The 56,566-nt window shown below is 69.8% G+C and carries 54 protein-coding genes (2 of these 54 only partly in view); 24 read left to right on the forward strand and 30 right to left on the reverse strand.

What is annotated here, in order from left to right:
• Positions 1–493: the 5' portion of an SOS response-associated peptidase gene (locus ACWPOB_RS12925; protein ID WP_455401046.1), read on the reverse strand. Its footprint begins 215 nt before the window's first position; 493 of the gene's 708 nt are visible here — the first part of the coding sequence; its start codon is at positions 491–493; its stop codon lies beyond the left edge, outside the window.
• A 259-nt stretch (positions 494–752) separates the two neighbouring features.
• On the opposite strand from ACWPOB_RS12925, the gene thiD reads away from it, so the two are divergent.
• Together thiD and ACWPOB_RS12935 are read left to right on the forward strand one after the other, a co-directional pair.
• Complete coding sequence (gene thiD, locus ACWPOB_RS12930) at positions 753–1,565, forward strand: bifunctional hydroxymethylpyrimidine kinase/phosphomethylpyrimidine kinase (protein WP_455401110.1); 813 nt, start codon at positions 753–755, stop codon at positions 1,563–1,565.
• A gap of 181 nt (positions 1,566–1,746) precedes the next feature.
• Complete coding sequence (locus ACWPOB_RS12935; RefSeq protein WP_100056012.1) at positions 1,747–2,445, forward strand: SDR family NAD(P)-dependent oxidoreductase; 699 nt, start codon at positions 1,747–1,749, stop codon at positions 2,443–2,445.
• A 139-nt stretch (positions 2,446–2,584) separates the two neighbouring features.
• Here ACWPOB_RS12935 and ACWPOB_RS12940 read toward each other — a convergent pair whose 3' ends face one another.
• Positions 2,585–3,985: an ABC1 kinase family protein gene (locus ACWPOB_RS12940; protein ID WP_455401047.1), complete on the reverse strand. Its 1,401-nt coding sequence runs from the start codon at positions 3,983–3,985 to the stop codon at positions 2,585–2,587.
• 168 nt (positions 3,986–4,153) lie between these two features.
• Between ACWPOB_RS12940 and ACWPOB_RS12945 the strand changes: the two genes are divergently transcribed.
• Complete coding sequence (locus ACWPOB_RS12945; RefSeq protein WP_006947344.1) at positions 4,154–5,149, forward strand: sigma-70 family RNA polymerase sigma factor; 996 nt, start codon at positions 4,154–4,156, stop codon at positions 5,147–5,149.
• Positions 5,150–5,158: 9 nt separating this feature from the next.
• On the opposite strand, the gene ACWPOB_RS12950 is transcribed toward ACWPOB_RS12945, so the two are convergent.
• The gene (locus ACWPOB_RS12950) at positions 5,159–5,611 is read right to left on the reverse strand and encodes a VOC family protein (protein ID WP_455401048.1); all 453 of its coding nucleotides are present in this window, start codon (positions 5,609–5,611) and stop codon (positions 5,159–5,161) included.
• Positions 5,612–6,058: 447 nt separating this feature from the next.
• On the opposite strand from ACWPOB_RS12950, the gene ACWPOB_RS12955 reads away from it, so the two are divergent.
• From ACWPOB_RS12955 to ACWPOB_RS12965, 3 genes are all read left to right on the forward strand, one after another.
• On the forward strand, positions 6,059–7,027 hold the full coding sequence (locus ACWPOB_RS12955) for a pirin family protein (RefSeq protein WP_455401049.1): 969 nt from the start codon (positions 6,059–6,061) through the stop codon (positions 7,025–7,027).
• 113 nt (positions 7,028–7,140) lie between these two features.
• Positions 7,141–7,914 carry a pirin family protein gene (locus tag ACWPOB_RS12960; RefSeq protein WP_455401050.1) on the forward strand — a complete coding sequence of 258 codons (774 nt, stop codon included), beginning with the start codon at positions 7,141–7,143 and terminating at the stop codon, positions 7,912–7,914.
• A gap of 80 nt (positions 7,915–7,994) precedes the next feature.
• Complete coding sequence (locus ACWPOB_RS12965; protein WP_455401051.1) at positions 7,995–8,918, forward strand: PaaI family thioesterase; 924 nt, start codon at positions 7,995–7,997, stop codon at positions 8,916–8,918.
• A gap of 114 nt (positions 8,919–9,032) precedes the next feature.
• Here ACWPOB_RS12965 and ACWPOB_RS12970 read toward each other — a convergent pair whose 3' ends face one another.
• The 3 genes from ACWPOB_RS12970 to ACWPOB_RS12980 form a co-directional block, all read right to left on the reverse strand.
• Positions 9,033–9,326, reverse strand: a complete 294-nt coding sequence (locus ACWPOB_RS12970) for a hypothetical protein (RefSeq protein ID WP_455401052.1) — start codon at positions 9,324–9,326, stop codon at positions 9,033–9,035.
• Between the two features lie 194 nt (positions 9,327–9,520).
• Positions 9,521–10,729: a serine hydrolase domain-containing protein gene (locus ACWPOB_RS12975; RefSeq protein WP_455401053.1), complete on the reverse strand. Its 1,209-nt coding sequence runs from the start codon at positions 10,727–10,729 to the stop codon at positions 9,521–9,523.
• A complete protein-coding gene (locus tag ACWPOB_RS12980; RefSeq protein ID WP_455401054.1) occupies positions 10,726–12,123 on the reverse strand; it encodes a WS/DGAT/MGAT family O-acyltransferase in 1,398 nt (465 codons plus the stop codon). Before ACWPOB_RS12980 ends, ACWPOB_RS12975 begins: the two co-directional genes overlap by 4 nt.
• 136 nt (positions 12,124–12,259) lie before the next feature.
• Here ACWPOB_RS12980 and ACWPOB_RS12985 point away from each other — a divergent pair, with 136 nt between their 5' ends.
• Complete coding sequence (locus tag ACWPOB_RS12985; RefSeq protein ID WP_455401055.1) at positions 12,260–14,233, forward strand: M13 family metallopeptidase; 1,974 nt, start codon at positions 12,260–12,262, stop codon at positions 14,231–14,233.
• A 52-nt stretch (positions 14,234–14,285) separates the two neighbouring features.
• Here the strand turns inward: ACWPOB_RS12985 and ACWPOB_RS12990 are convergent, their stop codons facing one another.
• The 4 genes from ACWPOB_RS12990 to ACWPOB_RS13005 form a co-directional block, all read right to left on the reverse strand.
• Positions 14,286–14,996, reverse strand: a complete 711-nt coding sequence (locus tag ACWPOB_RS12990) for a M23 family metallopeptidase (RefSeq protein WP_455401111.1) — start codon at positions 14,994–14,996, stop codon at positions 14,286–14,288.
• 267 nt (positions 14,997–15,263) lie between these two features.
• On the reverse strand, positions 15,264–16,430 hold the full coding sequence (locus ACWPOB_RS12995; RefSeq protein ID WP_455401056.1) for a DUF418 domain-containing protein: 1,167 nt from the start codon (positions 16,428–16,430) through the stop codon (positions 15,264–15,266).
• 80 nt (positions 16,431–16,510) lie between these two features.
• The gene (locus tag ACWPOB_RS13000; protein ID WP_455401057.1) at positions 16,511–17,152 is read right to left on the reverse strand and encodes a response regulator; all 642 of its coding nucleotides are present in this window, start codon (positions 17,150–17,152) and stop codon (positions 16,511–16,513) included.
• Positions 17,149–18,357, reverse strand: a complete 1,209-nt coding sequence (locus ACWPOB_RS13005) for a sensor histidine kinase (protein ID WP_455401058.1) — start codon at positions 18,355–18,357, stop codon at positions 17,149–17,151. The genes ACWPOB_RS13000 and ACWPOB_RS13005 overlap by 4 nt, the downstream gene beginning before the upstream one ends.
• A 107-nt stretch (positions 18,358–18,464) precedes the next feature.
• Between ACWPOB_RS13005 and ACWPOB_RS13010 the strand changes: the two genes are divergently transcribed.
• Positions 18,465–19,169 carry a GAP family protein gene (locus ACWPOB_RS13010; protein WP_455401059.1) on the forward strand — a complete coding sequence of 235 codons (705 nt, stop codon included), beginning with the start codon at positions 18,465–18,467 and terminating at the stop codon, positions 19,167–19,169.
• A 42-nt stretch (positions 19,170–19,211) separates the two neighbouring features.
• On the opposite strand, the gene ACWPOB_RS13015 is transcribed toward ACWPOB_RS13010, so the two are convergent.
• On the reverse strand, positions 19,212–20,510 hold the full coding sequence (locus ACWPOB_RS13015; protein WP_455401060.1) for an alpha/beta hydrolase family protein: 1,299 nt from the start codon (positions 20,508–20,510) through the stop codon (positions 19,212–19,214).
• An 81-nt stretch (positions 20,511–20,591) separates the two neighbouring features.
• Complete coding sequence (locus ACWPOB_RS13020) at positions 20,592–21,083, reverse strand: metallophosphoesterase family protein (protein WP_455401061.1); 492 nt, start codon at positions 21,081–21,083, stop codon at positions 20,592–20,594.
• Positions 21,084–21,241: 158 nt separating this feature from the next.
• On the opposite strand from ACWPOB_RS13020, the gene ACWPOB_RS13025 reads away from it, so the two are divergent.
• Complete coding sequence (locus tag ACWPOB_RS13025) at positions 21,242–23,029, forward strand: thiamine pyrophosphate-requiring protein (protein WP_455401062.1); 1,788 nt, start codon at positions 21,242–21,244, stop codon at positions 23,027–23,029.
• Positions 23,030–23,136: 107 nt separating this feature from the next.
• The gene (gene phoU / locus ACWPOB_RS13030; RefSeq protein WP_100055505.1) at positions 23,137–23,808 is read left to right on the forward strand and encodes a phosphate signaling complex protein PhoU; all 672 of its coding nucleotides are present in this window, start codon (positions 23,137–23,139) and stop codon (positions 23,806–23,808) included.
• On the opposite strand, the gene ACWPOB_RS13035 is transcribed toward phoU, so the two are convergent.
• Both ACWPOB_RS13035 and ACWPOB_RS13040 read right to left on the reverse strand, forming a co-directional pair.
• On the reverse strand, positions 23,759–24,046 hold the full coding sequence (locus tag ACWPOB_RS13035) for a hypothetical protein (protein WP_455401063.1): 288 nt from the start codon (positions 24,044–24,046) through the stop codon (positions 23,759–23,761). The two genes, phoU and ACWPOB_RS13035, sit on opposite strands and share 50 nt — an antisense overlap.
• A 59-nt stretch (positions 24,047–24,105) precedes the next feature.
• The gene (locus ACWPOB_RS13040) at positions 24,106–25,536 is read right to left on the reverse strand and encodes a DUF1254 domain-containing protein (protein ID WP_455401064.1); all 1,431 of its coding nucleotides are present in this window, start codon (positions 25,534–25,536) and stop codon (positions 24,106–24,108) included.
• Positions 25,537–25,799: 263 nt separating this feature from the next.
• Here ACWPOB_RS13040 and ACWPOB_RS13045 point away from each other — a divergent pair, with 263 nt between their 5' ends.
• Positions 25,800–26,414, forward strand: a complete 615-nt coding sequence (locus ACWPOB_RS13045) for a DUF2202 domain-containing protein (RefSeq protein ID WP_455401065.1) — start codon at positions 25,800–25,802, stop codon at positions 26,412–26,414.
• A gap of 27 nt (positions 26,415–26,441) precedes the next feature.
• On the opposite strand, the gene ACWPOB_RS13050 is transcribed toward ACWPOB_RS13045, so the two are convergent.
• The 3 genes from ACWPOB_RS13050 to ACWPOB_RS13060 form a co-directional block, all read right to left on the reverse strand.
• A complete protein-coding gene (locus ACWPOB_RS13050; RefSeq protein ID WP_455401066.1) occupies positions 26,442–27,545 on the reverse strand; it encodes a sensor histidine kinase in 1,104 nt (367 codons plus the stop codon).
• Between the two features lie 23 nt (positions 27,546–27,568).
• Positions 27,569–28,267: a response regulator transcription factor gene (locus tag ACWPOB_RS13055; RefSeq protein ID WP_100055509.1), complete on the reverse strand. Its 699-nt coding sequence runs from the start codon at positions 28,265–28,267 to the stop codon at positions 27,569–27,571.
• 219 nt (positions 28,268–28,486) lie between these two features.
• On the reverse strand, positions 28,487–29,956 hold the full coding sequence (locus ACWPOB_RS13060) for a PAS domain S-box protein (RefSeq protein WP_455401067.1): 1,470 nt from the start codon (positions 29,954–29,956) through the stop codon (positions 28,487–28,489).
• A gap of 154 nt (positions 29,957–30,110) precedes the next feature.
• Between ACWPOB_RS13060 and ACWPOB_RS13065 the strand changes: the two genes are divergently transcribed.
• The 7 genes from ACWPOB_RS13065 (at position 30,111) to ACWPOB_RS13095 (ending at position 35,841) form a co-directional block, all read left to right on the forward strand.
• On the forward strand, positions 30,111–31,295 hold the full coding sequence (locus tag ACWPOB_RS13065) for an acyl-CoA dehydrogenase family protein (protein ID WP_455401068.1): 1,185 nt from the start codon (positions 30,111–30,113) through the stop codon (positions 31,293–31,295).
• Positions 31,296–31,348: 53 nt separating this feature from the next.
• Positions 31,349–31,711 carry a hypothetical protein gene (locus ACWPOB_RS13070; RefSeq protein WP_006931798.1) on the forward strand — a complete coding sequence of 121 codons (363 nt, stop codon included), beginning with the start codon at positions 31,349–31,351 and terminating at the stop codon, positions 31,709–31,711.
• Positions 31,712–31,714: 3 nt separating this feature from the next.
• Entirely contained in the window at positions 31,715–32,215 is a 501-nt protein-coding gene (locus ACWPOB_RS13075) for a nuclear transport factor 2 family protein (protein ID WP_455401069.1), read from the forward strand.
• A 53-nt stretch (positions 32,216–32,268) separates the two neighbouring features.
• Positions 32,269–33,549 (forward strand): aromatic ring-hydroxylating oxygenase subunit alpha, encoded by a 1,281-nt coding sequence (locus ACWPOB_RS13080; RefSeq protein ID WP_455401070.1) that lies wholly within the window; start codon positions 32,269–32,271, stop codon positions 33,547–33,549.
• On the forward strand, positions 33,542–34,045 hold the full coding sequence (locus ACWPOB_RS13085) for an aromatic-ring-hydroxylating dioxygenase subunit beta (protein ID WP_029546282.1): 504 nt from the start codon (positions 33,542–33,544) through the stop codon (positions 34,043–34,045). Before ACWPOB_RS13080 ends, ACWPOB_RS13085 begins: the two co-directional genes overlap by 8 nt.
• Positions 34,046–34,054: 9 nt before the next feature.
• Positions 34,055–34,819 (forward strand): SDR family NAD(P)-dependent oxidoreductase, encoded by a 765-nt coding sequence (locus ACWPOB_RS13090; RefSeq protein WP_455401071.1) that lies wholly within the window; start codon positions 34,055–34,057, stop codon positions 34,817–34,819.
• A gap of 71 nt (positions 34,820–34,890) precedes the next feature.
• Complete coding sequence (locus ACWPOB_RS13095; RefSeq protein ID WP_455401072.1) at positions 34,891–35,841, forward strand: PDR/VanB family oxidoreductase; 951 nt, start codon at positions 34,891–34,893, stop codon at positions 35,839–35,841.
• 7 nt (positions 35,842–35,848) lie between these two features.
• On the opposite strand, the gene ACWPOB_RS13100 is transcribed toward ACWPOB_RS13095, so the two are convergent.
• The 3 genes from ACWPOB_RS13100 to ACWPOB_RS13110 form a co-directional block, all read right to left on the reverse strand.
• Entirely contained in the window at positions 35,849–36,499 is a 651-nt protein-coding gene (locus tag ACWPOB_RS13100) for a response regulator transcription factor (protein ID WP_100055515.1), read from the reverse strand.
• A gap of 86 nt (positions 36,500–36,585) precedes the next feature.
• On the reverse strand, positions 36,586–36,882 hold the full coding sequence (locus tag ACWPOB_RS13105; RefSeq protein ID WP_100055516.1) for a hypothetical protein: 297 nt from the start codon (positions 36,880–36,882) through the stop codon (positions 36,586–36,588).
• 58 nt (positions 36,883–36,940) lie between these two features.
• Positions 36,941–38,239, reverse strand: coding sequence for an amidase (locus ACWPOB_RS13110; RefSeq protein ID WP_455401073.1), 1,299 nt, complete (start codon positions 38,237–38,239; stop codon positions 36,941–36,943).
• Between the two features lie 165 nt (positions 38,240–38,404).
• On the opposite strand from ACWPOB_RS13110, the gene ACWPOB_RS13115 reads away from it, so the two are divergent.
• From ACWPOB_RS13115 to ACWPOB_RS13140, 6 genes are all read left to right on the forward strand, one after another.
• Positions 38,405–39,835 (forward strand): MFS transporter, encoded by a 1,431-nt coding sequence (locus tag ACWPOB_RS13115; RefSeq protein ID WP_455401074.1) that lies wholly within the window; start codon positions 38,405–38,407, stop codon positions 39,833–39,835.
• A gap of 61 nt (positions 39,836–39,896) precedes the next feature.
• A complete protein-coding gene (locus ACWPOB_RS13120) occupies positions 39,897–41,084 on the forward strand; it encodes a flavin reductase family protein (protein WP_455401075.1) in 1,188 nt (395 codons plus the stop codon).
• A gap of 522 nt (positions 41,085–41,606) precedes the next feature.
• Entirely contained in the window at positions 41,607–42,833 is a 1,227-nt protein-coding gene (locus tag ACWPOB_RS13125) for a glycosyltransferase (RefSeq protein ID WP_455401076.1), read from the forward strand.
• A gap of 185 nt (positions 42,834–43,018) precedes the next feature.
• Entirely contained in the window at positions 43,019–43,492 is a 474-nt protein-coding gene (locus tag ACWPOB_RS13130) for an STAS domain-containing protein (RefSeq protein WP_455401077.1), read from the forward strand.
• 249 nt (positions 43,493–43,741) lie between these two features.
• The gene (locus ACWPOB_RS13135) at positions 43,742–45,229 is read left to right on the forward strand and encodes a flavin-containing monooxygenase (protein WP_100055522.1); all 1,488 of its coding nucleotides are present in this window, start codon (positions 43,742–43,744) and stop codon (positions 45,227–45,229) included.
• 269 nt (positions 45,230–45,498) lie between these two features.
• Positions 45,499–46,947 (forward strand): serine/threonine-protein kinase, encoded by a 1,449-nt coding sequence (locus tag ACWPOB_RS13140; RefSeq protein WP_455401078.1) that lies wholly within the window; start codon positions 45,499–45,501, stop codon positions 46,945–46,947.
• Between the two features lie 64 nt (positions 46,948–47,011).
• Here the strand turns inward: ACWPOB_RS13140 and ACWPOB_RS13145 are convergent, their stop codons facing one another.
• The 10 genes from ACWPOB_RS13145 to ACWPOB_RS13190 all read right to left on the reverse strand — a co-directional run.
• On the reverse strand, positions 47,012–47,419 hold the full coding sequence (locus ACWPOB_RS13145) for an OsmC family protein (protein WP_455401079.1): 408 nt from the start codon (positions 47,417–47,419) through the stop codon (positions 47,012–47,014).
• A gap of 216 nt (positions 47,420–47,635) precedes the next feature.
• Positions 47,636–48,718, reverse strand: coding sequence for an ABC transporter ATP-binding protein (locus tag ACWPOB_RS13150; protein WP_100058440.1), 1,083 nt, complete (start codon positions 48,716–48,718; stop codon positions 47,636–47,638).
• Between the two features lie 8 nt (positions 48,719–48,726).
• Positions 48,727–50,043 carry an ABC transporter substrate-binding protein gene (locus ACWPOB_RS13155; RefSeq protein ID WP_455401080.1) on the reverse strand — a complete coding sequence of 439 codons (1,317 nt, stop codon included), beginning with the start codon at positions 50,041–50,043 and terminating at the stop codon, positions 48,727–48,729.
• Between the two features lie 20 nt (positions 50,044–50,063).
• Entirely contained in the window at positions 50,064–50,951 is an 888-nt protein-coding gene (locus tag ACWPOB_RS13160) for a carbohydrate ABC transporter permease (RefSeq protein WP_455401081.1), read from the reverse strand.
• Positions 50,948–52,003 (reverse strand): carbohydrate ABC transporter permease, encoded by a 1,056-nt coding sequence (locus ACWPOB_RS13165; RefSeq protein ID WP_455401082.1) that lies wholly within the window; start codon positions 52,001–52,003, stop codon positions 50,948–50,950. The genes ACWPOB_RS13160 and ACWPOB_RS13165 overlap by 4 nt, the downstream gene beginning before the upstream one ends.
• 113 nt (positions 52,004–52,116) lie before the next feature.
• A complete protein-coding gene (locus ACWPOB_RS13170) occupies positions 52,117–53,037 on the reverse strand; it encodes a L,D-transpeptidase (RefSeq protein WP_100058048.1) in 921 nt (306 codons plus the stop codon).
• Positions 53,038–53,181: 144 nt separating this feature from the next.
• Positions 53,182–54,861 (reverse strand): FAD-dependent oxidoreductase, encoded by a 1,680-nt coding sequence (locus ACWPOB_RS13175; protein WP_455401083.1) that lies wholly within the window; start codon positions 54,859–54,861, stop codon positions 53,182–53,184.
• 129 nt (positions 54,862–54,990) lie between these two features.
• A complete protein-coding gene (locus ACWPOB_RS13180) occupies positions 54,991–55,206 on the reverse strand; it encodes a dodecin (protein ID WP_006931721.1) in 216 nt (71 codons plus the stop codon).
• 65 nt (positions 55,207–55,271) lie between these two features.
• Positions 55,272–56,480 carry a serine hydrolase domain-containing protein gene (locus tag ACWPOB_RS13185; RefSeq protein WP_455401084.1) on the reverse strand — a complete coding sequence of 403 codons (1,209 nt, stop codon included), beginning with the start codon at positions 56,478–56,480 and terminating at the stop codon, positions 55,272–55,274.
• Positions 56,481–56,562: 82 nt separating this feature from the next.
• Positions 56,563–56,566, reverse strand: the end of a protein-coding gene (locus ACWPOB_RS13190; RefSeq protein WP_455401085.1) for a DUF6764 family protein. 524 nt of this gene lie beyond the right edge of the window; only the last 4 of its 528 coding nucleotides appear in the window; its start codon lies off the right edge, out of view; it ends in the stop codon at positions 56,563–56,565.

Raw genomic sequence — 56,566 nt, forward strand, 5'->3', positions numbered from 1 at the left:
CCGTCGTCAGCACCGTGACGGTCCACAGCCACTTGTCGGGATGGTCGTCCGGCAGGTTCGGATCCGGCCACAGCTCGTACAGGCCGGCCATTCCGAGCACGCCGTCGCCGTGCAGGAAGTACGGCACCTTGGTGCCGTCCTCGCGCTTCTGCCACTCGAAGTACCCGTCGGCCGGCAGGATGCACCGTCGCCGCGCGGCCGCGGCCTTGAACGACGGTTTCTCGGTGATCGTCTCGCAGCGGGCATTGATCAGCCGGTTGCCGATCTTCGGGTCCTTGGCCCACGACGGCACCAGCCCCCACCGGGCGGAGCGGAGCTGACGCACCGCCTCCGCGCCCGGATCGTCCTTCGGGGCGCGCTCGAGCACCACCCGCACCGTCTGCGTCGGCGCGACGTTGTACGACGGGGGCAGCGGCTCGCCTACCGTCTCCACCACGTCGAACAGGGAGCGCAGTTCCTGATCGGTGACCGTGCTCGCATACCGACCGCACATGCCGCCCACCTTCTGTCGTCGTGCCTCGACCGGTCGATTCCCATGGTGCCGCACCGCACCGACATGCGCCGGGCCGCATGTGACGCCGGTCATCGGCACGGGTCGTCCGGCAGGGACGCACGGCCGGGCGCGCTAGCCTGGTGCCGGGACCGATCGTGCGAACCCGGTGACGACGTCGCGGGCAGCCGTGGTCTCCCCCGACGTACCGGCACCTTCCGGGCCGGCACGCAGTCTGTCCCCCATCGGATTGGAGTACATCGTGGTCGACCTCGCCTATGTCATCGCCGGGTCCGAAGCCACCGGCGGCGCAGGGTTGCAGGTGGATCTGAAGACATTCCAGGAGCTGGGCGTCTACGGCGTCGGCACCACCACCTGCATCGTCTCGTTCGACCCGCGGAACGACTGGTCGCACCGCTTCGTCCCGATCGCGCCCGAGGTCATCGCGGACCAGATCGAGGCCGCCACCGCGGCCCACGACCTCGACGTCGTCAAGATCGGCATGCTCGGCACCCCCGCGACCATCGAGGTGGTCGCCGAGGGCCTGCGTCGCCGGTCGTGGCGGCACGTCGTCCTGGACCCGGTGCTGATCTGCAAGGGTCAGGAGCCCGGCGCCGCGCTCGACACCGACAACGCGCTGCGCGAGGCCGTGCTGCCCCTGGCCACGGTGGTCACCCCCAACCTGTTCGAGGCCCGCACCCTGGCGGGGATGGACCGCATCGACACCGTCGACGACCTCGTCGAGGCCGCCCGCCGCATCCACGCCCTCGGCCCGCGGTACGTCCTGGCCAAGGGCGGCGTGGAGCTCGCCGGCGACGACGCCGTCGACGTGCTCTTCGACGGTGCGGAGGTCACCGTGTTCTCCGCGCCGAAGGTCGGCCGCGAGCGGGTGTCCGGCGCCGGCTGCACGCTCGCCGCGGCCGTGACCGCCGAACTCGCCAAGGGCGCCGACGTGCCCGCCGCCGTCGCGCTGGCGAAGGACTTCGTCACCGCCGGCATCGAGGGCCGGGTCGGGGCGCACACGCCGTTCGACACGGTGTGGCAGGGCGCGTACGCGGCGTCGCGCACGGCATAGGACCACCCCTGTTCGTCGGCGAGCCGGATTCGCCTATCGGAGTGCAGGTTTCGGACGTCGACAACCGCCGGGACGGTTGCCGATGTCCGGAACCGGCACGTGTGGCTCGGTATCGCGATACGCGGGTACGTCCGACGCCTATCGTGGACGGGCATCCGTCCGCTCGGCCGAGAGGATTCCCATGACCGCGATCCGGACTGCGCTCGTCACCGGCGGCACCGGCGGGCTCGGTGCCGCCGTCACGACGCATCTGCTCGAGACCGGCTGGCGGGTCGTGGTCCCCTGGGTGGCTCGTACCGAACTCGGCCGGCTCGCGGACCATCCGGGTCTGCATCTCGTGGAGGCGGACCTGTCCGACGAGGCGCAGCTGCGGCAGGCCGTCTCGCTCGCGGCGGCCGAGGAATCCGCGCCCCTGTTCGGTGTGGTGAATCTGGTGGGCGGGTTCACCTCGGGGCCGCGGGTGCACGAGACTCCGATCGAGGTCCTCGATGCCCAGCTGGATCTGAACGTGCGCACCGCCTACGCCGTGACCCGCGCGGCGCTGCCGCACCTGCTCGCGGGCGGCGGTGGGTCGGTGGTCTGCATGTCGACCGCGGCGACGAAGCGGCCGTTCGCCGGGGGCGCCGCCTACGTCGCGTCGAAGGCCGCCGTGACCGCACTGGTCGAGACCCTGGCCGTCGAGTACGCCGCCGACGGCGTCCGGGTCAACGCGCTGCTGCCCGTCGTCATCGACACTCCCGCGAACCGGGCGGCGATGCCCGACGCGAACCGGCGCTCGTGGTCGCAGCCCGCCGAGATCGCGCGCGTGATCCGGTTCCTGCTCTCCGACGACGGCGCCGCCGTGACCGGGGCTTCGATACCCGTCACGCATGTGGGCTGACGCGCCCGGCGCACTCCGCACCCGCCGGGCCGCCCCGGCTCGAACCGAGCGAATGGACCATGCTGTCGACGTGAGGAGCTGAACGATACATTCGCTCGCCCCGCGCACCCGCGCACCCGCGCGCCCGCGCACCCGCGCGCTACGCGGGTAGCTCGAGCCCCTGCTCGGCGGCGCGGCGCGCCACCTCCTCAGGGAAGACATTGCGCAGCAGGTACAGGTCCTGGCCGATGACCCAGCCGGGGGCGAGGGCGGTGGCGTAGCGCTCGAAGTAGCCGAGCTGCTTGCCGAACAGCACCAGTTCCTCCGGGCTGGCGATCCCCCATTGCTTGCCGAGCCGGATCAGCGCGACGATGAGTTCGCTGAGCCGCAGCTGTCCGAGGTCGCGGCCGAGGATCGGAGCAAGGGCCTGCGCCACCTGCCGGCCGATCTCGGCGTCGTCGGCATCGAGTCCGCTGGTGTAGCCGAGTGCGCGGATGCCTTGCGCCACGCGGGCGAAGTCCCCGTCGATGGCGGTCGCGCGGAACAGGTCGCGCAGGATGGCGCGCCAGTGCTCGGGCAGCTCGCCGACGATGCCGAAGTCCAGGAAGGCGAGGCGGCCGTCGTCGAGCAGCCACAGGTTCCCGGCGTGCACGTCGCCGTGGAACGGCCCGTGCAGGACGACCGATTCGATCCATACCTTCACCCCGCGGCGGATGAGCAGGCGGGTGTCGATGCCGGCGTCGGCGGGCACGCGGTCCATGGGCACACCGCGAAGGCGTTCCATGCAGATCACGCGCGGTCCGCAGTAGTCCCAGTACACCTGCGGCGTGGTGACGGCCGTGTTGTCCCCGAACGCGCCGATGCACTCCCGGAACCGGCTCTGCCGGTCCGCCTCGACCGCACTGTTGAGTTCGGTCATCGTGGACGAGTGCAGGTCGCGGATGATGGCGGTGGCGTTCGCGATGCGGAAGAACTCGAAGGCCTGCAGCAGGCGCGCGCCGAGGTAGGCCGCACGCAGGTCGATGAGCATGCGGTGGGCGATGCCGGGCCGCTGCACCTTCACGACCGCCTGCCGCCCGTCGTGCAGCACACACGCGTGCACCTGGCCGACGGACGCGGCGGCCAGCGGGAGGTCGTCGAACCGGGCGAACAGTTCGCCGACGGGATGCCCGAGGTCTTCCTCGATCACGGCGCGGGCCTGGTCCGCGGAGACGGGCGCGACGTCGTCCAGGCAGCGCAGGCACGCGTCGGCCAGCGGCTTGGGGAACACACCGGACGACGACGCCATGAGCTGGCCGAGCTTGACGAACGTGGGGCCGAGGATCTCGAATGCGTCGACGGTGCCCTCGGCGGCGGCGTCGGCCGGGCCGCGCCCGTCGGGCCGCAGCGGCCAGGCCAGCAGTTTCAGCAGCACGCTGACGACGAGCACCACGGCGACGACGACCGTGCGACCGGCTTCGCGCAGACCGAAACGCTCGAGCGGGGGCATGTCGACGTGCAGGGCCGACACGGGCGGTCCCCCGGCGTACGGGCCTGTCGGTCGTGGCGCGATGTCGGGCACGCGTCCCCCTCGTCCTTGCTGCCTGCCGGCGGGGCTGTCGGCCGGGGGCAGTTACTGGACGGTACCCGGAGTGCACAGATAGTTCGAGACCCTGTTTCCTGTCGGCCCCCGGGGCTACGCTCACGCTCGTAACTGCACTTCGGACCGACGGGCAGGCGGGGGCACACCATGACGGAGCAGGTTCTCGATTCGCAGGACGACTTTCTGACGCTCGCCGGTCCGTACCGGCGTGAGCTGCTGGCGCACTGTTACCGGATGAGTGGCTCGATCCACGACGCGGAAGACCTCGTGCAGGAGACGTACCTGCGCGCCTGGCGCGGCTACGCCAACTTCGGCGGCCGCTCGTCGCTGCGGACGTGGCTGCACCGCATCGCGACCAACGTGTGCCTGACCGCGCTGGAGGGCCGGTCGCGCCGGCCGCTGCCGACGGGGCTGGGGGCGCCGAGTTCGGATCCGGTCGACGACCTCGTCGAGCGCGGGGAAGTGCCGTGGCTCGAGCCGATTCCCGGCGGATCCCTCGGCGACGACGGTCGGCCGGACGACCCGACGGACCCGGCGGCGATCGTGACCTCGCGCGAGTCCATCCGTCTGGCGTTCGTGGCGGCGCTGCAGCATCTGTCGGCGCGGCAGCGGGCAGTGCTGCTGCTGAGGGACGTGCTGCAATGGCGGGCGACGGAGGTGGCCACCGCGCTGGACACCTCGACGGCCGCGGTGAACAGCCTGCTCCAGCGGGCCCGCGCGCAGCTGCAGCAGGCGCAGGTGACGAAGGAGAATCTGGTCGAGCCGGAGAGCCCGGAGGCGCAGGCGCTGGTGCGGCGCTGGGTCGAAGGGTTCGAGAAGTACGACATCGATTCGATCGTCGAGATGCTCACCCAGGAGGCGGTCTGGGAGATGCCGCCGTTCGAGGGCTGGTACCGCGGCGCCGAGGCGATCGGGACCCTCATCCGGACGCATTGCCCGGCGAGCGGGCCGGGAGACCAGGTTCTGCTGCCGACGGTGGCGAACGGGCAGCCCGCCCTCGGCCTCTACATGAGAGGCGAGGACGGGCAGCACCATCCGTTTCAGCTGCAGGTGCTCGATGTCGTGGGCGACCGGGTGGTGCATGTGACGGTGTTCTTCGACACCGAGCTGTTCGCCCTGTTCGGGCTGCCCGAGCACCCCTGAGGCCGGCCGCTACGTCTGCACGGACGTCTCGGCCTGGGATCCCATCGCGGCGGCCGCGGCCTCGACGTCCATCCACATGACCTCCCAGACGTGCCCGTCGAGGTCGCGGAAGGCCCGGCCGTACATGAAGTCGGTCTTCATCTCCTCCGACCCGGCGGTGATCCAGTCGCTGCCACCGGCGGCGAGCGCGGCGTCGACGAGCCGGTCGACCTCGTCGCGGCTGTCGGCGGACACGCTCATGAGCACCTCACGGGCCGTGGCGGTGTCGCAGATGTCGCCGGTGATGAAGTCGCGGAAGCGCGGCTCCTCGAGGAGCATCACGTAGGTCTGTTCGTTGATCTCGAGGCAGGCGGTGTTGGCGTCGCAGAACATCTCGTTGAAGGTGAAGCCGAGAGCGTCGAAGAACGTGCGGGTGGCGGCGACATCCTTGACGGCCAGGTTGGCGAAGAGCATGCGGGACATCTTCAACTCCTTGCGTGTGAGCGGGCGGACGGTACCTCGTGTGAGGGTGTCGAGCAGGTAGACCACCCGGCAGCGGGAAACTCATCGCGCCGCCCGGGATCGCCGAAATCCCGGCGCGCAGCGGAGCGAGGAACTATGCCCTGCGGCCGGTGCTTAGGGCACCGAAGCGATGGACCATACCCCAGCGGGTATGTATCCTGGCTTCATCCGGCCAACGGAGACGATCGGCCGTCACAGACACCGCGTCCCACCTCCCTCCCCCCGTAGGCGGGACGTGGCACCGGGCGTCATGCGCCCGGCGCGGACCCCCTGCCCTCCCCTCCCCTCGGGCAGGGGGTTTGTCGTTTTCGGACCGGCCGGCTCGCGCCCGTCGCACGGCAGGAACAAATCCCCCGGCCGGTCGGTTAGAGTAGTTGAACAGTCAACTACATGCCGAAGGAGCCCGCCATGCCCGCGGTGACCGTAGACAACATCCTCACGCTGCCCCGCATCCCGTCCCCCGCGCCGGACGCCCCCGCCCGTCCCGTCCTCGGCGTCCGCACCGCCCCCGTCGGATACGAGGGTGAGGGTTTCCCCGTGCGCCGGGCATTCGCAGGCATCGACCAGCGCTTCCTCGATCCGTTCATCCACATGGACCAGATGGGCGAGGTGCAGTACGCACCCGGTGAACCCAAGGGCACCCCGTGGCACCCGCACCGCGGCTTCGAGACCGTCACCTACATGATCGACGGGATCCTGGAGCACAAGGACTCCAACGGCGGCGGCGGCACCATCGGCGGCGGCGACACCCAGTGGATGACGGCGGGGTCGGGCATCCTGCACATCGAGGCCCCGCCGGAACATGTCGTTGCCAGCGGCGGCCTGTTCCACGGCGTGCAGTTGTGGGTGAACCTGCCCCGGGACAACAAGATGGCGCAGCCCCGATACCAGGACATCTCCGGCAGCCAGGTGGCCCTGGCCTCCTCCCCCGACGGCGGCGCCCTCGTCCGCGTCGTCGCCGGCGAGATCGGCGGTGTGCGCGGCCCCGGCGTCACCCACACCCCGATCGCCCTCGCCCACCTGACCGTCGCGCCCGGCGCCTCGGTGACCCTGCCGTGGCGCCGGGAGTACAACGCGCTCGGTTACGTGCTCGCCGGGGACGGCACCGTCGGCGCGGAGCGCGCACCGATCCGGGCCGGACAGACCGCCGTGTTCGGACCGAATGGCGACAGCGTCACGTTCACCGCCGCCACCACCCAGGACTCGCGCACCGCGTCGCTCGAGGTGTTCCTGCTCGGCGGGCGGCCGATCCGCGAGCCCGTGGCGATGTACGGGCCGTTCGTGATGAACACCAAGGCCGAGATCATCCAGGCGTTCGAGGACTTCCAGGCCGGCCGGCTCGGGACCGTCCCGGCCGAACACGAGCAGTTGCCGTAAGGCGCGCCGGGACCGAAGGGCTCCTCCGGGAGATGCGCGCCTCGGCACGCCGGCCCGCCGCCCGCCCCGTTCCGCTCCGTACCCTGACCCGCGATACCTTTCGAGGAGACACCATGACCGACGCCCCGACCATCGACATCCGGCGCGCCGAAGAGCGGCTGACGACGAAGATCTCCTGGCTCGATTCGAAGCACTCGTTCTCCTTCGGGCACCACTACGACCCGGACAACACCCACCACGGGCTGCTGCTGGTCAGCAACGACGACACCGTCCTGCCGGGCCAGGGCTTCGACACGCATCCGCACCGCGACATGGAGATCGTGACCTGGGTGCTGCGCGGCAGCCTCGTGCACCAGGACTCGATCGGGCACTCCGGCGTCATCTACCCCGGCCTGGCGCAGCGGATGAGCGCCGGGACGGGCATCCTGCACTCGGAGAAGAACGACTCCTGGCGACTGCCCGGCGTCACGGGGCTGCACGCCGAGGAGCACGCCGAACCGGTGCGCTTCATCCAGATGTGGGTGGTCCCGGACGAGTCGGGCATCACCCCCGGCTACGAACAGCTCGAGATCGACGACGAACTGATGCGCGGCGGACTGGTGCCCGTCGCGACCGGGATCCCCGAGCACCGCGACCACGCCGCCATCCGTATCCACAACAAGTACGCCGGGCTGTCGGTCGCCCGGCTGCAGCCGGGCCGGCCGGTCGTCCTACCCGATGCGCCGTACCTGCACGTGTTCGTCGCCCAGGGCACGGCCGAGCTCGAGGGCGCCGGCACCCTGCGGGAGGGTGACGCCGTGCGACTGACCGGTTCCGGCGGGCAGCGGATCCACACCGACACGGCCGCGGAGATCCTCGTGTGGGAGATGCACGCGCATCTCGGCTGACCGGGGTGGGCGGGACGCCCCGGTCCCGGCCTCGGTACGGTGACCGAGCGAACCCTCGCTCCGTCCCTCCCGATCCCAGGATGCCTCCCGTGACCGTCACCGCCCCCGAAACCGATCGCCTCAACGCCTTCATGGGCATCGACACCGTGGCCGGGGAGCCCCGAACGGTGGCGTTCCGCCAACCGCTCGGCGACCGATTTCTCGACCACCGCGGCCGCACCACCGTCGGGTCCGTCGGTGTGCTCACCGACGTCGTGCTCGGCGCCGCCCCGCACCTCGTGTGGCGGGGCCAGGGCCGCGACACCCGGTCCGTACTCACCCAACTCAGCGCGTCGACCGCGAATCCGATTTCCGCCCAGGGGAATCTGCACGGTACCGGCCGCGCGGTCCACGTGGACGAGGACACGGCGCTGAGCACCGCGCAGATCCGCGACGACGCAGGCGATCTGGTGATCCAGCTGACGGGACGGTCCATGGTCGTGAATCGTCCCGCCGTGTTCGACGCAGACTCGTTCGCGGACGCGTCCGGTCTGTCCCGGCCCACCCCCGAACCCTGGACGGATCCGGCGGAACTCACCGACCGCCCCGGGCTCGACGTAGTCTCCGGCATCGCCGCCGGCACGGTGGCCCGCGGACCGCTCGCGGGACTACTCGACCTGCGCCTGCAGACCGTCGAGAAGGGCCACGTCACCGCGGTGGTGCCGCCGGTGGAGTGGATGGCCAATCCCATGGGGGCGGTGCAGGGCGGGGTGCTGGTCTCCGTCGCCGACGCCGTCGCCGAACTGGCGGCCCAGACCCTCACCGCCGCCGGCCGGCAGTACCGGCTGCTGAACCTGACCCTCGACTACCTGCGCTCACCCGAGGCGCCGGGTCCCGACCTGCTCGTCGAGGCGAAGGTCACCCGCGCGGGCCGGCGACTCGCCTCGATCGACACGCACCTCACCGCACCGGACGGCGCGGTCCTGGTGCGGGCACACGCGAGCGTGCATATGGGTTCGCTCTGAAGGTGTCGGCTTCCGACCGCGCTCGATCAACTCGCCGAGGGGTGGGCGGAGACGACCCTCATCCGGCCCCCGGGCTCCGACCGTCGCATCAGAGGGGGGCGCAGGTCGTACCGGTCAGTGGTCGTCGTAGTGCCCGTCGTGCGCGGCGTGCCGGTGCCCGTCGTGGATGTAGTCCAGGTGATCCCCGTGCGGGACGGCCACGTGTCCGCAGCCTTCACCGTGGATGTGGTCGTGTCCTTCGTGGGCCACATGCTCGGCGGGTTCACACTCGTCGACGTGTCCGTCGTGGACTCGGTGCAGATGCCCGTCGTGCACATAGTCGACGTGGTCGCCGTGTGGCACGGCCACGTGCCCGCAGCCCTCGCCGTGGGCATGTTCATGGCCTGCATGTTCTCGGTGGGTGGTCATCGCCGCGCTCCTCGGACAGACGAAACCGTTTCGCGCTTCCCAGTCTCCCACCGTCATCCGTGGTTCGGAACAGAGCCGCCGGTGATCCTGCTGTTCGTGGTCAAGGCGGTCACCGGGCGCCGCGTGCACCACTGACAGGTCCCGGGTCGGCGCGGGGTGCGGCACCTCGGCACCGGCCGTCAGGTAGCCCGCCGTCAGGCCGCCTGCCGGGCGACGACGACACCCGCGGCGCCAAGGCGCGGGAACCGCATGTCCGAGATGGGGGTGACGCTACCGAGGCGGTTGGTGACGAAGGCGATCGACAGGCCGGTTTCCGGATCGGCGAACGCGCCGGAGCCGCCGAAGCCGAAGTGGCCGATCGACTGCAGCGGCTGCTCGCGCAGGGCGACCCAGCCCGGGTGGTAGCCCAGCCGCCAGTTCGGGCGGATACCGAGCACGTAGTCGCGGCGACGGGTCTGCACCTCCAGGACCTGCTCGAGGGTCTCCTCCTTCAGCAGCCGCGCCCCGCCGAGTTCGCCGGCGTTCGCGAGGGCCCCGTACATCCGGGCCAGCGCGCGAGCGGTGAACACCCCGTTCCACCCCGGCATCACCGCGTCGTGCGCCGCGGGGCTGCGGGCCAGCTCGTCGAAGCCTTCGGCCATGCCCGCTTCGGCGACGCCACGCAACCCGGGCAGCCGCGACAGCACGGTGCCGGTGACCGCCCACGGGGCGGGGGTCGGATTCAGCCGGGGGAACACCCGGGCGATGCGGTGCCGCTCTTCCTGCGGCACGTGGAACCAGAACTCGCGCAGACCGAGCGGGCCGGCGATCTCCTGCTCGATCAGCTCGGTGAAGGACAGGCCGGTCACCCGGATGGCGATCTCGGCGACGAGGTTGCCGTAGGTGACGGCGTGATAGCCGGGGCCGGCGAGCCGGCGCGGGTCCGGAGCGGCTGCCGCGAGTGCGGCCGCCACCGCGTCGGAGTCGAGCAGCCCGAAGCGTCCCGGCACGAGGCCGCGCGCGCGGTGCAGACCGGCGCGGTGCGACATCAGTTCCCGGACGGTGATGGATTCCTTCCCGGCGGCCCCGAATTCGGGCCAGTACGTCGCGACCGGTTCGTCGTAGTCGACGAGCCCGCGCTCGGCGAGCCGGTGCAGCACGGTGCTCGCGACGCCCTTGCCGGTGGAGAACGACAGCGCCACCGTGTCGTGGGTCCAGCGCTTGTCCCGGGACGCCCAGCCCGCCCAGATGTCGAGCACCGGTTCGCCGTGCAGGTACGCGGCCAGCGCCCCGCCGCCCTGCCGGGTGTCGCGGAACATCTTGAAGAACCGGTCGGCTACCGGCAGGAAGCGAGGGTCGACGATCATCTCGGTCCGGGGGTGCTCGCCGTCCACCCGCCTGGTCGCTCCGGTGTCGGAACTCATGGCGCCACTCCTACCGCGGCCTCCAGCTCTGACAGAGACCGCTCTGTCAGAGGTATCAACGTTTCGATGTCCGGTATTACTTCCCCACCGGCCACATATCCGAACCCGACACGGTCGGCATACGAGCACACCGTGACGTTGAGAGCCATCCCGTCGTACACGATCGACACGGGGTAGATCTCCTCGAGGTGGGCGCCGTTCCAGTACAGCTCGGTGCGCGGGCCGGGCACGTTGGAGATCGGCAGGTTGTAGCCGGGCCGCACCCTCGGGTCGAACGGGAGCATCGGGACCAGAATGGTGGGCAGGATGCTCGGAGCTGCCACCAGCAGCGACGGCACCGGCCCCAGCGACGCGACGCGCTCCTTGGCCACCTGCATCGACCGGTGGATCAGGCCCAGCCGGTCGGCCGGGTCGGCGAGGTCGGTGCCCAGGGTGCACACCGCGGTTCCGAACGCATTGCCCGCCGTCCCGCCGTCCTGCCGCCCGCGTACCGAAACCGGGCAGATCGCCACCAGGGAGTCACCGGGCAGTTCGTCGTGCTCGGCGAACCACGAGCGCAACGCCCCGGCCACAACGGCCGTGACGACGTCGTTGCCGGTCACCCCCGACGCGTGCTGGATCGCGCGCAGCCGCGCCTTCGGCCAGCCGGCGGCCGCGAAGCTGCGGCCGGCTCCGAGAGGGCCGTTGAGCCGGGTGCGCGGCGCCGCGAACGGCAGCACGGTGGTGTCGGTGGTCAGGCCCTGCACCGTGGAGCGGACCTGCCCTTCGACGGTCCGACGGACCAGACCCATCCCGGAGGCGACCGTCCCGACGGCCGAGCGGGCCAGGGCGAGCGGGGTGGGAAGCCCGCCGTGCGCGGACCCGGGCCGGTCGCGCCTGCCGGTGGCGAAGAACGGGGACATCGACCGACGATCGGGGTCGGGCGACATCGACTCCTCGATCATCCGCAGGCCCGCGATCCCGTCGAGGACCGCATGGTGGACCTTGATGTAGAGCGCGTACCGGCCGTCGGGAAGGCCGTCGACGAGGTGTGCCTCCCACATCGGGCGGGAGTGGTCGAGGGGTTCGGCATGCAACGCGCCCACCAGCTTCCACAACTCGTCCCGTCCGGCGCCCGGCGGCAGCGACGCCCGCCGCACGTGGTAGCTCAGGTCGATGTCGTCCACGTCGCGCCAGGCCCACCACCCGCCGGTGTCCACTCCCCGGTACGCCCGGCGCCGCAACACCGGATCCACCTCGCCGCCCCGGTCGAGGGCGTCCCGGTACGCGTCGTCGACGAACCGCGGGCCGGCGTCCTCGGGCGGGGCGAGGATCAGCACCACCGCGACGTGCATGGGATTGGCCAGCAGCTCCGCCGTCATGAGAACGGCATCGATCGGGTCCATCAGACCCACATGCTCACCCCGCTTCCACGTGTCTGTGAGGCTTCGGTCACGGTAACTCGAGCGGGACGCGTCGCGGGCCGGGACGGCCGGTCGTGCACACGCAGGCCCGTGCCGGGTGCGGAGAATGGGTGTAAGGATGGACGACATGACCATCGTGGAGCATTCCCGGGCTCGGCACTCGGGCATCGACCTGACCCACCTCGACGAGAGCACCCGAGCGCAGGACGACCTGTTCGAGCACGTCAACGGGCGCTGGCTCGCCGAACACGAGATCCCCGCCGACCGGGCCCTCGACGGCGCGTTCCGCACGCTGTTCGACAAGGCCGAGGTCGACGTCCGCACCCTCATCGAGGAGGCGGCCGCGTCCTCGGCCGAGCGGGGCACCGACGCCCAGCGCATCGGCGACCTGTACGCGAGCTTCCTGAACACCGAGGCCGTGGAGGCGGCGGGGCTGAGCCCGATCGCCGGCGAGCTGGCCGCCGTGGCGGACGCCGCGGACCGGGCCGAGCTCGCGGCCGTGCTCGGGCGGCTGCAACGCGTCGGGGTCGGCGGCGCCGTCGGGCACTACGTGGACACCGACGCGAAGAAATCGTCGCGCTATCTGATGCACACGACGCAGTCCGGCCTCGGCCTGCCCGACGAGTCGTACTACCGCGAGGACAGCCACGCCGAGATCCGGGCGCAGTACGTCGCGCACATCGGGCGCATGTTCGAGCTGGCGGGCATCGGGCACGACCCGCAGCGGGTACTCGACCTCGAGACCCGGCTGGCCGCCGGGCACTGGGACGTGGTCAAGCGGCGCGACGCCGACCTGTCCTACAACCTCGTGACGTTCGAGGCCCTGACCTCCGATCGGCCCGGCTTCGACTGGCGCGGCTGGATCGACGCGCTCGGGGCCACCGAGGAGCAGTGGGCCGAGATCGTGGTCCGCCAGCCGGACTTCCTCGACACGTTTGCGCGGCTGTGGGCCGACGCGTCCCTCGAGGACTGGAAGGCTTGGGCCACCTGGCGGGTCCTGCACGCCCGCGCGCCGTACCTCACCGAGGCGCTCGTCGCCGAGAACTTCGCGTTCTACGGCCGCACCCTGACCGGCGCGCAGGAGATCCGCGACCGGTGGAAGCGCGGTGTGGCGCTCGTACAGGACCTGCTCGGCGAGGCCGTCGGCAAGCTGTATGTGGAACGGCACTTCCCGGCCGAGGCCAAGGCCCACATGCAGCACCTCGTCGCCAACCTGCAGGAGGCGTACCGGCGCAGCATCGCCGACCTCGAGTGGATGAGCCCGCAGACCCGCGAGGCGGCGCTGCGCAAGCTGGAGAAGTTCACACCCAAGATCGGCTACCCGGACAAGTGGCGGGACTACTCGGCCGTGACGATCGACGCGGACGATCTGGTCGGCAACTACCGCAGCGGCTACGCCGCCGAGTACGACCGCGACCTGGCCAAGCTCGGTGGGCCGGTGGACCGCGACGAGTGGTTCATGACGCCGCAGACCGTCAACGCCTACTACAACCCGGGCATGAACGAGATCGTGTTCCCCGCCGCGATCCTGCAACCGCCGTTCTTCGACCTGCACGCCGACGACGCCGCCAACTACGGCGGGATCGGCGCCGTCATCGGCCACGAGATCGGGCACGGCTTCGACGATCAGGGCGCCAAGTACGACGGCGACGGCAATCTCGAGAACTGGTGGACCGATGACGATCGCACCGAGTTCGGCAAGCGCACCGCGGCGCTGATCGCGCAGTACGACGAGTTCGAGCCGAAGGCGCTCGCCGGCCATCGGGTGAACGGCAGCTTCACCATCGGCGAGAACATCGGCGACCTCGGCGGGCTGTCCATCGCGCTGAAGGCGTACGAGATCGCACTCGACGGTGCCGAGGCGCCCGTGATCGACGGCCTCACGGGCCTGCAGCGGGTGTTCTTCGGCTGGGCGCAGGTGTGGCGGACCAAGGTCCGCGACGAGGAGGCGCTGCGCCGGCTCGCCGTGGACCCGCACTCGCCGCCGGAGTTCCGCTGCAACGGGGTGGTGCGCAACATCGACGCCTTCTACGAGGCGTTCGACGTGCGTCCCGGCGATGTGCTGTATCTCGCACAGCAGGAGCGCGTGCGGATCTGGTGAGCCGGACGCCGGTGCGCCGCGCCCCCCGACGGGGCGGCGTACCGGCGCCCGACTAGGAGCGCGAGGTCTGAGGCACCGAGATCCCGCGCGAGCCGAACCACGCCATCGGGTCCATCTTGGCGCCGCCCGGCTGCCACACCTCGAAGTGCAGGTGCGGCCCGGTGGACTGGCCTCGGTTGCCCATCGTGGCGATCACGTCGCCCGCCCGCACCTGCTGGCCGACGGACACGAGCGACTCGTTGATGTGCCCGTAGACGCCGATGGTGCCGTCGTCCTGTTGGATGCGAACCCACAGCCCGAAGCCGGAGGCGGGACCGGATTCGATCACGGTGCCGTCGGTGACCGACTTGATCGGCGTGCCGATGGCGTTGGCGATGTCGATGCCGTTGTGCGCCGTTCCCCAGCGGGGACCGAAGCCGGAGGTCAGCGCCCCGACGGTCGGGAAGACGGCGCTCGGGCGGCTCGCGAGTTCCCGCGCGATCCGCTCGGCCTCCTCCCGGGCGACGCGCTCGGCCTCGCGCTGGCGCTCCGCGGCCTCCGCGGCGAGGCGCGCGGCCTCCCGCTCGGCGGCGCGCTGCAGCTGGTCGACGTACCGGTCGGTGCCTGCGTCCGGAAGCTGCAGCACCTGCGGCGCCGTCGAGAGCCCGACCGTCGGCTGCTGCCGCTCGGGGGCGGCCTCGGCCCGGGGTTGCCCGGGCGCCGCCTGGGCCGCGGCGCTGCCGGCCGCGAGCACGGCGCCGACCGCCAGGGGGATGGTCAGCAACCGGCGCGCGGGCCCGGTCCGGGTCGAGCGCCGGTGTGCCCCACGCCGGGGCGCCACGGGTTCGGAAGCTTCGCTGGAGTTGTCACCATCGTGGCGGGCGTACGGGGCCAATCTGCTGTCCTCGACGTTCGAGCGGTCCGTTTAATAACGGATTGATCACGGTCGAGTCACAGATTAGCGCATAGCCCCGCCGGTGGGTAGCCGCTCCCAGCGGACCGAATGTCACAGGCGTTCCGCTCCGCGATACAAATGTGACATTCGCCGCCCCTAGGAAGGGGACGCCGGCTCGCGCACCAGCCGCTGGTACGAGACCCGCCACAACCACTCGACCGGCCCCTGCCGGTACCGCCGCAGCCACCAGCCCGCCGTGACGAACAGCACCGCACACACCAGCAGGTACACCGCGACGGTGAACGGCACCCGCAGCGACGGATCAACTCTCGCCGCCAGCCCGAACCCCCAGCCGTAGCACAGCGCCGAGGCGAGAACGTTCTGCGCGACGTAGCAGCTCAACGCCGTCCGGCCGACGCGTTCCAGCCCGGCCCCGACCACCCCCGCACGCCGCCGCGTCGCGTGGAACTGCGCGATCCAGGCGAGCAGGCCGACCGCGACGAACGGGGCCACGCCGTAGCGGGCGACCAGCACACCGGCCTGACCGCCGCACAACCCCACGACCGCATCGACCGGGGCGGCGACCGCCCCGAGCAGCATCAGCTTCCGCCGCAGCACCCGGCTGCCCGGATCGAAGATCCCCGCCTCGTACAGCGCGGCACCGGCGAGGAACATCGAGATCGTCATCGGGATCACGAAGATCACCTCGGCCCGGAACGCGCCGACGTTCTCGGCCCGGAACACCACCAGATCCCACCAGCTGCCGGTGGCGAACACGTCGGTGGCCGGGGCGGTGGGCGCCCCGGAATCCGGCTCGGCCGCGATCGCGGTCACCAGCGCGGTCACCAGCGCGGTGAGCAGCAGCACGTGCACAGCGGACGCGGCGACGGCCACCCACAGCCGCGCCCGTGCCGACGCGACGACGAGACCGCACACGAGCATCGACACCAGTGCGTAACCCATGAGGATGTCGAATTCGGCGACGAGCAGGTAGTGCAGCGCGCCGTCGAGCAACAGCAGCGCGGCACGCACCCGGTACCCGCCGGGCCACGGCCGTCCCGTCCGTCGCGCCGACGCCGCCTGGATCGCCAGACCGATCCCGAACATCAAGGTCAGCAACCCCAGGAACTTGCCCTGGGCGAGTTGCATGAGGATCCGCTGGGGCCACGGCTCGGAACCGAGCGTGTTCAGGTAGCCGACGATGCCGGCCGGGTCGGTGAAGATCCAGATGTTCGTGCCGAGCGTGCCCAGGATGGCGATGCCGCGCGCGACGTCGAGCGCAACGATGCGCCCGGGCCGGGTCGTCGTCTCGGTTGCAGTCATGACTTCGACCCTGACGCGAGGCGCTCGCCGGCGCGTCGGCCACCCGACGGACCGGGTGTCCTCCTTCCGGAGGAGACGACCTACCTGCCCGCGATCTGCCGGGCGACGAACGCGGCGTGCAACCGCGAATCCACCCCCAGCTTCGCCAGGACCCGGGAGACGTGGGTCTTGACGGTGGTGGCGCCGATGTTCAGGCGCTCGGCGATCTGCTGGTTCGCCAGGCCCTCACCGAGGCAGTCGAGCACCTCGCGTTCCCGCTCCGTGAGCAGGTCCACGCCGCTCGGCGGCGGCACCGGTTCGGCGGCACCGGCGGCCAGGCCCGCGATGACGGTGCGGGTCACCTGCGGGGACAGCACGCCGTCGCCGTGGGCCACCCGCCGGATACCGTCGGTCAGTTCCTGCGCGGAGGCCGACTTCAGCAGGAACCCCGCGGCGCCGGCGCGCAGCGCCCCCAGGACGTACTCGTCGACGTCGAACGTCGTGAGGACGAGCACCCGGGTATCGCTCGTCTCGCGGATCCGGCGGGTGGCCTCGATGCCGTCGGTGCCCGGCATGCGGATGTCCATGAGCACCACGTCCGGCCGCAGCGCCCGCACCTGACGCACGGCGACGTCGCCGTCGGCGGCCTCGCCGACCACCTCGAGATCGGATGTCGCGGACAGGATCATCGCCAGCCCCGCGCGGATGGCACCGTGGTCGTCGGCGAGCAGAACCCGGATCACGACGGCACTCCCGGGCGCAGCGGCAGCGACGCCCCCACGACCCACGCCCCGTCGGACGGACCCGCCCGGAACCGGCCGCCGAGAAGCTCGGTGCGTTCCCGCATGCTCGCCAGGCCCCGGCCGCCCGACGGCGTGCGCGGCGCGGCCACCGTCCCGTCCGGGAGCGGGTTGCGCACGGTCACCTCCAACCGGTCGCCGTGCGCGTCCAGCGACAGCTCGACGGGGACGCCGGACGCGTGCTTGGCGGCGTTGGTCAGGGCCTCCTGGACAATGCGATAGGCGGCGTGGTCGACGGCGACGGGCAGCTGCCGCCCCGGACCCGACCGGCGGACGTGGACGACGGTGCCCCCGGCGTGGGCCGAGTCGACGAGCTTGCCGAGCTGGGCCAGCCGCCCGGGCGCGGTCGTCTCGCCGAGGACGGGCCGGTCCCGCAGTAGTCCGATCATCTCCCGCATCTCCTCGAGCGCGTCGACGCTGTTGCTCCGGACCGATTCGAGCACGGCGTGCAGCGCCTCCATCCGGCGGGCCGTCGGCGACGACGCATCGCGGGAGAGGCCCAGCGCGGCCTCGGACTGGATCGCGATGGCCGACAGGTGCCCGGCGACGACGTCGTGCAGATCGCGGGCCATGCGGTTGCGCTCGGCCGCGACGGCAGCCCGCCGGTCGAGTTCGGCGATCGTGGTGACGGCCTCGGCGCGGGCGCGTTCGGCGTCGGCGATGTCCTTGTGCAACCGGACCGCACGCCCCCACCACAGCGGAGTGCCGACGAACGCAGACAGCGCAATCGCCGTGAGCACCAGCAGCTGCCAGTTCCCGGTGACGACGTAGACGACCCCGAAGCAGGCCGCGGAGAGCGCGGAGGCGAGGCCGAGCAGCGCCCGTGCCTGCCGCTCGGTGCCGTAGCGGACGCCGGCGTAGAGCAGGTCGGAGTAGACGAGCCACACGGGCAGGGACGGCCCGAGCAGGAGGTCGATGGCCAGCGGCACCGCACCGAGCACGAGCGCCGCCACCGGGCGCCGCGCCCGGAGCACCGCTGCGCCGCACACGGCCGCCAGCAGGCCGATGCGCACGGCCGCCGGAGCGTCCACCCTGACGGGGGCGAGTTCGTACAGACCGGCGGACAGCAACAGCAGCCCGAGCAGGAACTCGGCCACCGCGATACACCAGCCCTGCGCGGTGACGGAGAGAGACGACCAACGCGGCACCCGTTCATCACAGCACAGCGGCGCGGCCGGTTCGTCCTCCCGACGGAGGACCCCGCCTCGTTCCGAAGACCGACGACACGCGTGCGGCGACCGCCGAGCATCGAGCCATGGACCTCGCTCTCCCGGGCACGCTCGCGGTGCTGGCGCTCGTGGACAGCACCAGTCTCGGCACCCTCGTCGTGCCGCTGTGGTTGCTCACCGCGCCGGGCCGGCCCCCCGTACGCCGCCTGCTGGTGTACCTGCTGTCGATCGCCGCGTTCTACTTCGTTGTCGGACTCGTGCTGATGTCCGCGGGCCGGAGCGGTGCCGCGGCGCTCGCGCGGTGGAGCGACACGACGGCGTGGAACTGGGCGCAACTCTCGGTGGGCGCGGCTCTGCTCGCGGTGAGCTGGCGATTCGACTCGGGGAAGGCGCGGGTTGCGGGCCGCGGGAGCCGGCTGCGGCACTGGCGCTCCCGGGCCCTCGAGCGGCAACGGACGGCGTCCGGTGTGGCAGTGCTCGCGCTCGGTGCCGGGACCGCCGAGGTCGCCACGATGCTGCCGTACCTGGCGGCGATCGGGACGATCGTGGCGACGGGCCTGCCCGCCGCCACCGGCGCCGGCCTGCTCGCCGGGTACTGCGCGGTGATGGTGCTGCCGGCCCTGCTGCTGGTGGTGGGCCGGCTCGTCGTGCACCGGCGGATCGAGCCGCTGCTGCGACGTCTCGACGACTTCACCGCCCGGCACGCCGACTCGGCGCTGGGATGGGTGCTGGGTATCGCCGGGTTCCTGATCGCGCGGGATGCGGCGGCGGCCCTGTTCCTCGCGGGCTGAGGAGGTCTCCGGGCCGGATCTCCTGCCCGGCGGCCACCTCGCTCAGCCGTCCGCCACCTCACGCGACGACGCGCCGTCGGCTGCCCGGACGCGGGCCCGGTCGGCCAGCACCGTGTCCAGCCAGTCGAACATTCGCTGGTCGGTGAGGCTGCGGGCGAGGGGCTGGCAGTGGAAGTTGGCACCCTCCGCCGCGGTGAACGACGCGAGTTCCTTCGCCCCGCGCAGCCGCTCGGCGAGCTGCCGGGACTGGCCGGGCCAGAACTGCTCGTCCTCGGGGTCGGTGACGAACAGCGGCGTCGTGATCGACTCGGGGAGATCGCCGAGCCGGTACTTCAGCACCTCGGTGAGGGTGTCGAAGTACGAGTCCATCCTGCGGTAGGGGCGGGCCCGGAACCGCCACGTGCGCTCGAGCCGGCCCGACAGCCGCATGCCGAAGGCCATGTCGCGATCGAACTTCTCCCGGTCGCCCTTCTCGAGCAACTCGATCATGTTCTTGGGCATGTGGGCAAGCCACGACGCGGACACGTCGACCACCCCCGGATCGGCGATTGCCGCCGCGATCCGGTGCTCGAAGGCCAGTGCGCGCGGAACCCAGTATCCGGCCTGACTGATCCCGTAGAGGGCGATGCGCGAGCCGTCGACCTCCGGGTAGCGGAGGAGGAAGTCCACGATCGGCGTGATCACGGCCTCCCAGTCGTGCCGGAACGGCACGCCGCGCTCGAACAGCATGGACTGCTGGCCGGGACCGTCGAAGAACAGCACGTTGTAGCCGCGGGCGAGGGCCCCGGCCCCGGCGGCGGTCCACAGGCTGCTGATGGGCCCGTCGCTGCCGTTGTTCAGGATCAGGGTGGGGCGTGGTTCGCGGGTCTCCTCGCCGAGCGGCCGCAGCAGGTAGCCCGGCAGGAAGCCGTCCTCGTAGGGAATGTCCACCCGCTCGGCCGGGTGCGGGGTGGTCTCGACGAACCGGTCCCACGCCGCCCGGTGCTGCCGGAACGTCGGCAGCAGCGGGCCGTCGTCGGCCAGACCGTCCACGGAGTTGACCGCGGTAGCGAAATACGTTGCGGCACGCAGGTATGCGCCCGCGGCGCTGACGACGTGCCCGGCCTCGGCGGAGGCATCGGCGAGCCCCCGGACGCGACTGCCGAGCGCCACCCAGGCCTCGAACCACTTCTCGTGATCCTTCTCGCCGAGCGGGGCGATGGTGGCGAGTACCTCCCCCACGTCCGCCGCACCGTGCACGGCCTGGCCGAGCAGGAACCGGACATCGAAGTCGAAGTCCTCGTCGCGGTAGAAACCTGCGGTGAACGCCTGGTGCGGATGCGCAAAGAAGGATGCAGGCATGTGGGCTCCCTCGGGCGGTGGCGGGGCACACCCACCGTACGCCCGAACCGGTCGTTCGGCTCGATATACGACTTCCGCCCGTCACAGGCGGTGCAGTTCCACCTCGTGCAGTCCGCCGTCGGCGACGGTCGCGGTTATGAAGGTGCAGAACGGTTGGCGCCGACGGTCGGTCGGTGACCCCGGGTTGAGCAGGCGCAGCCCCGTCGCCGTGGTGGTGTCCCACGGAATGTGGCTGTGCCCGAACACCAGGACGTCGGTGTCGGGATGAGCGGCCGACATCCGCCCGTCCCGGCCTGCCGAGGCTCCGGTCTCGTGGACGACGGTGAAGCGCACACCCTCCAATGTCACGCGCGCGGTCTCGGGCATCCGGCGCCGCAACTCGGCACCGTCGTTGTTGCCCCAGCACGCGACCAACCGGGCGGCCCGCTCGGACAGGGCGTCGAAGAACGCAACCTCGACCCAGTCGCCGGCGTGCAGCACCACGTCGGCGCGGTCGACCTCCGCCCACACCCGGGCCGGCAGGTCCCTCGCACGCGCAGGGATGTGGGTGTCGGCCAGCAGCAGCAACCTCATGCGACCAGTGTGCCGCCCGGGACGGACCGCGCCGCCCCCGAACGATTCTCGTCGCGCTCGGCGCCGAGGTTTCGCCCGTCCCCCACCGGGCACCCGGCACCGGAGGACACGACGAAGGGCGCCCGCGGCGGATGCCGGGCGCCACCGGGAGGAACACCATGGCCAACGTCGCCGACGGGATAGTCGACCGGCTCCGGGCCTGGGGCGTCCACCGCGTCTTCGGCTACGCCGGAGACGGGATCGACCCGATCCTGGCCGCTCTGGATCGGGCGGCCGAGCACATCGAGCTCGTCACCGCCCGGCACGAGGAGATGGCGGCCTTCATGGCCACCGGGCACGCGAAATACACCGGGGAGGTGGGGGTGTGCCTCGCCACCCAGGGCCCCGGGGCGGTGCATCTGCTCACCGGCCTCTACGACGCCAAGCTGGACGGCAAACCGGTGGTGGCGATCGTCGGGCACGTGGTGACGACGGCCCAGGGCAGCGGCTACCAGCAGGAAGTCGCGCTGCCCACGCTGTTCAAGGACGTGTGCGCCCAGTATGTGCAGACCCTCGATACCCCTGAACAACTCGGCGCGGTGCTCGACAACGCCTTCCGCACCGCACGGGCGACTTCCAGCCCGACGTGTGTGATCGTCCCGCACGACGTGCAGCAGGCCGACGTCGCCGAGGAGGAGCACGCCCACGGCGTGGTCCCCAGCGCCGCGACGGTCGCGGTCCCGCGGGTGCTGCCCACCGACGCCGATCTCGACCGAGCCGCCGACGTGCTCAACGCCGGGCGACGGGTCGCGCTGCTCGTCGGCCAGGGCGCATACGGCGCGGCCCCGGAGATCGGCGAGGTCGCGGAGCTGCTCGGCGCCGGCGTCACGACGTCGCTGCTCGGCAAGCCGGTGATCGACGAGTCCCGGGACTGGGCCTGCGGTGTCATGGGACACCTCGGCACGACCGCCTCTGCGGACCTGACGGCCGCGTGCGACACCCTGCTGATCGTGGGCAGCAACGATCCGTGGACGGAGTTCTATCCCGCCCCGGGACAGGCACGCGCCGTCCAGATCGACATCGCCGCCCGCAACCTCGGCGCCAAGTATCCCGTCGAGGTGCCCCTCGCCGGGGACGCCCGCGAGACCCTGCGCGCCCTGCTGCCCCGGCTGCACCGGACCGCCGGACCGTGGCGCCGCGACGTCGAGCAGATGGTCCGGAACTGGCGGCGGATCGCCGCCGCACGGTGCGCGGAGCCCGCGGACGGTCTCGATCCGCAGGCCGTCGTCCTCAATCCGCAGGCTGTCGTCGCAGCCCTGTCCGACCAGCTCCCGGCGGACGCCCAGGTGGCGGTGGACGTCGGTTCGGTCGTGTATTGGTACGCGCGTTTCCTGCGACTGCCGCCGGGAGTGCCGGCGCACCTGTCGAGCACGCTCGCATCGATGGGGTCCGCGATGCCGTACGGACTGGCCGCCAAGCTCGCCCATCCGGATCGTCCGGTGATCGCCCTGGCCGGGGACGGCGCCATGCAGATGAACGGCATCTCGGAGCTGATCACCCTTGCCCACCGCTGGCGCGACTGGGCCGATCCGCGCTTCGCCGTCCTCGTCCTCGACAACGGCGACCTCACCGAAGTGTCCTGGGAGCAGAGGGAAATGGAGGGCGACGCCCGCATCCCCGCCTCGCAGGCCGTCCCGCCCTTCCCCTATGCCGACTACGCCCGACTGCTCGGCCTGGAGGGCATCCGGGTCGATCGCCCCGAGGACGTCGACGGGGCGTGGCACACCGCCCTGACCGCCGACCGTCCGGTGCTGATCCAGGCGGTCGTCGATCCGGCTACCCCGCTGCTGCCGCCGCGCGCCTCTGCGGACAAGGTCGAGAAGATGCTCCAGGCCCTCGAGCGGGAAGGCGCGCACACGGCCGCACAGCGGCTGCGCCGGCAGCGCGAGCAGGAGGCCGAGAACTGACGGCGGCGGTTCCCCGGCCCGAAGGGCCTCCACCGGGCGTCGACGGGGCCGCTTCCGGGTATGCCCCCCGTAACGGCAACGGAGGACAGCGCAGTGGATCGGTGGACATGAGGGCTTCGTTCGATCAACAGTTGCGCGACCTCACCAGCAGGCTCCGCGGTCTCGCCGAGCTCGCGGCGAAGGCCCTGGAGCTGGCGACGCGTGCGCTGCTCGACGGCGACGTGGCCGCGGCCGAGGAGGCGCTCGATCTCAGCGAGGACATCGACACGTTGCACACCGAGTGCAGCGAGCGGGCCGTGGCGATCCTGGCGTTGCAGCATCCGGTGGCCGGCGATCTCCGGTTCGTGTTCTCCGCGGTGCGGATGAGCAGCGACCTGGCGCGGATGGGCCAGCTCGCCCTGCACATCGCGCGGGCAGCCCGGCGTCGCACCCCCGGAGAACTCGCCCCCGACGAGGTCCGGGACGACATCGCCCGGATGGGCGAACTCACGGCCGGCATGGCGCGCGGACTGTGTGACGTCTTCGCGGAGCCGAATCTGGAGCTGGTCTCTCGGGTCCGGACCACCGACGCGGAACTCGACGCCGTCCACGCCCGTCTGCTCGAGACGCTCCGGGACCCGGCGTGGACGCACGGCGTGACGCCCGCCGTCGACCTCGCCCTGGTGGCACGCTTCTACGAACGCTTCGGGGACCAGGCCGTGGACGTGGCCGAACGGGTCATCTTCCTGATCACCGGGCGTCGCCCCGACGACGATCCAGCTCCACCCGAGCGGCCCTGAGAATGTGCCCGGGCCGGTCCGGGTTCACGGTCTGTTCGAGGTCGGCGACGAACTCCTCCAAGCGCTCCGTGGGCCACGAGTCGAGCCCCTTGCCCGTGCGCTCGGGATAGGCGGCGTGGACGACGTCGAGGATCCGGTGTGCCAGCCGGCGCGCGTCCTCCACGCCGAGGCGGTGGGTCGTGCCGTCGACGGTGACATCCAGCCCGTCGCCGGTGCCGGTCACGGCAAAGGTCGTCATGGGTGCACCTCCTGGGCTCACCGGTCATGACGTTACTCGAGGCGAGCGCGTCGGCGCCGCTACGCGAGTCGCTCGATGTCCGGTAGCTGCCACGTCCGGTCGAACCACGGTTCGAGAGGACCGTACAGCCGGAACATGGCCCACCAGCTCTTGCCGGGAACGGTCTGGATCCAGTTGTGGCCGTCCTCGGGCTGTTCGGGACCGAAGTGGACGTCGACGGAGCCGTCCTCGTTCGTGGTGAAGTCCCGGTCCTGGCTCGTCACCGACGGCCACTCCTGTCCGGTTTGCAGCATGGACCGGGTCTGGGTGTCGTAGACGAGGACCGACCAGAAATCGGCTGCCGGAACGTCCGCAGGGACGCGGAGCCGGTAGGCGCTTCCGCCGTCGAACGGGGCACCCTCGGAGTCGACACAGGCGACGACGTACTGGGAGCCGGCGCCGATCTTCTCGACGTCCTCTGCCGGACTGATGCCGATGACCGAGAAGTTGAACTGCGCGGCAGCGTCGAGCAGGGCGACCCCGTCTTCCTCGAACCGGTGGCCGCCGAGGAAGATGGCGCGCCAGGCACTGCCCGGGTGGCGGTACGCCGCCGGCTCCCTGAACCGGTAGGTGAGGGCGCGACCGGTGGCGTCGCCCACCGCAGCGGCTTCGGTGAGAATCGCCCGCATGCGCTCGTCGGGGTCGAACGGCCTGCCGCGCCGGATGCCGATCGAGGCGAAGAATCCGAGGGTGAGCGGATCCGACGACTCGGCCGGCTCGGACTGCACCACCTCGTCGAGCATCTCCCACGCCCGGAAGTCGGCGGGCGGGACGCCGACCATCGGTTCCGGCGACACGTTCACGAACCGCATGGACGGTGGACGGTCGGCGAGGGCGAGAGGGTAGGCCCGGGTCCGGGCCTTGACGACCTCGACGGCGGGGTGGGGATCGCCGTGCTCGTCGAGGAAGCCCCGCGCGAACAGCACCATGCCGAAGCTGTCGGTCCGCACCACGAAGTAGCCGTCGGGGACCTCACCGTCGTAGCCCGGGGGCAGCAGCAGGTAGGCGCCGCCCTTGCCCTTGTCGGGGCCGGACAAGCCGACGTCGGCCACCCAGCGTCCCCAACTGTCGTTGATCGCCCCCAGCACACCGGGCGGCGCCTCGACCACGAGCGGACCGTCGCGCAGGTCGATCCAGATGGCGGTGTAGGAGGTACTCGTGTTCGCCGTGAGCCAGACGGTGCACGGGTGCATCAGGTCTTCGAAGACGTACGCCGTCGAGTTCACCGGGCCCCACTTCAACAGGGCCTTGCGCATCGCCGCCATGTTCAGCGCGGGCAGAGCCAGCAGGTACGCCTGCACGGCGCGCTGAAAGTCCAGGTTGTCGAACAACGTCCGGACCGTCGCGTCGTCCGGGACGCCGTCGAAGAACCGCAACGTGCCCAACCGGGTGTGAACCTCGTCGGGCGACTCGATGCCGGCCGGGATGGGGGTCGCCGTCGTATCAGTCATCGCCAGCCTCCTCGTCACGATGCCGCCGACTCCGACGCTACGAATCACATCACCGGCTCTCTAGGGTCAAAAGCCCATAGCTCGCCCCCAGCGGAAGCCGAAGGCACCGGCATCTCCCGAACCCGTCCCTGCGGTGGACGGTTCCACGTTCGGCGCCGAACGATGCGTCGATCTGCTCCTCTCACACAAGCTTCACACATCGGGACGGGAACCCTTCACCGACGGTGCGTTGACTCGGTGGGGAGAGAAAGGTGGTGCCGGTGATGAACACCTGGCGAAAGACAGTGGCCGCACTCGCGGCAGGGGCGACGCTCGGAATCGCCGGATTCGGGACGGCCGTCGCGACAGCCCAGGAGCCGGACGAGGGCATGGGCGGTGCGCTGTCCACACAGGAGCAGTCCGACCTGGTGGTGATGCGGGAGGAGGAACGCCTGGCACGAGATCTGTACCAGCAGTTCGCACAGAAGTGGGGGGCACAGATCTTCGAGCGCATCTCCGCCAGCGAACAGCGTCACTACGATGCCGTCGGCGCTCTGCTCGGTCGGTACGGTGTGAACGATCCGTCGGCCGGGCTCGCTGCCGGAACCTACGCCGACCCTCAATTGCAGAGCGCCTACGACGGTTGGCTCGCCCGCGGTCTGACCTCGGTCGAGGAGGCGTACGCGGTCGGGGCCGAACTCGAGGCCGCCGATATCGCCGAACTGTCCACCGCGATCGAGGTCAGTGACGAGGACGCGATCGACCGCCTGTACGGCAAGCTGCGCACCGGTTCCGAGCACCATCTGCAGGCCTTCCGGGCAGCCCTGACCGGCGAGGAGCCGGCCGGCGGACACGGGCAGGGCCAGGGACACGGGCAGGGGCCGCAGCACTCGGAGTAACGCACGGCCGCGGAAGGCGCGGGTGTGTCAGCGTCGGATCGGGTGGTCGCTTCGAGTGGGCAACTGCAGTGTGAACCGTGATCCGTGACCGCGGCCGGGAGAGTCGGCCGACAGGTCGCCGCCGTGGGCGCGGGCGATGCCCCGGCTGATGGTCAGGCCGATGCCGGAGCCGAGATCGTGCTCGCCCCGGCGCCGGGACGGGACCCGGTAGAAGCGCTCGAAGATCCGTTCCACATCGTCCGGGTCGAGTCCCTCGCCCGTATCGGTGACGGTGACGGTGGCGACGTCTCGACCGGCGGTGATGTCGATGCTCACGCCGCCGGTCTCCGTCGCGGCGAGGGCGTTGCCGAGCAGATTGGTCAGCACCTGCGTGATCCGGTCGGCATCGGCCCACACCACGACCGGCGGGGACGGCGGGTGCACGGTCAAGGTCAGGCCGGCATCGTCGAACTGCGGGCGCAGCCGGCCCGTGACCTGCACGACGAGCCCGGACAGATCGACGTCGGCCGGGTGCAGCTCCAAACGGCCCTCCTCCGCCCGGGACAGGGTGGACAGATCATCGGCGAGCCTGCGCAGCCGGCCCACCTCGGTCTCGATCTGGACCAGCTCTGCCGGTGCGAAGACACCGTCGAGGACCCCCTCGGCGTAGCCGTCGATCACGGTCAACGGGGTGCGCATCTCGTGCGCCACCTCCGACAGCAGCCGGACCCGCCGGGCTTCTGTGTCGGCGAGGCGGATGGCGAGATCGTTGACATCGGTGGCGACCGCGGCAAGTTCGACCTCCGGCGGCACCGGGATGCGATGCCGGTAGTTACCGGTGGCGATCGCCCGGGTGCCCGAGCGCACCGACCGCAGCGACCGCAGCAGGCGCCGGGACGCCAGCAGACCCAGCGCGGCGGCCGCGACCACCCCGGCAAGCACCCCGAGCAGCAACGCCGTCGTCACGGCATCGGCCACGACCTCGCGCAACGGAGAAGACCCGTTCGTGCGGTTGCGGCCGCCGCCGGGGCCGGGGGCGCGTTCGTCGAACAACGCCGGCGCCGCGACACGGACGACGGCGAAGGTGACCAGCGCTCCGACCACCGCCACCAGCAGATGGGAGACGAACAGCCGCGTCGTCAGGCTCGGCACGGGAAACCGGGGACCGCCGAGGTTCACCGGTCGGCCCCGGCCGTGGCGACGAACTTGTAGCCGACCCCGCGGACGGTCCCGATGAAGCGGGGGGCGGTGGCGTCGTCACCGAGCGCTCGGCGGATGCTGCGAATGTGTACGTCCACGACCCGCTCGTCACCGAAGAAGTCGCCGCCCCAGACCTTCTCGAGCAGTTGCCGGCGCGAGTACACCCGGCCCGGCGCCCGGGCCAGGGCCAGGAGCAGGTCGAACTCGAGCGCGGACAGTTCCACGGGAGTGCCGTCGACCGTCACTTCCCGGGTGTCGGGGTCGACGGTCAGACCGGCGACGACCACGCGTGAGGTCCCACCGTCGGTGCCTCGGGCGCGGCGCAGGACGGCACGGACGCGGGCGGCGACCTCGCGAGGCGCGAACGGTTTGGTGATGTAGTCGTCGGCGCCGACCGCCAGACCCACCAGCTTGTCGACCTCCTCGGCGCGCGCGGTGACCAACACGACGTACACGTCGGAGAATCCGCGGATCCTGCGCAGCACCTCGAGACCGTCGAGGTCGGGAAGGCGGATGTCGAGCAGCACCAGGTCGGGGCGGCGGGACTGCACCGATGTCAGCGCTTGCGAGCCCGTTGCGGCTTCGATGACGTCGTAGCCGTCCGCCTCGAGGTAGCCGCGCAGGACGCGACGGATGTGGGGTTCGTCGTCGACGACGAGGACGCTGCGGGGCACCGTTTCCCCTTTCGATCCGCCGGTCCGACCGGGCGACGGGCTGGTGTGGACAGGGATGTCCGTCGAGGTGTTCGACGGGCAGACCGAGGGTAGTCCAGCCGTGCAGCCCACCGCGGAGTTGTCGTTGCACAGACCCGCGGACGCCCCGTCCCCGGCGCTTCCTGCGGTGGGTGCGCACATCCGCATCACCCGGGGCTGCCCCTCGGAGGTGGGGCGCAGTTATTCGGAGAGGGGCAGGCACATCCGGACCTCGGTACCTTGTGGGTCGTTGGGCAGGTACCGGATGCTGCCCCCGTGTCGCTCGACGATGTGCTCCGAGATGATCAGGCCGATCCCGGAACTGTCCTGCTTGGCCGAGAAGGCCCCGGAGGCCAGACGGTTTCCCGAGGCACCGTCCATGCCTCGTCCCTGGTCGAGAACGGAGACGCAGGCCCACTCACCACGCCGGTCCGTCCGGACGGTCAGTTCCTTGACGGAAGTCGAGGGCAACACGATCTCGTCGATCGCGTTGAAGCAGAGGTTGATGACCACCTGCCCGATCAGCACGCTCTCTCCTTCCACCGGCAACGGGGAACGGGACCTGTCGATCGATATGTGCACTCCCCGCTCGGCTGCCCGCAAACGAACGAAGTACAGGCTCTCCTCGACCGTTTCGTTGAGGTCGATGGCAGCCTTGGTGCTCTCGATCCGCCGCACGTAGCGCTTCACGGAGGACACGATTTCCGCCGCCCGGCCGAGCTGCTTCTCCATCCTGTCCAACCCGTAGCTCAGGGCCTCGGGGTCGAGGGATCGGTCGGAGATCCGTGCCTTGAGGCCGCTCAGATAGTTCGTCGAGGCAGCGAGGGGCTGCCCGAGTTCGTGAGCGAGGATCATGGCCATGTCACCCATCGCGTTGTACCGGCTGAGGTACTGGAGGTTGGCCTCCTGATACGCATGGCGGCGTTCCCACTCCACGCGATCCGTCACGTCACGGATCGTCAGCACCCGGGACGTCATTCCGTCGTGCACCACGGCCTCGAGAAAGCCGGCCAGCCAGGTGGTGCTTCCGTCGCTCTTCTCGATCTCCTGCATGATGCCCACCGGCCCGGCCGCCGCGTCCAATTTGGCCACGACGGGCTCGGCGGTCAGGCGAGGCTCACACCGGCCCAGATCCTCCAGGTACACACCGGACAGTTCGTCCGGCGTTCTGCCGAAGAGCTGGGCCGCGAGCGGCGAGATGTCCTCGATGCAGTTCATCTCGTCGAGCACCACGATGCCCGCCGACGTGTGCGTCATGATGCGCTGTAGGGACTGCGACACCCAGCTGAGCTCCTCCTGGAGCTCCACCTCTTCGGCGATGTTGCGGAACTCGACCATCACGACCTGCCCGTCCTGGAAGGTCAGGAGCGAGGCGACCGCGTCTGCCAGGAAGTCCTGACCGTCCTTGGTCCGGTACTTCCACTGTCTGCGGCTCGAGCCGTGTACGACCGCGTCCTGCAACCACGCCACCCCGACCGAGCGCCGGTACTGACGCTCCTGGCTGCTCATGTGGTGGGCCTTCAACGGTCGCAGTTCGTCGAGCGTGAAACCGAACATCCGGCACGCGGCGGGGTTGGCCCAGAGGATGTTCTTGGACGCGGCCTCGTGGATGAGAATCCCTGTCTCCGTCTTCTCCACCATCTCCTGGAAGTCGCGGCCTGTCGGGAACATCGATCCTCACCTCCGGGTGCCGTGACGGTTCATTGTCGACCCACGATCGGCGGATCGACCATAGGGGAATGCTTTATGACCGGCGGAGGAAATCCCGATACCGCCTCGTCCGAACCTTTCCTAGCGTTTTCCTCAGCGCGACACGACGAGGTGGATGGAGACGACGATGGCGATCCGGAGCACGATGAAACCAGTGCAGGCGGCAGCGGTGGGCCCTGCCCGGGAGAAGGCCTTCGAGGACGCCCTCGCCGTGCTGCTGGACCGGCGCGACGAGTTCAACCGGCAACGATTCGTGCCGAGGGACTTCATCGCGCTCTTGAAGCGGGCCGGACTCTACCGCGCGTCGACCCCGGCACAGTTCGGCGGAGAACCGATGGCCCCCTCCTCCTTCATGAGGCAGGTCGAGCGGATTTCCGCGGTGGATCCGGCCACCGGGTGGGTGGCAAGCTTCGGATCCTCACTCGTGTACTTCGCGGCCCTGCCGGTCGAAACCCAGGAGAAGATCTACTCCGAGGGCCCGGACGTCGCCTATGCCGGCGGGTTGTTCCCCATGCAGAAGGCCGAGAAGGTGGACGGCGGCTACCTGTGCAGCGGGCTATGGCAGTTCGCCAGCGGATGCCTGGGCGCCGACATCCTCGGCATCGGTCTCGCCGGAGGCCCGGAAACGAACGGCAAGCCACTGACCGCCCTCGTGGACCCTGCCGACGTGGAGATCGTGGAGAACTGGGATGTCGCCGGAATGAAGGCGACGGGGTCACACGCAGTGAAGGCCGACCGGCTCTTCGTCCCCGAGGAGATGACGTTCGTCCGCGGTGGCGCTCCCCTGATCGACGAGCCGCTCACGCGGTATCCGTCGCTCGCCTACGCCGCCCAGGTGCTGGCGGTGGTGACTCTCGGCGCCGCCCGCGGCGCGCTGGACTACGTCCACGAGGTCGGAGCGGTCCGATCCAGCATCACCGGCGGTGACAGCAAGGGAAACCGTCCCGCGTACAAGACCGGGCTGGCCCGCGCCGAGGCCGATCTCCGCTCCGCTCGGGCCTTCTTCTACGAGATCACCGACGAGGTGTGGGACCTGGCGGTCCGCGGCGACGAGATCACCGACGAGTGCACGGCCCTGCTCCGCCTGGGAGCAACCCAGGCCGCCCACGTCGGCCGCAACGTCGTGCTCGCCGCCTTCGACCTGGCCGGCACCGGGGCGATCTACGAGAGCCATCCGCTGCAGCGCTACCTTCGGGACGCTCTCGTCCCGGCTCAGCACGCCATGCTTCAGACCAACACCTTCGAGGCGGCCGGAGCCGTTCTCCTCGGCCTGGAACCCGGGATCCCCAGTTTCCCCTGACCGGGGCGTGATCTTCGAGACCAGTGCCTGCCTTCCAGCGAAAGGACGCCCCCATGACCGCCGAACCGTTGCGCACCCTGTTCTGCATCGGCAACAACCAGAACTTCTTCGACCTGCCGAAGGCGGAGATCGGCCCGGTGTGGGTCGGCATCTCCACCATGCTCTCGAATCTCGCGAACATGGACGGCATCCATGTCATCGGCACGTTCGACGACGACGCCCACATGGTGGGCCCGTCCGACGGCTGGCCCTGGACCTGCTACGTCCTGGCCGACGTGAAGGACCAGGAAACCGTGCGGGCCGCGTGCAACCTGTTGCGGACGACGATGATCGGCGAGTACGCCCTCTGGAAGTACTTCAAGATCGAGGCTCGCATGGGCCGGGAGCTGACGATCCGCGCCGACGTCGGGGTCTGATCCGTGACCGACACGGAGCACCGTCTCGAGGTGGTCGAGGCGAAGGAGGCCGTCCGCGACTGTCTCGCCCGCTACCTGGACCTGTGTGACGTGCCCGGCCCGCTGCAGAGCCCGGATCAGCTCGGCATCCTGTTCACCGCCGACGCGACCTGGGAAGGACTGGGTCCGGAGTACGCCGGCAAATTCGGAATCGCCCGGGGCCGCAGCGAAATCGTGGCCCTCGTGTCCCGGTACCTGCCGCCGGCCGACCACTTCCTCCGCAACGTGCACCTCCTCGGGAGCGAGCAGATCCGTCTCGACGGCAACCGTGCGAGCGGGCAGTGGATCATGCAGCAACTGTCGCTCTATGCGACGGGAACGGCCGAGATTCTCTGCGCCCGGCTCACGATCGACTTCGACCTGGACCGGACAGGGGGACGTACGGCGGCTCGCATGAGCCGGTTCTGCACCCGCCGGATGTTCGCCGCGCCGCTGCCCGCCGAGGCCATGGCCCAACGGATCTGATGCATCGCCCCGCGGTGACGCCCGCCCTTGCACTTCACGAACGAAGGAAAGACATGACGACGACAGCAGAACCCACCGCACGCACCTACGCGGACCTCGTCGCGCACGACCGGGTCGCGGGCAGGCTGTACACCGATCCGGACATCTTCCAGGAGGAGATGAAGAAGATCTTCTACAAGACCTGGGTGTGGGTGGCACACGAGAGCGAGATCCCGGAGGCGGGCTCGTTCAAGACCACCCAGGTCGGAGATCAGCCGGTCATCGTGACCCGGGATCGCATGGGCAATTTCAACACTTTGCTGAACCGGTGCCGGCATCGCGGGGCGACGGTGTGCGACCAGCGCAGCGGCAAGGCCAACGGCTTCACGTGCCCGTACCACAACTGGTCCTACGCACTCGACGGACGTCTTCGCGGCATTCCCTACCCGGACGGCTACGAGGGCGTCGTGGACAAGAAGGACTTCCCGCTCCAGACGCTGCGCACCGAGAGCTACCTGGGAATGATCTGGGCAACCTTCAACCAGGACGTCGAGCCGCTCGAGGACTTCCTCGGCGACGCCAAGATCTGGATGGAGCGCTTCTTCAAGCAGAGCAACGGATTTCCGACCAAGGTGCTCGGCGTTCACAAGTTCCGGTTCAAGGGGAACTGGAAGATCCAGCTCGAGAACACCACGGACGGGTACCACTTCCCGATGGTGCACAAGTCGTGGATGGCCTCGGTCGACGCCGAGACGGCGGACATGATGTCGTTCATGGACGACCCCGCGGCCGAGACCCACGCCCTCGGCAACGGGCACAGCGTCGCGATCATGGCCGCGGCCCACACGGATCTCGATGTGGACGACGGAACGGAGGAGATCCAGCCCCGCTTCCAGCATCTGGTCGACGAACTCGCCGCCGCGGGAGAAAGCTCCGAACGGATCCGTCGCTATATGCGTTCCATGCACGGTTGCGGGTTCAACCTCAACACCTTCCCGAACGTCGCGATGTCGTCGTCGTTTTTCCGCGTCCTGATCCCTCTCTCCGTCGACGAGACCGAGATCTGGCACATGGCCCTCGGCATGGACGGCGGGCCCGAGAGCGTCAACCGCGAGCGACTGAGGATCCACGAGCACTTCCAGGGGCCGTTCGGTTTCGGTAGCCCCGACGACGCCGAAGGGTGGATCCGGGTGCAGATCGGCGCCGGCGGCGATCCGAACATGCCGATCCTCGTCAACCGCGGCGAGGGACGCGAGTACACGACCGAAGAAGGTTGGCCCACCTCTCATGTCACCGACGAGACGGGGATGCGGGAAGCCTACGCGATGTGGAAGAAGATGATGAGCAATGACTGAGGTCGTACCGATGCCGACCCTGACGGACTCCCGCACCCTCCGGGCCATCGAGCTCGTCTGGAAGGAAGCTCAGGTCCTCGATGCCAAGGATTATCGGGCCTGGGAGCAGATGTACACGGATGACGCACATTACGTGATTCCCATCGATCCGGACACCGACGACTTCGCCGCAGGCCTGAACATGGTCTACGACGACAAGCGCATGCGGCACCTGCGCGTCGAGCGGATGATGCAGGGCTACTCGCCCTCCGCGGTGGCCGCGGCCCGGACCGTGCGGATCGTCTCGCGGTTCACCGTGGAGGAAATCACCGACACCTCGGTCACTCTCCGATCGGCCCAGATCCTCAATGCGTTCAAGCGCAACGAATTCACGACGCTCGGCGCCGAGCTGACCCACCGGATCGTTCTCGGAGCGGACGGGGACAGAATCTCACTCAAGGTCGTGCGGCTCATCGACAGCGAGGACGCGGTCAGCGCCTCGGGTTACCTGCTGTAGGGGGCCGATGTGATCTCTCAGTCCACCGGCACCGGGCCGGGTATCGCCGTTGTCACCGGCGCGGCCGGAGGTATGGGTGCCGCCATTGCCCGGAAACTCCACGCCGACGGTAGAAGGGTTCTGCTCGCCGACATCGACACGGCCGGTGTCGAAGCCCTCGCGGTGGAGTTGTCCCCCGACGGATCGACCGCACGCGGCCTCGAGCTCGACGTCAGTCGCAAGGACGGATTCGAGGAGGCCCTGGCGACATGCCGGCAGATCTGGGGCATCCCCACGATCGTCGTCAACAATGCTGCCGTCACGCAGGCAGCGGATCTGATGAACCTGGCGGAGGCGGACTTCACGAGTGTCCTCACGACGAACGTGAACAGCATCTTCTTCGGTTGCCAGGTGTTCGGCGCGGCCATGGCCGACCAGGGCTTCGGACGGATCGTCAACATGGCCTCACTTGCCGGCCAGAACGGAGGGACGGCAACCGGTGGCCACTACGCGGCCTCCAAGGGAGCGATCCTGACCACCACCAAGGTCTTCGCGCGCGAGCTGGCCGGCCGGGGAGTGACCGTGAACGCGATCTCTCCCGGGCCGCACGACCTCCCGGTCGTGCGGGCCACGGTGCCCCCGGACAGGCTCGCGGGCATCGTCGCCGGGATTCCGGTGGGCCGCTTGGGAAGTCCGTCGTTCGTGGCCGACATGGTCGGGCTGCTCACCTCGGACGACGCCTACTTCGTCACAGGTGCCTGCTGGGACGTCAACGGCGGGCTGTACCTCCGCTGAGCGGGGTCCTCCCGTCCGGGAGGGCCCCGGTCGGCGTTTTCCGTCCGGAGAAATTCACGAGGAGAACGGACATGGCACTCATCGACGTCACCGTCGCCGAGATCATTCAGGAATCACCCACCGTCAGATCGTTCAGGCTGGCGAAGACCGACGGGACGCCACTGGGTACGTATCTGCCGGGCGCGCACATCGATGTCGTCGGACCCACGTCGATCACCCGCCAGTACTCGCTGTTCAGCACGCCCGACGCGCAGGATTCGTTCGCCTTCGCGGTGAAGCGCGAGGAGAACTCCCGCGGCGGCTCGGCCGCCCTCCACGAATTGGGCGTGGGCGACGTTCTCCGGATCAGCTCCCCGCGGAACCTGCTGAGCATCGCGACGGACGCCACACACCACGTCCTGGTCGCCGCCGGCATCGGCATCACCCCGATGCTGAGCATGGCGCGCTACATGGACGTCCACGGCATCAGCTTCGAACTGCACTACTTCGCGCGCAGCGAGGAGGAAGCCGCCTTCCTTCCGCTACTGCGTGATCGCTGCCCGGAGAAGCTCCGTGCCCATCTGGGGGTGACCCGGGAGGACCAGGACGAGATCCTCGGAACCACCTTTGCGGGAATGGACCCCGGCGCCCACGTCTACACGTGCGGACCCGACGGGTTCATGACCAAGGTCGTTGCGCTCGCCGGCCGGCACGTCCCGGCCGGGTCGATCCACCTCGAGAACTTCCACGCGGCGGAACTGCCGGACGCCTCCGAGAACTCCGCGTTCGAGGTCGAACTGGAGGGGGAGACCTATCAGGTCCCGGCCGACCGGAGCATCGTCGAGGTGCTCCAGGAGAACGGCTGCGACGTGGACACGTCCTGCCAGGAGGGCATCTGCGGTACCTGCATCATGCAGGTACTGGCAGGGACTCCGATCCACCGGGACAACGTTCTCACGCAGTCCGAGAAGGAATCCGGCGAGATCATGGCAGTCTGCGTGTCCCGTGCAGCGGGCGAGCGCCTGGTGCTGGACTACTACTGATCCCCGACTACTGATCCTCGACCGGCACGTCCACCCCGTACCGAAGGACGTCCCGCACGAGGGTGCTGATGCTGTCGGCGTCCGTCTTGCTCTTGATGCGAGCACGATGGACGTCGACGGTCTTCACGCTCATGCCGAGTTTCCGGGCGATGTTCTGGCTGGGTAGGCCTTCGACCACCAGGGCCAGGATCTGACGCTCGCGCGGCGTGAGGGACGAGACCTTGCTCCGGACCGATTCCCGCAAGACATGATCGGTGAAGCGGAGCCGGGCCTTCTCCACCCCGGCCTGCACGGCGTCCAGCAGCCGTTGCGGATCGTAGGGCTTTTCGAGGAAGTCCAGAGCCCCCGCCTTCAGGGTGGAGACGGACATCCGGATGTCACCGTGGGCGGAGACGAAGATGATCGCCACGTGCGGCGCGAACTCGTTGAGCTTCTCCTGCAACCGTGTCCCACTCATGCGGGGCATGCGCACGTCGAGGACGATGCAGGCCGGCCGGCTCCCGTCGTAGGCGTTCAGGAACTGCTCACCGCTGTGGCAGATCACCGGTCTGATCCCGATGCTCTCCAGCAACCAGTCGACGGATTCGCACAGTTCGAGATCGTCGTCGACCACGTACACCGTCGTCTCGGCTCGGAGGTCGTCCGCACTCTCCGCCATGGCTCTTCACCTCCGGATTCGGGAGCCAGGGCGTGCCCCTGGCTCCCGACATTGTCCCCGCCCGCCGCGCGGTGGGAACCACCTGCTCAGGCGACGTCCGCCGCGGCGTCGTCCCAGCCGGCATCGGCGGTCCAGTAGTTCATTCCCGCGGCGCTCACCTGATGCTGCCAGGCGGTGGTCCGTCGCAGGAGTGGTTCTTCCCTGCGGACCGACTCGTCGGCCGCCTCAGGGCCGTCGGCCTCCACCGTCCAGTGGACCCAGTTGACCTCACGGCCGTACTCGTCGTGGACGAACAGATCGACGTGGTGCCAACCGCGGTCGAAGGTGTCCTCGTAGCAGGTGAGGAACATCCTGTGGTGGTTGGTCGGGCGGGGTTCGAGCATGGCTGATCCTTTCACCGAGCCGAGCGAGTCATTTCACCGAGCTGAGCGAGCGGGCGGCTCAGACGGCAATCACGGGCAGTTCACGTAGGAGGGCCTCGAGCTTCTCGCCGACGTCGAGCAGCCGGTCCTCGTGCCCCGGCAGCCCCACGATCTGCAGGCCCAGCGGCAGTCCCGCGGGGGTACGGGCACCCGGTACGACCACGACCGGTAGACCGAGCAGCTGCCACGGCCGGCTGAGGATCGGAGACCCGGTTGCGGACAGGCCGAGCGGAGCCGGACCCAGCGCTGCAGGGCCGACGATGATCGGAGCGGAGTCCAGAATCTCGTCCAGCAGTTCACGAGAACGGTCCCGACGGGTCAGGGCCGCGGAATATTCGGTCCCGGGGATCCTGCGACCGTTCTCCAGCAGGTCTCGGATCGGTGCGCTCAATGCCTCCGCGTGTTCGTCGAACTCGTGTGCCCGTGCCCGGGCGGCTTCGTACGACATGACGGTGACGTGGTCCTCGGCCAAGGTCTGAACATGATCGTCCCAGTCGAGCGGTTCGGCCTTCACTCCGATCTCTTCCAGCAGGGCGGGCACATGCTCCAACAACGCCGCCATGGCGGGCTCCACGGGGTGGAGAGCACCGGCGTTCCAGACCAGGCCCCGAGCAACCGGCTCCGGAGCCCGGGCATCGGAGCGCTCGCGACCGGTGAATGCGTTGTGCACGAAGCGAAGATCGGCCACGGACCGGGTGAGCAGGCCCAGCGAGTCCAGTGACTCGCTCAGACCGGTGATGCCGGACATGTCCGTGGTGCCGTGGGCGAGGACCATGCCGGCGGCTCCGCAGTACGAGGCCGGCCGGGTCAGCGAACCCGCAGTCTGGGTGCCGAGCGCGAGGGGCACGGTCCCCGCTGCGACGGCCGCAGCAGATCCACTGGAGGACCCGCCGGGGGTGTGATCGAGGGCGTGGGGATTGCGGGTGGGCCCGGGGGTGAAGTAGCCGAACTCCGTCGTCACGGTCTTGCCCTGGACGATCGCACCGAGGGAACGCAGACGGGTCACGCAGGCGGCATCGGTGCCGACGACATCCGGAGAGGTGACTGCGGAGCCGGCACGCGTGGACATCCCGGCGACGTCGATGAGGTCCTTGACTCCGACGGACACACCGGCCAGCGGCGCAGAGCCCGGGTCCCGGTCGACGGCACGAGCCTCTGCCGCAATCGTCGACGACAGGCACACCCAGGCGTCGAGTTCCGGTTCGCGCAGCTCGATCGCTCGTCTGACCTGCGTGGCAAGGTCCTCGGCCGGCACCGACCCGGTTCGGACGACCCCGACCTGCTCCCGCAGAGACAGATCCGACGCGCGCGTGCTCATACTCCTCCTCCGGTCTCGACTCCTCCATTCTGGGCGAACAATCCGAGGGCCGACAGTAAAGGTTTCCCTCCTACCGCAGTAAGGACGCATGGAAATAGCTTCTGAACCACTGTCGACTCGCTGGCGGATTCCGCATCCGCAGCTCGCTAGGAAAGGTGGCTGCTCATGGCTTCGACCGTGGCGCCCGAAGTCTCTGTCTCCCCGGAACCCGGGGAGAAGAGGATCGACTTCCACAGGATGAACCGCAAGGCGTGGATAGTCACGGCTCTGCTCGTCCTCTTCCAGATCGTGGCCTTCGCCGACAAGGCCGTACTCGGCCTGGTGGCCTCGAAGGCCATGCCCGATCTCGGAATCTCCGCCGTGCAGTTCGGTTTCATCGGCAGCGCGTTCTTCTTCCTCTACGCGGTGGTCTCCGTGGTCACGGGTTTCCTCGCCGCCAGATTCTCGGTCAAGTGGATCATCCTCACCATGGGCGTCGTCTGGGCGGTCATGCAGTTCCCGATGCTCCTCGGTGGCGGTGCCGCGGTGCTGCTGGTGACCCGCATCGTCCTGGGCGGCGCGGAAGGTCCCGCCACGGCGATGTCCCTCACCGCGGCCCATTCGTGGTTCGAGCCGCGCCGTCGCGCCCTGCCGTCCAACCTGGTGGCCGCCGGCTCGACCCTGGGCCCGGTCATCGCCGCGCCCGCCCTCGCCTGGGTCATTGTCGCCTGGGGATGGCGCTGGGCCTTCGGCGTCCTCGGCATCGTCGGGCTCGTGTGGGTCGTCGCCTGGCTCCTGATCGCCGGTGACGGACCGTTTGCCGGGCACGGCAAGCAGACCCCCGCCGCCGACCGCACCGCCGATCGGAAGCCGGCCGATTCCGCCGACGAGGTGGCCACGAACGATGTGGACGAACAGAAGCCTGTCGTCGTATGGCGTGCCCTGCTCAGCATGACCTTCCTCGCCGCGGTGATCGGAGGCGCCTCCAACTTCTGGGTCCAGGGGTTCGTCACGACATGGTTGCCCCAGTACCTCGGCACCGTCGTCGGCCTGTCGCTTCCTCAGGTCGGCACCGTCACCACCTTTCCCTGGATCCTCGGAGCCGCCGTGTTGCTGCTGCTCGGTTTCCTCGGCCACCGGTTGATGAAGCGCGGCCACAACGCGCACCGCGCGATCGCTGTCCCGTTCGGCATCGCGGCTCTGGTGGCCGGAATCTGCTTCATCCTGGTCCAGGCGACGTCCGGTGTGCTGGCCGTCGCCCTGCTGTGCCTCGCCGCCGGCTGCAGCCTCGCGTACCCGATGACCGCCTCTGCGATCGCCTACGCGGTCGGCGCCAAGCAGCGACCGATTCTCATGGCCACGCTCGGCGGGGTGGCGTCGATCGGTGCCATCGTCTCCCCGACGCTCGTGGGCTGGCTGATGGCCCGAGCCGGTTACGTTTCTCCCGCTGCAGGAAGCGAACTGACCACCGAAATGGCGACGAACATGGCGATCGGTGTGCACCAGGCATTCACCATCACCGGCATCATCCTTCTCGTCGGCGGTCTCCTCTGCATCCTCTTCCTGCGGCCCGAGAGCCTCGGCCGGAAACTGCAGTCCAAGTACGTCAAGCACTGAACCCGGCATCTCGATGCATGCCGGAACCATCCCACCCGTCCCCGAGATCAGGAGGACCTCCATGACAGGTTTCGCGACCCCGGTCGATCAGGGGCTCTTCCGGGAAGTGATGGGGCACTACCCGACAGGTGTGGCTGTCGTGACCGGCCGCGCGGACGACGGGGAACTGCTCGCCCTGGTGGTCGGAACCTTCGGTTCGGTGTCTCTCGATCCGCCCCTCGTCTCCTTCCTGCCGATGAAGACGTCGAGGACGTTCGCCAAGATGCAGGAGTGCACTTCGCTGTGCATCAACATCGTCGGCGGCGAGCAGGAGGAACTGGTCTCCACCATCGCACGACGCTGGGAGAACAAGTTCGACGGGATCGACTGGTTCCCGTCCCCGTCGGGGGACCCCGTACTGGCGGAATCGGTGGCGTGGATCGACACCCGCATCACCGACACGGTGGAGGCGGGCGACCACTGGATCGTCCTGTGCGCTGTGGCGGACATGGCCGTCACCAACCCGGTGGCCCCGCTGATCTTCTTTCAGGGCGGTTACGGAAGTTTCGTCGGAACGTCGCTGATGGCCCGGATGGAGCATCGGATTCTGTCGGCGATTCAGGATGCGGACTGCGCACGGCCGGCCGTGAGGGACCTCGCGAACGAAATCGATTGCGAGGTAACGCTCTACACTGCCGTCGGTCAGGACGAGATGGCGACTGTTCTCTCCGCGTCGGCTCCCGGAATCGACCCGGAGGACGGGCTGGCGCAGCGAGTTCCGATCGTGCCACCCATCGGGGATTCACTCGTCTTCGATCTTCCTCCCGAGGATCAGGAGCGGTGGATCGCCAAGGCTCGCGGCGTCGAGGAGTCCGGCAGACAGCTCTACCGGGACCGTCTCGACTTCGTCCGCGAACACGGGTTCCTGCTGTCGTTCCTGCCCCGGGAGGGCGGTGCCGCATACGAAGAGCTGCGCGCCGCCACCCGCCGGTACGAGAGCGGACGGCTGACGCCGGCACAGGAACGGAGCATCCGGGAATGCGTCGTCAGGTCGGCGGTCGACTACCGGTTGCACGACCTCGACGGTGCGGAAACGTACGACATCGGTTCGGTGGTACTGCCGGTTCGCGACCGAAACGGTGACTACACGCTCACGCTGCGATTGGCGCAACTTCCTCGCCGGGCGTCCGGGACGCGGGTACGAGAATGGATCGCTCGGGCCAAGGCGGTCGTCGGCGTCCTCGAGAGCGGTACCGGCTTCGGCCGGTAACCCGTTCCCGCGGAACGGGATACACCGCGGCATCCGGTGCCACGAGGGGTACCGGTCCGTCTCCACCAGCTTGCATGTCGACCGGGTCGGCCACGGCTCGCCGGGGCCGTGGGGCGTGCGCGTGCCCTGTGCGCGTGTCCCACGGCTCCCGGATCCTGTCTGTGCGCGTCATGTCGACGGCGCTACCCGCACAGCCGCCGATCAAACTCCAAACGCTCCCCCGGCAGTGCGACGATCCCGTCCGCCGGATCGAGGCACGCGGCCTTCCGAGACAATTCCTTCCGAGACAATTCCGCCTCGTCGGTTTACCCGCCGCAGAATCGGTAACCCTGCGCCCATGGCGCACCCACCGAACGTGCTTCCGTGGCAGGTCCACGGCTCGTGGACGCCCTCGCACGTTCAGGGATCCCAGGACCCGTTGCCGTCCCTCCTCGACGGCGGGCCGTGGGCGCGGGGCTGCTGCGGGCGGTACGCGCTGTTCGACGAGGTGACGAGCGCGGCAACCCGCGGGAGGGAAGGGCCATGAAGATTGCGATGGTGTCCGAGCACGCACGCCTCCTCGCGGCCCCGGGCGACGCAGACTCCGGCGGCCGGGACGTGCACGTCGCCGAACTGTCGGCGGCGCTGGTACGGGCGGGACACGACGTCACCGTCTACACCCGTCGCGACGACCCCGACCTTCCCGAACGAGCCCGGACCGAGGAGGGGTACGAGGTGGTCCACGTCCCCGCCGGGCCCCCCACCCGCCTGCCGACGGACGAGCTCCTCCCGCGGATGGGCGAGTTCGGCACCTTCCTCGAGCGCGCATGGACGAAGGACCGGCCCGACGTCGCCCACGCCCACTTCTGGATGTCGGGCATCGCGACCCAGCTCGCCGCCCGCAACGCCCGGGTGCCCACGGTGCAGACCTTCCACACCCTGGGCGTGGTCGAGCGCCGGCACCAGGGCAGCGCGGACGCCGGCCCGTCGAGCCGGATCCGCGTCGAGCGGCTCCTGGCCCTCGGCGCGAGCCGGGTGGCCGCCACCTGCTCGGACGAGGTGTTCGAGCTCGCCACGCTGGGTCTGCCCCGCACCCGCACGTCCGTCGTGCCCTGCGGCGTGAACCTCGGGCACTTCACGCCCACCGGCCCCGAGGATCCGGCCCGCAGGGCCGGGCACCGCATCGTCACCGTGGGACCCCTCGTGCCGCGCATGGGCTTCGACGTCGCGATCCGGGCCCTGGCCCTGCTCCCCGACACGGAACTGGTGATCGCCGGCGGACCGGTGGACGGCGACCTCGCCGGCGATGCCGAGGCCGCGCGCCTGCACGCCGTCGCCGAACAGCACGGCGTGCGGGACCGGGTGCGGATGACCGGGCCTGTGCCCCGGAAGGACATGCCCGCGCTGCTGCGGTCGGCGGATGTCGTGGTGTGCACTCCCTGGTACGAACCGCTCGGCATCGTGCCGCTGGAGGCGATGGCCTGCGGGCGGCCCGTCGTCGCCACCGCCGTCGGCGGCCTGCTCGACACAGTCGTCGACGGGGTGACGGGCACGCTGGTGCCCCCGCACGCATCCGAGGCCGTCGCTGCGGCCGTGCACGGCCTGCTCACCGACGACGTCCAGCGCACCGCGTTCGGTCTCGCCGGCCACGACCGGGCAAGCACCCGCTACTCGTGGGACCGGTCCGCCGCCGACGCCGTGCGCGCCTATGAGCGGTGCGTGCCGGAACCGCGGCAGGCGGCGCGGTCCACGCGCTCCGGAGCGCGCTGAAGGGACTCCCGGGATCTTCACGGAAATTTCACAGATTCGGCCACCGGGCACAGGGCCGAGACGTTACTGTTGCGAACAAGGTTGAGAAGCAGCCGGTTCTCGTTTCGTGCAGGCGATTGCTGCACTCCCCTGTCCCCCGACCGGGCGCTGCTCCAGCAGTCGGAATCATCGCCGGAGGAACAGCCATGGTCTATCTGCGCTCCATCCTGGACGCACCGCACCGGTACTCGTCGTCGCTGCTCGACACCGCGCTGTTCGACGACTTCTCCGGCGAGGGGACCCGGGTCTGCATCGACGTCGACGAACCGCCGGGCGGTCCCGTGGTGGTGCAGGTGTCAGGGATCGTCGACGAGGCCGCCGCGCCGGTGCTGCACTCGTTCCTGCGCGAGGCCGTCCTGCGGGGTCGCGGCGTGGTATTGGACCTGTTACAGGTCACCACCGTCGAGTGCGATACCGCGGCCCTGCTCGAGCGGGCCGAGTCGCTGCTCCGCGAGCGGGGCGCGAACATCACCGTCGCCGGCGGTGCGGCGGTGCGGCGGGCGGTACGGGACGCGGGATTCGAGGACCGGATCGCGTGCTTCGACACCTTCGGTCCGGCGTTCGAGGCGGCGCACCGCGGGTGCGACCTCCGGACCGCGGCACGGCAGGTGCAGCCGTGACCGCCAATGTCGTCCTGCTGCTGTTCGTGCTGGCAGCAGGCATCGGTGGCACCGCAGCGTTGCAGGGGGCGCTGCGGCGCCGCCGCTGACTTCACACCGCGTGCGTGCGCCTTCCGGACGGCCGTGTGCGGTGCGTCGTGCGCGGGCGGGTGCTGTCCGCGCCGCGGCCGTTGGCTGAGCGTCCGCGCGTTGATAGTGTTCTGCGTCACCTACCTCGGTCGCCGAGACCTCGGGGAACGGAGAAGCGCGATGCACGACGAGCACGTCGACGTCCTGATCGTCGGCGCCGGACTCTCCGGGATCGGCGCGGCCTGCCATCTGCAGGACGAATGCCCGGACAAGAGCTACACCGTCCTCGAGGCGCGCGACGCCATCGGAGGCACCTGGGACCTGTTCCGCTACCCGGGCATCCGCTCCGACTCCGACATGTTCACCCTGGGGTACTCGTTCCAGCCCTGGACCGAACCCGAAACCTTCGCCGACGGCCCGTCCATCCGCGACTACGTCCGTCGCACCGCGCGGACCCGCGGCATCGACGAGAAGGTCCGGTTCCACCATCGTGTGGTCCGCGCCGAGTGGTCCACGCCCGAGGCCCGCTGGACCGTGACGGCCGAGCGCACCGACACCGGCGAGCGCATTCGTCTCACGTGCGGCTTCCTGTTCGTCAACTCGGGCTACTACCGCTACGACGAGGGATTCACCCCCGAGTTCCCCGGCGTCGAACGGTTCACCGGCACGCTCGTGCATCCGCAGCACTGGCCCGAGGACCTGGACTGCACCGGCAAGCGCGTTGTCGTCATCGGCAGCGGCGCCACCGCGGTGACCCTCGTCCCGGCGCTCGCGGAGTCGGCCGCACACGTGACGATGCTGCAGCGCTCCCCGAGCTACGTCATGTCACGGCCTTCGATCGACCCGGTCGCCGGTGCGCTGCTCGGCCGGGCGCCGTCGAAGATCGCCTATCCGATCGTCCGGTGGGCCAACGTGCTGGGCAGCATGGCCTTCTTCCAGTTGAGCCGGCGCCGGCCGGCTCTGGTCAAGAGGCTGCTGCGCAAGGGCGTGCTGAGCCACCTGCCCGCGGACTACGAGGTGGACGTCCATTTCCGGCCGAGGTACGACCCGTGGGACCAGCGGGTGTGTTTCGTTCCCGACGGCGACCTGTTCAAGGCCCTGCGCGAGGGTCGGGCGACGGTCGTGACCGACACGATCGGCACGTTCACGGAGAACGGAATCCGGCTCGCCTCCGGGCGGGAACTCGAGGCCGACGTGGTCGTCACCGCGACGGGACTGAACCTGCTCCTGCTCGGCGGGATGACCGTGAGCGTCGACGGCCGCGACGTGGAGATGGGAAAGACGCTGGCATACAAGGGGATGATGCTCTCCGGTGTGCCGAACCTGGCGTTCACCGTGGGATACACCAACGCGTCCTGGACATTGAAGGCCGACCTCGTCGCCGGATACGTGTGCCGCCTGCTGCGGCACATGGACGCGCGCGGGTACGCCTACTGCACCCCGACCGCCCCCGCCTCCACGACGGCCGCGTCACCGCTGGTCGATCTGGCTTCCGGGTACGTACTGCGCAGCATCGATTCGCTCCCCAAACAGGGACCCGCGGCTCCTTGGCGACTGTTCCAGAACTACGTCCGTGACCTGGTGATGATGCGCCGCGGCGGCCTCGAGGACGGCGCCATGCGCTTCTCCCGGGCAGCGGTTCCGACGGCAGAGCAGCCGGCCGCCTGAGGCACCGGTCCGGAACCTCCGAGCATCTCGAGGCCCGCTTCCGCGGATACGTATGTCCGGTATGTCCGCGTATCCGCGCCACGCCGCGCCGCGCGCGGAATCTCGCTGCCCTCCCGATCGAAAGTAGCAGCGTAGGAGGGCGGTTCGCATCCGAGCGCGACACCACCCGGATCCGCCGCATAGACTGCCGGTGGAGGAGGCGGTCGACCCTCCCCTCCCCGGCGCACAGTTCCGCAACCGCGGCAATTTCCAGGGGCGGAGAGTGACATATGCAAGTTGGTGCCCTGTTCGGCAGGTATCGCCTGGACCGTCCACTGTCGGTGGATGCGACCGGCGAGGTGTGGGCCGCGTTCGACACGATCACACATCGGCACGTCGCCGTGCGGGCGCTGCCGCCGGAGGCGACCGAGGACGACGAGTACCGCGCTCGTTTCGAACGAGAAGCCGAGATCGCAGCGCGCATCCGGAACCCGCATGTGCTCCCGATCGACGACTTCGGACAGATCGGCAGCCGGCTCTTCCTCGCAACGCCGATCATCCAGGGCACGAGCCTGCAGGCGATGCTCCGGTCCACCGGCGCGATGGTCGTACCGCGCGCGGTCGACGTCGTCGAGCAGCTGGCGTCGGCCCTCGAGGCCGTGCACGCGGCCGGACTGGTCGAACAGGAGGTGACGTCGGCGAACGTCCTCGTGCAGGACGACGGGCTGATCTACCTCACCGATGTGGGGTTCCCCCCACATCCCGGCGCGGCGTCGGGCGTCTACGGCCTGACCACCGTGCTGTACGAATGCCTCACCGGCAGGCTCTTCCAGTCGTCGAGCGGACGAGCGTTGCCACCGCAATCGTCGTCGGTGCTCTCGACTCTGCCCGCCGGTATGGTCGACGTGATCGCACGCGGAACGGCAGCCGAACCCGCGCGGCGTTATGGATCGGTGGGCGAGCTGGCCGTCGCCGCGCGCACCGCGGCAACCTCGTCACAACCCGCCGGCAGGCCCACTCCCGCGATCGTTCCGGTCGCCTGGAGCCGTCGCATCCTGGTCGCAGGTCTCGCGCTGGCGGCGATCATCGCCGTCCTCGTCGTCGGCAGCATGGCACTCGGCGCGATATCGTCCTCGTCCGAGGGCACCGACCCCGCTCCGCTCCCGATCGCGGCGCGGCCGGCCTCGCCGACACCGTCGCCACCGGCGGCACCGACCACCCCGACAGGTGCGGACGAGGTGCCGCCTGAACCGGCGGCACCTCGGACGGAAAGCCAGGCCGCCGAGGCTCCTCCGCGTCGGGAAGCGGCCCCACCGAAACCCACCCCCCGATCCGCACCGCAATCACCCCCGGCACCGGCACCGGCACCACCTGCACCGGCACCACCGCCGGCGGCTGCCGCGCCGCAGATACTGCCCTGCTACCCCGGCTACGAGCACACCCCGCCGCCGGACGGACCCTGCCTTCCGGCCGGCTCACCCCCTGCACCCGCCCCGGCACCGCCGGCGCCCGCGCCCGCGCCGCAGATCTTGCCCTGCTACCCCGGCTACGAGCACACCCCGCCGCCGGACGGACCCTGCCTTCCGGCCGGCTCACCCCCTGCACCCGCTCCGGCACCGCCGGCGCCCGCGCCCGCGCCGCAGATCTTGCCCTGCTACCCCGGCTACGAGCACACCCCGCCGCCGGACGGACCGTGCTGGGCCCCCGCGAGCCTGCGAGGCCCGGCCGGCGACGGGTGATACCGGTGAACCGTCCGCTCGCCTCGAGACCGTGCGGACGCGGCGCGTGCCGGTCTCGTGTTCGTCACGACGTCCGGGAGCCGACGAGCCGCACCTCGACGGACTTGGCCATCGGGCACCGCTCCACGGCCCGCAACGCCAGGGTGTCACGTGCGTACCGGCCCTGGACGCGCGGCAGTCGCACGTCGACCTCGGCGGAGAGGGTGAACTCCTGGTTCCCCCGATGGATGAGCTGTACGCGGGCGTCCACGGCGCACTCGCCCAGGTCGTGGTCGCCGGTCGACGCGGTGGCGATCAGGGTCTGATACACGCACGCCGCCAGTGCCGCCGCATACAGTTGCTCGGGCGTCACCGAGTCGAACCCGGACGTGTTGTCCGGCGTCGTCACGCGAAGGTCCGGCGAGTGACCCTCGATGCGCACCGAGGTGTCCTCGGCCGTCGCGGAGTACCGATACGAATTCGGCTCTGTCATCACGTGTTCCTCCGGTCCTCGAGCGGGTCGTGACCCCGGTTCACGAGAGGGGACACCCTGGGGCGGTCCCACCGGGTTCCCATCCCGCTGCCGGGGAAACCCGCGGACCGAGAATTGACATCCATCGACCCGGTGGTGTCGTGCCGCCGGTTGGGCCGAATGTCACACGCATTCAGTTCAATCGAACGCATGTGACATTCGGCCGCCGACTCCGGGTCAGAGGCGGGCGCCCGTCGTCGCCGAGAAGAAGTAGACCTCGCCCGCCTGCGGGAGCAGGTGCACCCGTTCTCCCGGACCGATCGGGACGCGTCGATCCACCCGCACCACGACCTTGCCCGACGCGCTCGACCAGTCGGCCGGCTCGGCGGCCGTCGCGTGGACGAACGATTCCGCGCCGAGCTGCTCGACGAGGTCCACCGTCAACGACAGGGTCCCGGAACGCCACGCCCCGACGGGGGTCCACGCCTCGGGCCGCACCCCGACGACGATCCGCTCGGCATCGATGTCGGCCGGCACGGCGACCCGCAGACTGCCGAGCACGGCCGCGCCGTCGCGGACGGGCGCGTCGAGCAGATTCATGCCGGGCGACCCGATGAATCCGGCGACGAAGGTGTTGACCGGGTTGTCGTACAGGTCGCGGGGCGCGGCCACCTGCTGCAGGCGGCCGCCGTCGAGGACGGCCACCCGATCCCCCATGGTCATCGCCTCCACCTGATCGTGGGTGACGTACACGGTCGTGGTGCCCAGCCGACGTTGCAGTCCCGCGATCTGCGAGCGTGTGCTGACCCGCAACTTCGCGTCGAGGTTGCTCAGCGGTTCGTCCATGCAGAACACCGCGGGCCGTCGCACGATGGCCCGGCCCATCGCCACGCGCTGCCGCTGCCCGCCCGAGAGCTTGCCCGGTTTGCGGTCGAGCAGCGGCTCGAGCTCGAGCATCCGCGCGGCTTCGAGCACCCGCGCCGACCGTTCCGCCTTGCCGACGCCGGCGTTGCGCAACGCGAAACCCATGTTCTCCGCCACCGTCATGTTCGGATACAGCGCGTAGTTCTGGAACACCATCGCCACGTCGCGTGCCTTGGGCGGCAACCCCGTCACGTCGGCTCCGCCGATGTCGATGCGGCCGTCGTCGACTGCCTCGAGCCCGGCGAGCATCCGCAGGCTCGTGGATTTCCCGCAGCCCGACGGACCGACCAGGACCAGGAACTCCCCGTCCGCGACGTCGAGGTCGAGCCGGTCCACCGACGGCCGTTCGACGCCCGGGTAGCGGTGGGTGACGGTCCGGAAACCTATGCTTGCCAAGGCTGTTCCTACAGGTTCGGGGTGATCTGGCGATCGATGATCTGCTGCAGCTGACGGGTGACGTCGCCGAACGCCGTCGTCACGTCGGCGCCCTGGAGGGCGATCTGTTCGAGGCCGGTGCCGATGATCTGGTCGCCGCCGGGTACGAAGACGCGCGCGTAGTCCTGCGAGCGTGTGCGCGCGAGTTGGTCGACGGCGGTACGGGAGTTGGGGTTCTGCTCGAGGAACGCCTTCATGTCGGGGTTCTCGGTGGCGGACTTGCGCACCGGCATGTAGCCGATCCTCTGCGAGAAGTAGGCGGTGTTCTCCCCGTTGGTGACGAAGTCGATGAACTTCAGCGCGTTGCGCTTTCGCTCGTCGGAGATGTTCGCCGGGATCGCCAGTCCGGCGCCGCCGGTGGGGCATCCCGGAGTGCCGTCGGGGGCCGGCAGGAACGCGGTACCGAAGTCGAACGCGGCGTTCTTCGTGATGCCGGACAGGTCGCCGGTGGAGGCGATCGTGGACGCGATGATCCCGGCGGAGAAGTCGTTGGCGATGTCCGTGGAGACGCCCGCGTACTTCCCGGTGTGGATCATGTCCTTCAGGAACTGTCCCGCGGCGATCGTCTCCGCGTCGCCGAAGCGCAGCCGCCAGCCGTCGGAGTAGGCACCGCCGAACGTCCAGATCGGTCCTTCGAAGGTCCAACCGAGGTAGTCCTTGGCGTTGCCCCAGCCGTGCGCCAGCTTGCCGGATCCGACGACGCGTTGCAGTTCGGGACCCCACTCGGAGAATTCCTGCCAGGTGCCGGGCCCGCGGTCGGGCAGTCCGGCCTGCCGCCAGACGTCGCGGTTGTAGTAGAACAGCGGGGTCGAGCGGGCGTAGGGCAGCGCGAAGTGGCGACCCTCGAAGAGGTAGTCGGCCAGCAGGGAATCGACGTAGTCGCCGGTATCCACGCCGACCTCGGTGAACAGGTCGTCGAGCGGCGTGATCGCGCCGGCGAGCGCGTAGTTGAACCACCACACGTCCGACAGGACCACGACATCGGGCAGATCGCCCCCGGACAGGGCTGCGTTGAACTTCTGCGACACCTCTTCATAGTTCTTGCCGCCGTCGACGAGGTCGACGGTCAGGTCCGGATACTTCGCCTGGAACCGGGCGATGAGTTCCTTCTCCACGTCCTGGGACTTGCCCGGGTGGTTGGACCAGAACTTGATCGTGTTCGCGGCGGAAGCGGACCCCGAGGTGCCCGACGACCCGGACGAGCCGGTGCCGGCGCACGCGGCCAGCGCTGCGCTCGCCGCGACCACCCCGGTCAGTCCCAGAAATCCACGCCTGTTGATGTTCACGAAGTTGCTCCTAGGAGAGTTCAGCCCTTGACCGCACCGGAGGTGAGGCCCTTGATCATGTGTCGTTGCAGCGCAAGGAAGATCACGAGGATCGGCAGCATGGCCAGCACCGTGCCGGCCATCACCGGACCCCAGTTGGTGACGCCGTCGTTGTTCTGCAACTGGGTCAGTCCGATCGGCAGCGGGGCCACCGACGCGTCGTCGGCCATGAGGAACGGCCACAGGTATTCGTTCCACTCGTTGACCACGGTGATGAGCGCGAACGCGACCAGGGTCGGCCCGGACAGGGGCAGCACGACCCGCCACAGCAGACGGACGTGCCCGGCGCCGTCCATCCGCGCCGCCTCGATGATCTCCGCGGGAATGGACAGGAAGTGGTTGCGCAGCAGGAACGTTCCGAACGCGACGCCCGCGAGCGGCACGATGATTCCCTGGAAGGTGTTGCGCCATCCCCATTCCGCCACCAGCGCGTAGTTGGAGATGACCGTGATCTGGTTCGGCACCATCAGGGCGGCGACGATGCCGAGGAACACGAGATTCTTCCCGGGGAACCGCAAGAACACCAGACCGTAGGCGCTCAGGATGCCGAGGACGAACTTCACGCTCGACAGCACCGTGGTGATGATCAGTGAGTTCCGCAGGAACGTGCCGAACGGCACCGAGGTGACGGCCTCCGTGTAATTCTGGGGATGGAACACGCTGGGCCACCAGGTGACCGGCAGCGTGTAGATGTCGGGCCGCTGCTTGAACGACGTCACCACGATCCAGTACAGCGGCAGCGCCACGACGAGCAGCGCGACGACCATCGCGGCGTAGGCGAGCACACGGATCGCGCGCTCCCGACGCCGGTACGGCTCTACCGCCGTCGGCTCCGCACGTACGATCCGGCGGTCCAGGAGCGCCGTCATTCCACGATCTCCTTCCGCGCATCCGGCCGGATGTCACATTCCTTCGATGGGATCGAACGCATGTCACATTCGGCCCCACGCCCACGCCCGCGCCCGCGACGGCGGGGGCGGGGGCGGCGGACGGGGCGCGGCCGGTCGTCGCGGTCCATGAGACGCACCTGGTACACCGTGACGGCCAGCAGCACGAGGAACATGATGGTCGCGACGGTGGCGCCGTAGCCGGCCCGGAAATTCCGGAAGGACTCGTTGTAGACCTGGTAGACCATCGTGGTGGTTCCGGTGCCGAGCGGCCCGCCCCGGGTCATCACGTTGATGATGTCGAAGACCTGGAACGAGTTGAGCAGCACGGTGATCGACAGGAAGTACGTGGTGGGACGCAGCTGCGGCAGGAGTACGCGCCGGAAGGCGGTCCACGACGAGGCGCCGTCGATCGCGGCGGCCTCGGAGAGCTCGGGGCGCAGGCCCTGCAGGGCGGCGAGATAGATGACGAAGGTGTAGCCGAGGTTCTTCCACAGGTAGGTGAGGGTGACCATCACCAGCGCCCAGGCCGGATCCTGGTAGAAGTCCGGGGCGCCGATCCCGATCCTGTCCAGCAGGTCCTGGACGAGACCGAAGTTCGGGTCGAACACGAACTGGAACGCCACGCCCACCGCGGCGCCGGAGATGACGAACGGCGCGAAGAGCGCGGAGCGGACGAGGTTGCGGCCCATGAGTTTACGGTCCAACAACAGCGCCAGCGCCAGACCGAGCAGCATGGATCCCGCGACGGTGGCGACGGTGAAGACGACGGTGTTGCCGACGATCTGCCAGGTGTCGGCGCGGCCGAACCACTCGCGGTAGTTGCCGAATCCGACGAACGTGGCGGTGGGGCTCGAGATGTTCCACTCGAAGAACGAGAGGCGGATGTTGTCGACGAGCGGCCGGTACGTGAACAGGATCAGCAGCGCGAGGTTCGGCCCGATCAGCGCGGCGAACAGCGCGTAGTCGCCCCATGGGCGTCGCGACAGCCCCCGATCGGGTTGGGGCAATACTCTTTCCGGACTCGAGCGCACTGCGGCAGTGTGCCTGCCGCGGGCGAACCGGAGGTTACGCCGGTCTGGCGCCGGCGAGTACTCTCGCCACCCGGAAGGTCACCAGGTGCTCGCCGGCGTCGACCGTTGTCCGGCTAGAGGTTCCAGTCGCCGAGGCCGTCCCAGCCGTTGAGGGTGCCGCCACCGGTGTTCTGCACGATCACCGGGTCGCCCTTCTGGGCGTTCTCGAAGAACCAGCGACCGTCCTCGGTGCTCACGTTCAGGCAGCCGTGGCTGACGTTGGTGTTGCCCTGCGCCCACTCGGACCACGGCGCCGCGTGCACGAAGATGCCGCTGTTGGAGATGCGGGTCGCGTACTCGACGTAGGTGCGGTATCCCTCGGGCGAGTCGACCGGAACGCCGTACGTGGACGAGTCCATGTACATGTCGCGGAACTTCTCGCCGACGATGTAGGTGCCGTTGGGCGTCTCGTAGCCGGGCTTGCCGAACGACGTCGGCATGGTCTTGACGACCTCGCCGTTGCGGGTGACGGTGATGGTCTTGGTGTTGTCGTCCGCGACGGTGATCAGCGCGTCGCCGACGGTGTACGACGACTGCGTGCCCCCGGCGGTCACGGTGACCTGGGTGTGGGCCGGCCAGAACTCGAACGGCCGCCACCGCACCTGCCGGTCCGAGGCCCAGTAGAAGTGCCCGGACACCGGCGGGTTCGACGTGACGGAGATGGCGCGCTCGGCGGCCGCGCGATCGGTGATGTTCTCGTCGAAGCGGATGATGATCGGCTGGGCCACGCCGACCGTCTCACCGTTCGACGGGTTGATCGACGGGGCCGAGAACGGCGGCGGCGTGGGTGCGACGGAGTTCGAGCCGCCCGGAAGCCTCTCGACGAGTTCCTGCACGCTCGGCAGTTCGGGCCCGCCCGGCCACAGGGGTACCGCGGCGGCGGGTCCCGTCATGGTGAGCATGGCGGCGCCGACCCCCACCAGCGCGGTGGCGACACGGCCGGACCAGCGACCGGCGCGGCCGCGACTGCTCGGCCGACCCTTCTTCTCGAACATTCGACAACCCATCGTTCGTTCGTGCCGTCGCACCCACGTCCGCCCCGACAGCGACGACTTGGCGAACCCATTAGACACAGCTCCCCGCGGGCGGGCAATTCGACCATGTCCGTCCGAACGGCCCCTCGCGGGCTCGCGCCCAGGTCAGGACTCGATTCGAGAGGCGGCAAGGAGATCGGCGACAGCGACGAACTTCACGCGAGAGCGACCCGCGGCGCCGCCCCGGGCGCGTTCCTGCTTGTCGATCTGCTGCCAGCCCCGGTAGTCGACGTACTCCGGCCGGCGCTCGGAGACCAGCGCCGCGAGCTTCTCCCGGTCTGCGACGGGTGCGACGAGCCGGCCGGCCACGAAATCCTGGACCAGGAGCTCGACGGTCTGGGCGGAGCACTGCTTGTTGGTGCCGATGACGCCGGTGGGTCCGCGCTTGATCCAGCCGGCGGTGTACACGCCGGGCAGCGGCTCGTTCGTCTCCGGGTCCACGACCCGGCCCTCCTCGTTGGGGAGGATGCCGCGCTGGCCGTCGAACGGCAGGTCGGCGACGGGGGCCCCGCGGTAGCCGACCGATCGCAGGACCAGGCCGGTGGCCAGGGTCTCGGTCTGCCCGGTGCGGTGCGCCTCGAGTCGGCCGTTCGCCTCGACCAGTTCGGTGCGTTCGAGGGTGATCGACTCGACCCGGCCGTCGCCGCTCAGCTCGACGGGGGCGGCGAGGAAACGCAGCACGATCCGCTTGTTGCCCTCGGTGGGGGGCCGCTGGGCGAAGCCCTGGACCTGTTCGACCTTCAGCGCGATCCGCGGTTCGGCGGTGGGGTCGTCGACGAGGGCGCGGCTGGCCGGGTCGAGTTCGGTCTCGGCCGGGTCGACGACGATGTCGACGCCCTCGAGCTGACCGAGGGCCAGCAGTTCCGGGTTGGTGTAGGCGGCCTGGGCGGGTCCACGGCGTCCCACGACGACGACCTCGCGGATGTTCGACTCGCGCAGGGCGGCGACGGCGTGGTCGGCCATGTCGGTCTTTGCCAGCTCGTCCGGGTCCATGACCAGCGCCCGCGCCACGTCGAGGGCGACGTTGCCGTTGCCGACGATCACCGCGCGTTCGCCGGACAGGTCGAAGGTGCGGTCGGCGTAGTCGGGGTGTCCGTTGTACCAGGCGACGAACTCGGTGGCCGCGTGCGAGCCGGGCAGGTCCTCGCCGGGCACGTCCAGGCGCCGGTCTCCGGCGGCGCCGACGGCGTAGATCACCGCATGGTGGTGCGCGAGCAGTTCCTCGTGGCTGATGTGGGTGCCCACCTCGACGTTGAACCAGCACTGGCTCTTCTTGTGGCCGAGGGCACTACGGAACAGCTCACCGACGGCCTTGGTGCTCTGATGGTCCGGGGCGACACCTGCGCGGACGAGGCCGTACGGGGTGGGCAGGCGGTCGAAGATGTCGACCTCGACGCGGGCCCGGCCGGTCAGCTCCAGCGCGGCGTAGCAGGCCGCCGGCCCCGAGCCGACGATCGCCACCCGCAGGGTGCCGAGCTCGGCGGGAATCTTGGTGCGGTCGCGTTCCTCGGGCCAGTCCGGTCCGATCGGGTATCGCCGGTAGTAGTCCTCGGCGATCTTCAGGTAGGGCTCGTGCGCGGCGGGCAGCTCGTTGTCGGCGTAGATCGCGTCCACCGGGCATTCGTCCACGCACGCGCCGCAGTCGATACAGGTGTCCGGGTCGATGTAGAGCATCTCGGTGGTGGCGAACGGCGCCTCGTCGGGCGTGGGATGGATGCAGTTGACGGGGCAGACCTCGACGCACGAGGCATCGTTGCAACACGCCTGGGTGATCACGTAAACCACGGTGGATACCTGCCTGAAGTGCCGGGGGTTCGACGACCCACTCAGACTATAACGTGTTCCAATTCCGGTCGAGATCCGGTTGGCCGCCCCTGCTCTCCCGGCGTGTCCCCCGCCACCGGACCGGCCGCGTCAGCCGTCGGTCGGCTCGATGCGGAAGCCGATCTTCACGGTCACCTGGATGTGCGCGACGGCCCCGTCGTCGATGTGGCCCCTGACGTTCATCACCTCGAACCACTCGAGGTGGCGCGTGGTCTCCGCCGCGCGCGCGACGGCCTGCTTGATCGCGTCGTCGACGCTGTCCGTCGACGAACCCACCACCTCGATCACCCGGTACACGTGGCTCACAGTGTCGCTCCCTCCGTATCGAACTGCTTCGAACAATCGTGGGGGTAGGCGCCGCGGCACCTTCCTCAGGCGCGGCGGGCCAGGTCGCGCGCCAGCGCGCCGAGTCGCGCGAGGCGCAGATCGCCCAGCGCGATCGGACCGCTGCCCAGCCGGTTCGTCGTGAACGCGAGCGACAGTCCGGTGTCGAGGTCGGCGAAGGCGCCGGAACCGCCGACCCCGTAGTGGCCGAGCGCCCCGCGCGGCCGCTCCCGGCTGACGAACACCGGCTGGTGGTAGCCGAGCCGCCACGCCATCGGGACCCCGAGCACGTAGTCGCGACCGCGCACCTGGACCTCGTTCATGGACTCGATGGTTTCCGGGTGCAGGAACTGCACGCCGTCGATCGTGCCGCCCGCGGCGATCGCCCCGTACATCCGCGCCAGGGCGCGCGCCGAGAACACCCCGTTCCAGCCGGGCATCACCGCGTCGTGCACCGCCGGATCGCGCACCAGCTCGTCGAACTCCTCCGGCATCGCGGCCTCCGCGAGGCCCCGGGTGAGGCTCACCCGGGACAGCACCGAGGCGGTCATCCCCCAGTGCAGGCCGGCGGGATTGATCCGCGGGAACAGCTTGGCGATGCGGTGCCGCTGCTCCTCCGGCACCCGGAACCAGAATTCGGGGATACCCAGGGGTTCGGCGATCTCCTGCCGGACGACGTCGACGAACGGCGACCCGGTCACGCGCTGCACGATCTCCGCGACGAGCCAGCCGTACGTGACGGCGTGGTATCCCGGGCCTTCCAGCCGGCGCGGGTCGGGTGGGGCCGCGGCCAGCGCACGGACCGTCGCGTCGTAGTCGACGATGCCCATCCGGCCGGGCCGCAGGTTGCGCACCCGGTGCAGTCCGGCCCGGTGGGTGAGCACGTCCGCGACGGTGACGTCCTCCTTGCCGGCCGCCGCGAACTCCGGCCAGTACCGCGCGACGGGGGCGAAGTAGTCGATCAGGCCGCGGTCGGCGAGCCGGTGCACCACGGTGGACGCCACGCCCTTGCCGGTGGAGAAGGACAGCGACACCGTGTCGCGGTTCCACCGCCGGTCGCGGGTGGCCCAGCCCGCCCAGATGTCGAGCACCTTCTCGCCGTCCAGGTAGGCGGCGAGGGCCCCGCCTCCGTGCCGGGGCAGCCGGTACAGGTCGAAGAAGCGATCCGCGAGCGGCAGGAATCGCCGGTCGACGTGCATCTCGGTCGGCGGCGGTTCCTGTACCGCCGTCGCGCCCCGCACCGGTCGGGCTGTCATCCGTGGTACCTCCCAGTCGACATCGTGCCGCCAGGTTACGTCGCAGCGTCCGGTCCCGAACGGGTTTTCCGCAGGCTCCCGGTCAG

This window comes from Rhodococcus sp. 2H158, from assembly GCF_053764755.1.

What these genes read in the sequence shown, in the direction of transcription:
- ACWPOB_RS12995 (WP_455401056.1), bottom strand. Translation starts at nt 16,430, where the DNA reads ATGACTGCAACCGAGACGACGACCCGGCCCGGGCGCATCGTTGCGCTC.
- ACWPOB_RS13110 (WP_455401073.1), bottom strand. Translation starts at nt 38,239, where the DNA reads ATGAGCACGCGCGCGTCGGATCTGTCTCTGCGGGAGCAGGTCGGGGTC.
- ACWPOB_RS13065 (WP_455401068.1), top strand. Translation starts at nt 30,111, where the DNA reads ATGGAGACGACGATGGCGATCCGGAGCACGATGAAACCAGTGCAGGCG.
- ACWPOB_RS13140 (WP_455401078.1), top strand. Translation starts at nt 45,499, where the DNA reads ATGCAAGTTGGTGCCCTGTTCGGCAGGTATCGCCTGGACCGTCCACTG.
- ACWPOB_RS13035 (WP_455401063.1), bottom strand. Translation starts at nt 24,046, where the DNA reads ATGACGACCTTTGCCGTGACCGGCACCGGCGACGGGCTGGATGTCACC.
- ACWPOB_RS12975 (WP_455401053.1), bottom strand. Translation starts at nt 10,729, where the DNA reads ATGAGTTCCGACACCGGAGCGACCAGGCGGGTGGACGGCGAGCACCCC.
- ACWPOB_RS12950 (WP_455401048.1), bottom strand. Translation starts at nt 5,611, where the DNA reads ATGTCCCGCATGCTCTTCGCCAACCTGGCCGTCAAGGATGTCGCCGCC.
- ACWPOB_RS12935 (WP_100056012.1), top strand. Translation starts at nt 1,747, where the DNA reads ATGACCGCGATCCGGACTGCGCTCGTCACCGGCGGCACCGGCGGGCTC.
- ACWPOB_RS13070 (WP_006931798.1), top strand. Translation starts at nt 31,349, where the DNA reads ATGACCGCCGAACCGTTGCGCACCCTGTTCTGCATCGGCAACAACCAG.
- ACWPOB_RS13080 (WP_455401070.1), top strand. Translation starts at nt 32,269, where the DNA reads ATGACGACGACAGCAGAACCCACCGCACGCACCTACGCGGACCTCGTC.
- ACWPOB_RS13185 (WP_455401084.1), bottom strand. Translation starts at nt 56,480, where the DNA reads ATGACAGCCCGACCGGTGCGGGGCGCGACGGCGGTACAGGAACCGCCG.
- ACWPOB_RS13045 (WP_455401065.1), top strand. Translation starts at nt 25,800, where the DNA reads ATGAACACCTGGCGAAAGACAGTGGCCGCACTCGCGGCAGGGGCGACG.
- ACWPOB_RS13095 (WP_455401072.1), top strand. Translation starts at nt 34,891, where the DNA reads ATGGCACTCATCGACGTCACCGTCGCCGAGATCATTCAGGAATCACCC.
- ACWPOB_RS12970 (WP_455401052.1), bottom strand. Translation starts at nt 9,326, where the DNA reads ATGACCACCCACCGAGAACATGCAGGCCATGAACATGCCCACGGCGAG.
- ACWPOB_RS12960 (WP_455401050.1), top strand. Translation starts at nt 7,141, where the DNA reads ATGACCGACGCCCCGACCATCGACATCCGGCGCGCCGAAGAGCGGCTG.
- ACWPOB_RS13135 (WP_100055522.1), top strand. Translation starts at nt 43,742, where the DNA reads ATGCACGACGAGCACGTCGACGTCCTGATCGTCGGCGCCGGACTCTCC.
- phoU (WP_100055505.1), top strand. Translation starts at nt 23,137, where the DNA reads ATGAGGGCTTCGTTCGATCAACAGTTGCGCGACCTCACCAGCAGGCTC.
- ACWPOB_RS13115 (WP_455401074.1), top strand. Translation starts at nt 38,405, where the DNA reads ATGGCTTCGACCGTGGCGCCCGAAGTCTCTGTCTCCCCGGAACCCGGG.
- ACWPOB_RS13020 (WP_455401061.1), bottom strand. Translation starts at nt 21,083, where the DNA reads ATGAGGTTGCTGCTGCTGGCCGACACCCACATCCCTGCGCGTGCGAGG.
- ACWPOB_RS13105 (WP_100055516.1), bottom strand. Translation starts at nt 36,882, where the DNA reads ATGCTCGAACCCCGCCCGACCAACCACCACAGGATGTTCCTCACCTGC.
- ACWPOB_RS13160 (WP_455401081.1), bottom strand. Translation starts at nt 50,951, where the DNA reads ATGACGGCGCTCCTGGACCGCCGGATCGTACGTGCGGAGCCGACGGCG.
- ACWPOB_RS13145 (WP_455401079.1), bottom strand. Translation starts at nt 47,419, where the DNA reads ATGACAGAGCCGAATTCGTATCGGTACTCCGCGACGGCCGAGGACACC.
- ACWPOB_RS13015 (WP_455401060.1), bottom strand. Translation starts at nt 20,510, where the DNA reads ATGCCTGCATCCTTCTTTGCGCATCCGCACCAGGCGTTCACCGCAGGT.
- ACWPOB_RS12985 (WP_455401055.1), top strand. Translation starts at nt 12,260, where the DNA reads ATGACCATCGTGGAGCATTCCCGGGCTCGGCACTCGGGCATCGACCTG.
- ACWPOB_RS12945 (WP_006947344.1), top strand. Translation starts at nt 4,154, where the DNA reads ATGACGGAGCAGGTTCTCGATTCGCAGGACGACTTTCTGACGCTCGCC.
- ACWPOB_RS12965 (WP_455401051.1), top strand. Translation starts at nt 7,995, where the DNA reads ATGCCTCCCGTGACCGTCACCGCCCCCGAAACCGATCGCCTCAACGCC.
- ACWPOB_RS13010 (WP_455401059.1), top strand. Translation starts at nt 18,465, where the DNA reads ATGGACCTCGCTCTCCCGGGCACGCTCGCGGTGCTGGCGCTCGTGGAC.
- ACWPOB_RS12955 (WP_455401049.1), top strand. Translation starts at nt 6,059, where the DNA reads ATGCCCGCGGTGACCGTAGACAACATCCTCACGCTGCCCCGCATCCCG.
- ACWPOB_RS13130 (WP_455401077.1), top strand. Translation starts at nt 43,019, where the DNA reads ATGGTCTATCTGCGCTCCATCCTGGACGCACCGCACCGGTACTCGTCG.
- ACWPOB_RS13125 (WP_455401076.1), top strand. Translation starts at nt 41,607, where the DNA reads ATGAAGATTGCGATGGTGTCCGAGCACGCACGCCTCCTCGCGGCCCCG.
- ACWPOB_RS13120 (WP_455401075.1), top strand. Translation starts at nt 39,897, where the DNA reads ATGACAGGTTTCGCGACCCCGGTCGATCAGGGGCTCTTCCGGGAAGTG.
- ACWPOB_RS13100 (WP_100055515.1), bottom strand. Translation starts at nt 36,499, where the DNA reads ATGGCGGAGAGTGCGGACGACCTCCGAGCCGAGACGACGGTGTACGTG.
- ACWPOB_RS13170 (WP_100058048.1), bottom strand. Translation starts at nt 53,037, where the DNA reads ATGTTCGAGAAGAAGGGTCGGCCGAGCAGTCGCGGCCGCGCCGGTCGC.
- ACWPOB_RS13025 (WP_455401062.1), top strand. Translation starts at nt 21,242, where the DNA reads ATGGCCAACGTCGCCGACGGGATAGTCGACCGGCTCCGGGCCTGGGGC.
- ACWPOB_RS13040 (WP_455401064.1), bottom strand. Translation starts at nt 25,536, where the DNA reads ATGACTGATACGACGGCGACCCCCATCCCGGCCGGCATCGAGTCGCCC.
- ACWPOB_RS13085 (WP_029546282.1), top strand. Translation starts at nt 33,542, where the DNA reads ATGACTGAGGTCGTACCGATGCCGACCCTGACGGACTCCCGCACCCTC.
- ACWPOB_RS13060 (WP_455401067.1), bottom strand. Translation starts at nt 29,956, where the DNA reads ATGTTCCCGACAGGCCGCGACTTCCAGGAGATGGTGGAGAAGACGGAG.